Source organism: Nonomuraea sp. NPDC059023, assembly GCF_042740095.1.
Taxonomy (GTDB): Bacteria; Actinomycetota; Actinomycetes; order Streptosporangiales; family Streptosporangiaceae; genus Nonomuraea.
The window spans coordinates 121295-178177 of record NZ_JBHYIO010000009.1; the positions used below are offsets into that span (position 1 = coordinate 121295).

The window sequence follows — 56883 nt, forward strand, 5'->3', positions numbered from 1 at the left end:
GTCCACCATGGTGGTGGGGGTGAACACCACAACCCCGCCGGGGTTGTTCGGGGTGGGGGGGGGGCGGGGGGACACCCCCCCCCCCACGACCACGTCCCTGCCCCGCTCCAGCGCCCGGCGGCCTTCACCCAGCATCGCGAAGGTCTTCCCCACCCCTGGTGCGGCGCCCAGGTAGACCCTCAGCCGGCCGCGTGGCATGCCCTACTCCTTGTCGAGTGCCAGGTTGAGCATGAGCACGTTGACCCCTGGCTCGCCCATGAAACCGAGCGTGCGGCCGGTCGTGTTGTCGGCGATCAGCTTCCTGACCGCCTCGACGGGCTTGCCGCGCTCCTTGGCCACGCGGGGCGCCTGCAGCTCCGCGTAGGCGACCGAGATGTGCGGGTCCAGGCCGGACCCGCTGGCCGCGACCGCGTCCGCGGGCACCTTCACGTCGGTGACGTTCCCGCGCACCGGCACGGTACGGCCGGCCGCGTAGTCCTCACCGGGCTTGCCGCACTCGACCTTGACGCCCTGGTATTCGGCGACGAAGGGCTGGGCGGGGCAGGCCTGGTTGACGCTGACCGCCCGGGTCGGCGTGCCGATGGCCGGGAAGACCTTCAGCACGGCGCCGACGCCGTCGGCGGTGCAGAACGGCCGGGCGCCGCTGACGCCCTCCAGCTCGCCGGCCGCCTTGGAGCGGGCGCAGACCTGGGTGAGCAGCGACTGCTTGCCCTCCTTCGCGGCGTCGTCAGCGCCGTTCGGGTCGGGGAGCACATCCAGGACGTCCTCGGGGCCGAGGTTGCTGGCGGCGGTGGACAGCATGTCGTAGCCGTCACCGGCCGCCGACGGGCGGCTCTGGAAGTACTTCTTGACGGGGTTGCCGTCCGCGTCGGTGAACTTCTGGCCGATCAGCTCGCTGCCCTTGTCGGTCATCGAGCCGTTGGCCTTGTGGTTGAACACGGCCTGCGCCGCCCCGGTCACCAGGAGCGGGTAGATCGCGCCGGTGACCAGGGTCAGGACGATGACCGCGCGGACAGCCGCGAGGTGCTGGCGGATCCAGCTGGGCAGACGTTCCATTTAAGACATCCCCGGAAGGAACTGGATGAGGAGATCAATGATCTTGATCCCGATGAACGGGGCGACGATGCCGCCCAGGCCGTAGACGTAGAGGTTGCGGCTGAGCAGCTTCGAGGCGCTGGACGGCCGGTAGCGCACGCCGCGCAGGGCCAGCGGGATCAGCGCCACGATGACGATCGCGTTGAAGATGACCGCGGACAGGATCGCCGACTGCGGGCTGGCCAGGCGCATGATGTTCAGCGTGTCCAGGCCCGGATACACCGCCGCGAACATCGCGGGAATGATCGCGAAGTACTTGGCGATGTCGTTGGCGATCGAGAACGTGGTCAGCGCGCCCCGGGTGATGAGGAGCTGCTTGCCGATCTCGACGATCTCGATGAGCTTGGTCGGGTTGGAGTCGAGGTCGACCATGTTGCCGGCTTCCTTGGCGGCACTGGTCCCGGTGTTCATGGCCACGCCGACGTCCGACTGCGCGAGCGCGGGGGCGTCGTTGGTGCCGTCACCGGTCATGGCGACCAGCCGGCCGCCCTCCTGCTCCTGCTTGATCAGCGCGAGCTTGTCCTCGGGCGTCGCCTCGGCCAGGAAGTCGTCCACACCGGCCTCGTCCGCGATCGCCTTGGCGGTCAACGGGTTGTCACCGGTGATCATGACGGTCCTGATGCCCATGCGGCGCATCTCGTCGAAGCGCTCGCGCATGCCCGCCTTGACGACGTCCTTGAGGTGGATGACGCCCAGGACGCGGCCCTTCTCGGCCACCACGAGCGGGGTGCCGCCGCTGGCCGAGATGCCGTCCACGATGTGGCCGACCTCGTCGGTCGGGTGGCCGCCGCCGTCGCGTACCCACTTCATGACCGCGGTGGCCGCGCCCTTGCGGACCTCGCGGCCGTCCAGATCGACGCCGGACATGCGGGTCTGTGCGGTGAACGGCACCCAGGACGCGTTGTGCACGTCCCGCTCGCGCAGGCCGTACCTCTCCTTGGCGAAGACCACGATCGAGCGGCCCTCGGGCGTCTCGTCGGCGAGGCTGGACAACTGCGCCGCCTCGGCGAGGTCCTGCTCGGTGACGCCGGCGACCGGGACGAACTCCGACGCCTGCCGGTTGCCCAGCGTGATCGTGCCCGTCTTGTCCAGCAGCAGCGTGGACACGTCGCCCGCGGCCTCGACCGCGCGGCCCGACATCGCCAGGACGTTGCGCTGGACCAGGCGGTCCATGCCGGCGATGCCGATCGCCGACAGCAGCGCCCCGATCGTGGTCGGGATGAGGCAGACCAGCAGCGAGACCAGAACGATCCCGCTGACGCCGTCGCCGGTCAGGGCGAGGGAGTCGGGAATGCCGGGGTTCTGGCCCTTGGCCCAGATCGCCATCGGCTGCATGGTGACGGTCGCGACCAGGAAGATGATCGTGAGCGCGGCCAGCAGGATGTTCAGCGCGATCTCGTTGGGCGTCTTCTGCCGGTTGGCGCCCTCGACGAGGGCGATCATCCGGTCGATGAAGCTCTCGCCGGGCTTCTGGGTGATCTGGACGACGATCCGGTCCGACAGGACCTTGGTGCCGCCGGTGACCGCCGAGCGGTCGCCGCCGGACTCGCGGATGACCGGGGCGGACTCGCCGGTGATGGCCGACTCGTCCACCGAGGCGATGCCCTCGATCACGTCGCCGTCGCCCGGGATGATCTCCCCGGCCTCGACGACCACGATGTCACCCTGCTGGAGCTGCGTCGCCGGGACCGTCTCGCCCGACTGCCTGCGCGCCACCGTGTCGGTCTTGGCCTTGCGCAGCGTGGCCGCCTGGGCCTTGCCGCGTCCCTCCGCGACCGCCTCGGCCAGGTTGGCGAAGACCACCGTCAGCCAGAGCCACACCACGGTCGCCCAGGCGAAGAAGGAAGGCTGCAGGATCGCCAGAACGGTGGTGAAGACCGCGCCGATCTCCACGATCAGCATCACCGGGTTACGCCACAGCGTGGCCGGGTTCAGCTTCTTGAACGCGTCCGGCAGGGACCGCACCATCTGCTGGGGATCGAGCAGGCCCCCACCGACCTTGCCGGTGCTCTTGGGGGTCTCGACCGTCTGGGTCGTCATGACAGGAGTCCTTCTGCGAGCGGCCCCAGCGCGAGCGCCGGGAGGAAGGTCAGGGCGACGAGGATGATCGTCACGCCGACGACCATGCCGACGAACTGCGGACGGTGCGTCGGCAGCGTGCCCGCCGTCTCCGGGACCGGGGTCTGCTTGGCCAGCGAACCGGCCAGGGCGAGTACGAAGATGATCGGCAGGAAGCGGCCGAGCAGCATGCACAGGCCGAGCGCCACGTCGTACCACGGGGTGTTGACGGTGACACCGCCGAAGGCCGAGCCGTTGTTGTTCGAGGCGCTGGTGAAGGCGTAGAGGATCTCGGAGAAGCCGTGCGGCCCGCTGTTCAGCATCGCCGCCAGGCCCGCCTCGTTGCCCATGGCCAGCGAGGTGCCGACCAGGACGAGGATCGGGGTGACCAGGAAGTACATCGAGGCCAGCTTGATCTCGCGGGCGCCGATCTTCTTGCCCAGGTACTCGGGGGTGCGGCCCACCATGAGGCCGGCCACGAACACGGTGATCACGGCGAGGATGAGCATGCCGTACAGGCCCGCGCCGACGCCGCCGGGGGCGACCTCGCCGAGCATCATGTTGAACATCGTCATCATGCCGCCGAACGGCGTGTAGGAGTCGTGGAAGGAGTCCACGGCGCCGGTACTGGTCAGCGTGGTGGCCGCGCCGAACGTGGCGGAGTTGGCGACGCCGAACCTGACGTCCTTGCCCTCCATCGCCGAGCCGATCGCCTGCGGGACCGTGGCGTTGCCGCCCAGCTCGAAGACGTTGGTCAGCGTGACGCTGACCAGGGCGATGACGCCCATGACGGCGAGGATCGCGTAGCCCTGGCGGATCTGGCCGACCATCTTGCCGAAGGTGCGCGGGAGCGCGAACGGGATCAGCAGGATGAGGAAGATCTCGAACCAGTTGGTCCAGTTGGTGGCGTTCTCGAAAGGGTGGGCCGAGTTGACGTTGTAGAAACCGCCGCCGTTGGTGCCGAGCTCCTTGATGACCTCCTGGCTGGCCACGGGGCCGCCGGTCATGTTCGTGGGACCGGTCAGGCCGGCGATCTCGTGCGGGCCGATGAAGTTCTGCACCAGGCCGCCGGCCACGAGGATCAGCGCGCCGACGAAGGCGATCGGCAGCAGGATGCGGAGGGTGCCGCGCACCAGGTCCACCCAGAAGTTGCCGAGGGTGTCGGTGCCCCTGCGGGCGAAGCCGCGGACCAGCGCGATCGCGACGGCCATGCCGACCGCGGCCGAGACGAAGTTCTGCACGGCCAGGCCGGACATCTGGACCAGGTGGCCCATCGTCGACTCGCCGGAGTAGGCCTGCCAGTTCGTGTTGGTGACGAAGCTGACCGCGGTGTTCCAGGCGATGTGGTCGGGGACGGGGTCGAAGCCCAGGCTCAGGAAGAGTTTGTCCTGGAGGCGCTGCAGGCCGTACAGGACGAGGAGGGAGATGACCGAGAACGCGAGAACGCTGCGCGCGTAGACGCCCCAGCGCTGCTCGGAGTCGGCCTGGACGCCGAGCAGACGGTAGATGAAGCGCTCCACCACGTTGTGCTTGACGCTCGTGTACACGCGGTACATGTAGTCGCCCAGCGGCTTGTGCGTGATGACCAGCGCGAGGACGAGGGAAGCGATGAAGATCCAGCCCACTAGAACCGCTCCGGGAATAGCAGGGCCGCGACCATGAAGATCACCAGGCCGACGGCCACGAAAAGGCCGGTGGCATTGACCGCGCTCACAGGCGCTCCACCGCCTTCACCACTAGCCCCAGGATCACGAACAACGCGATCGTCAGGGCGACGAAGATGACGTCTGCCATCCCCACTCCTCAGCTCCGGAAAGTTGCTTGCTCCGTAAGCAAAGCGGGAGATTTATGCGCTTTTGCCGTTCTTGACGGGTTCCATACGCCCACAAGCCACCTTTTGACACCATCCCGACGACGATCGCTTCCCGTCAGGGCGTCTCTTCCCGTCAGGGCAACCCCCTCCCCTCCCTTACGGCAAGCCGCCGCCCACACCCCCGCCGCCCCCGGTACCGCCCGATCGTCAGGCGCTTCTCACGTCGGACGTGGTTCTCGCCGTCACGACGTCCGCCTGGCCGGTTCCCGCGGCCTCGGGCGCGCGCCGCTGTCCCTCGTCGAGGGCGGGCCGCTCGCTTTCGCCGACCGCCCGTGGCTCCTCGGCCACGTCCTTGAGCTCCTTGACCGTGTCCTTCGGCTCCTTGACGGTGTCCTGCTTGTCGGGTGTCGCCGCGGTCTGGGTGGCCTTGTCGAAGAAGCGGAGCAGTTCCACCGGCAGCGGCATGATCAGCGTGGAGTTCTTCTCCGCCGCCACCTCCACCACCGTCTGCAGCAGGCGCAACTGCAGCGCTCCCGGCGTCTGGGACATGATGCCCGAGGCGTCGGCCAGCTTCTGGGCGGCCTGCAGTTCGCCGTCGGCAACGATCACCCGCGACCGCCGTTCGCGCTCGGCCTCGGCCTGGCGTGACATCGAGCGCTTCATCGACTCCGGCAGCTGAACGTCCTTGATCTCCACGCGGTCGATGTGGATGCCCCAGCCCAGCGCCGGACTGTCGATCATCAGGGCCAGGCCCCGGTGCAGTTCCTCCCGGTTGGACAGCAGGTCGTCAAGTTCGCTCTTGCCGATGATGTTGCGCAGCGAGGTCTGGGCCACCTGCTCGATCGCGAACAGGTAGTTCTGCACCTCGATCGAGGCCCGCATCGGATCCTGGACGCGGAAGTAGACGACGGCGTCCACGCGGACGGAGACGTTGTCGCGGGTGATGCCCTCCTGCGTCGGGACGGGCATGGTGACGATCTGGACGTTGACCTTGGTCATCTGGTCGACGAGCGGGATCAGGACCCTGAGCCCCGGCTGCCGTACCCGCTGCTGCGCCCGGCCCAGGCGGAAGACGACCCCGCGTTCCACCTGATTGACGACCCTGAACCCGGTCACCAGGACCAGCAGAACGAGGAACGCGGCGAGCCCCAGCAGGATGATGGTGGTTTCCATGGCGGTGTCCCTTCCTCTTCGAGGCTAGATCCGTCCGCGCGCCACGGAAAGGAGGGCACGCGGCCCGGCCTCGGTCGCCGGGCCGCGCCGGTGTCAGGCGAGCGCCGTGCGCCTGACGGGACTCGTGTGGTGCCGTCCCGGACCAGCGGCGCACCGGTCGCCCGGTCTAAGGCGGTCATCCGTATATCGCACTTGTGTAACGGCAATTAATGTCCGGATAAGGACGGGTCAACGGCTGCGCCGCCCCGCCGAGACGGTTTAAAGTTCAGGCAAACCTTGAGACTGACGGGCGGGTGCCTTGGACACTGTCACGGAGCCGGTGACGAGGAAGCGGCGCCCGCGCCTGATGTCGTGGCTGGTGGCGGCACTTCTGGCGGGCTGGGCGCTGGTCCGGCTCACGGGCCTGGAGGCGGGCTGGCCGCTCACCCAGCTGATGACGCTGACACCCTTCGCCGCCGTGCTCGCGCTGCTCTCGGCGGCGGTCCTGTTCTTCCGCGACCGGCCGGCCGCGCTGGTCGCCCTGGCCGCCGCCGCCGCGATGGTCGCCGTGATCCTGCCCAGGGTCGTGTCGGATCCGGCCCCGGCCGGCGGGACCGCGCTGCGCGTGCTCTCGTCGAACCTGTTCGGGCGGGCCGACCCCGCCGCGGTCGTGGACCTGGTCACGCGCCTTGACGTGGACGTCCTCAGCGCGCTGGAGCTCAGACCCCACCAGGTCGCCGCGCTGGAGGCGGCGGGGCTGGGGCGGCTCCTGCCGTACACGGTGCTGGAGGAGGCGGAGGGGCCGGCCGGCAGCGGCATCTACTCGCGCTACCCGCTGACCAAGATCGAGGGGTTGTTCACGCCGATCGGGCACCACATGCCGGCGGCCAGGGTGGCGCTGCCGTCCGGGCCGGTGGAGGTGGTGGCGGTGCACCCGAACCCGCCCCTGCCCCGCCTCTACGCGGAATGGAACGTTTCAATGGCGGCGCTGCCCGATGCCGCGCCGGGGCGGATCCTCGCGGGCGACTTCAACGCCAGCCTCGACCACCACGCCTTCCGCGCCCTGCTGGACCGGGGCTACACCGACGCCGCCGCCCAGGTGGGCAAGGGGCTCGTCCCGACGTGGCCGCGCGGCCGGGCGATCCCGCCGATCATCACGATCGACCACATCCTGGTCGATCGTTCCATCGGCGTGCGCCGGGTGGAGATCCTCGACGTGCCCGGCACGGACCACCGGGCGGTCTTCGCGGATCTCAGTATCGGACGACCATAACTTCTGGTTTCACGTGTCCTTTCTCGCGAGAGGTGGACGGAGTCACTCTCGGTCGCTAAACATGCGACCTGATGAAACCCCCCGAACATCTGCTCGTGCCCGCGGTCGCGCGCGCGGGAACGATCCTGCGCGAGTGCGCGCTCCAGGCGAACAAAACCCCCGAACTCTCCCCGCTGGCCGACGCCCTGCGCACCGCCGCGGCCCGGCTCGCCGAGCCCATGCGGCTGGCCGTGGCGGGCCAGATCAAACGCGGCAAGTCCACGCTGGTCAACGCGCTGCTCGGCGAACAGGTGGCGGTGACCGGCCGCGAGGAGCTGACGTTCAACGTGAACGAGCTGGTCCACGCCCCGCGCCCGAGGCTGACCGTGCACTTCCGCGACGGCCCGGCGCGGCAGGTCGCGCCGTCGGAGTTCGCGCGCTGGACCGTCCGCGACGAGGCGCACCTGGCCGACCTCGTCCGTGTCCGCAAGGTCGAGTACGGCCTGCCGAACCCCTTCCTGAACGACTTCCACCTCGTCGACACCCCCGGCCTGGGCAGCGTCTACGGCCGGGACTCGGCCAACACCCTGGCCACGATGGGCGTCCAGGACCCCGGCGTGCTGGAACTCCTGGGCCGCGACCCGCAGACCCTCCACCAGGAGAGCATCGACGAGCTCGACCAGGCCGACGCCGTCCTCTACCTGTTCAGCCGCGATGTCAGCAACCAGGACGTGGCCGCGGTCTCCGCCTTCCTCGGCGACCGGGCCGGCATGCTGACGCCGTTCAAGGCGTTCGGCGTGCTCAGCAGGTGCGACCAGAGCTGGCCGCCGGTGTTCGGGGACCCGCTGGCCTTCCATCCGCTGCGCGACGGCGCGAGTCAGGTCATCGACGTCTACCGGGGCGCCACCGACCTGAGCCGCCTGTTCTACCTGGTGGTTCCGATCGCGGCCAAGGTCGCCGCCGGCGCGCAGGCGATGGAGGAACGCCATCTCGCGTGGCTGCGTGAGCTGGCCGCCGTCTCCGCCGCCGATCTGGCCGGCGAGCTGGGCGACCTGCGCGAGTTCCAGGACGCCGCCGGTCCGCTGCTGCCGGCGTACCGGAAAGAGCTCGTCGAGCTGCTCGGCGCCTGGGGCGTCCACCTGGCGTGCGGCGCGCTGCGCGACGGCCTCGACCCCGCCGCCCTCCCCGGGCACCTGGTCGAGGAGAGCGGCGTGGGCGGGCTACGCCGGCTGATCAGCGGGCACTTCGGCAACCGCGCCGGACTCATCAAGCTGGACCAGGCCATGATCGCGGTACGGGCGGCGCTGGCGAGCTGCCGCGAGGGCCTGCCGCCGGGCAGCGCCGCGAAGACGGCTGCCGACGAGGTGGCGAAGCGGGTCGAGCGGTTCCAGCGCTCCGAGCACGGCTTCGCGGAGCTGACCGCGCTCGCCGCCCACTACCAGGGCGCCACCCGTTTGCGACCGGCGGAGGCGGAGCAACTCCTGCAGGTCACCGGCGAGAAGGGCACCTCATGCGCGGCCCGGCTCGGCTTCGAGGACGACGAGCCGGTCAGCCGGATGATGCGACGAGCGAAGGAGCGAGCGCACCAATGGAACACCCGGATGAACGACCCCCTCACCGGCAGGGTGGACAGGCAGACGGCCCACACGATGGTGCGCAGCTACGAGCGGATCATGGATCGCCTCCAGGTGGCCCAGCGCCTGCTCGACCCAGAGACCTGCTGAGCAGGCTCGTCGATCCCCTGGTCAAACCCCGCAAACTCGCCGAGCACCTTCTGGTACGGCTGGCCGTCCTCACCGGCAACCGCCAGGACCCGCCCGACGTCGGTACCGCCGCGCTGCTGGAGCGCGCGCTGGCCGAGGTCGAGACCCTGGAACGGACCCAGCGCGAGCTGCGCGCGGAACTGGACCGCCTGCGCCATGCGCAGGGCACGCACGTACCTCTCCCGCGCATGGTGAACGCACTGGTGGACCTCACGGAACGCCTGGACGAGCTGAGCGGCCGCGACCTCGCCACCGGCCTGGAGCCGCCGGCCAAGCTGGTCGGCTGGGTCGCCGGCCAGCTCATCCAGATGCTGCGCGAGGGCGAGGTGGAGCCGCTGGACGACAGCGGCGAGCTGGTCCCCGAGCGGCATCAGGTCGTGGGCGTGCGCCCCACGGCGGAGCCCGGCCTGCCGGGCACGATCGCCGAGACCGTCCGCCCCGGCTACCAGTGGCGCGGGCTGGTCCTGCGGCCCCAGCAGGTGCTCGCCTACGTCGAGGAGCCGGCGCGATGAGCCACGAGGATCTGGCCAGGGTACGCGCCGACGTCCTCGCCCTGCACGAGCGCCTGGTCGCGGGCCTGGAACTCACCGAGGCGCTGCGGGCCAAGCTCGAAGAGAGCGTCCGGCGGGTCCAGACCGGGACGTACCAGGTCGTCGTCATGGGCGAGTTCAGCCGCGGCAAGTCCAGCCTGATCAACGCCCTGCTCGGCCGCCAACGCCTCCTGCCGGTGAACTCCGCCGTGACCACCTGTGTCGTCACCGTCCTGCGGTGGGGGTCGCGGGAGGCCGCGTTCGTCCACGAGAGCTCGGGCGAGCGGCGCGAGATCCCGCTCGGCGAGCTCGACCGGCACGTCGCCGACCAGACGAACGTCGACCACCTCGTCACCGTCGAAACGCCGGCCGAACTGCTGCGCGACGGGCTGGTCCTGGTCGACACCCCGGGCATCGGCGGTGTGAACAACGCCCACACCGACGCCACCTACGCCTCCCTGTCGCGGGCGGACGCGATCCTCTATGTCGGCAGCAGCGAGGAGACGCTGAGCGTCAACGAACTGGCGCACGTCGAGAAGGCGTTCGCCGCCTGCCCGGTCGTGGTCACCGCGATCACCAAGGTGGAGTCGGTCTTCGACCAGGAGCACGAGGTCAGGGTCGCCCGCCGGAAGATCGCCGCGGCGACGGGGCTGGCGCCGGAGGACCTCGTCGTGCTGCCGGTCTCCGCCCACCGCAGGCTCCGGGCGCTGCAGCAGGGCCGCCCCGAATCGCCCGGCGAGTCCGGCCTGCCGGAACTGGAACGGCAGCTGCGCGACCGCCTGGCCGCGACCTGCGGCGCCCGGCACCTGGAACGTGCCCTCGACCTCCTGGACGAGGTGCAGGCCGCGGCCGAGGCCCCCGTCACCAACGAGCTGGCCGCGCTGGAGGCCGGCGAGGAACTGGAGCGGATCGCCACCGAGCTGCGGCAGAGCAGGAGGCGCGCCGAAGAGCTGCTGGCCGGCCGGGCCGCCTGGCGCGAGGCGCTGGTGGCCTCGTTCGACGAGGCCGCCGCGCCCGTCGTCGAACGGCTGGCCGCGCGCAACCAGGCGATCCGCGACCGCTTCCTCGGCCACATCCACTCGCGCGCGGTCGTCGACGACGCCGAGGGCCTCATCAACGCCACCACGCGAGCACTCGCCGACGCCCTGGACACCGCCCGCGCCGACCTGCTGGCCGCCGTGGACCGCACCGGCGAGGAGACCGCCGCGGCCACCCGGCTGCCGATCGGCGTGCTCAACGCGGCGGTGCCCGGCTACCAGCCGAGGCTGGACGTCTCCGCCATCATGCTGCGCCAGCACGCCAGGGAGGGGCGGCTGGCGTCGGTCAGCTCCGGCGTGACCGTGGCCGGCGCCGTCGGCACCGCGATCTTCACCGGCGCCGGCGCGCTGGTGCCCGGCATCGGCATCGCGATCGGCGCGATCGCGGCGATCGCGCTCGGCGCCCTCGGCGTCATGGCCGGGTTGCAAGAACACCGGCACCGCGTGCTCACACAGGTCAAACTGGAGCGGTCGGCGCAGTTCAGCCAGGCCGTGCTGCCCATGGTCGAGCGGAACGCCGCCAAGGCGGAGAAAGACCTCGCCGAGGCGGTCGAGGACTGCAAGGCGCTCATGCTGGAGCACTTCGACGACGTGCTGCGCCAGACGCGTGACGCGCTCGACCGGTCGATCGAACGGCTGGCCGTACTGCGGGAGGCGAGCGCGCGGGACCGGAAGCGGCGGATGGCGGAGCTCACGATCACGGCGGGGCAGTACGAGCGGGTGCGAGGGGAGCTGGCCGCAGCGCGCGAGCGAGTGCGGCGGCTCGGCCACTGACGGAGGGATCAGCAGCGGTGGGAGTGGTTTACGGCATCGACTTCGGCACGTCCAACTCCTCGATCATGGTGGGGCTGGCGGACGGGCGGGTCGTCGCGGTGCCCGATCCGGAGACGCCGGGCGCGGCCGAGATTCCGACGGCGGTGCTCGCGACCGGGGGCAGGCTGCACGTGGGCACGGCGGCGAAACGGCTCGGGCCCGCCTACATCCAGAACTACCGGACCGAGTTCAAGCGCGACTTCGGCGACGACGCGCCCGTCCACCTCGACGGCCGCCGCTACCAGGTGCACGAGCTGGCCGCCGAGGTCCTGCGGTTCCTGCGCGCGCAGGCGCGGCAGGCGGCGCCGGGCGAGCCCGACGCGGTCGTCATCACCGTGCCGGTCAGCTGGGACGCCGGCAACCACGACCTGATGACGCAGGCCGCCCAACTGGCGGGGTTCGATCCGGCGACGGTCACGCTCGTGTCCGAGCCCGTCGCGGGGGTACGCGGCGCGGTCACCGGGCAGCGCTTCTTCGACGAGCAGACGATCCTGCTCTACGACCTGGGCGGCGGCACCTTCGACTGCGCCCTGACCAAGGGCACCACGGACGCGGGCTTTCGCGACGTGGGCCGGCCGGGCGGCATCCCCACGCTCGGCGGGATCGACTTCGACCGCGAGATCCTCACCGCGATCAGGGAGCGGCACCCCGAGCAGGTGGACGAGCTGTTCGCCGACCCCAAGCCGGGCGTGGCCGTGCTGCGCAGGCGGCTCGGCCTCAGGGACACCTGCGAGAAGATCAAGCACGCGCTGTCGGAGCGGGAGGAACACCAGGCGCTGCTGTCCGAGCTCAACCCTCCGGTCCTGTTCACGATGACGCGGGACGAACTGGGCGAACTCCTCGACAAGCCGCTGGCCGAGACCGTGGACGAGTGCGACCGGCTGCTCGGCGACCAGGAGCTGGCCTGGGACGACGTGACCAAGGTGATCCCGGTGGGCGGGAGCAGCCGGTTGCCGATGGTGCACGCGCAGATCTCGCGCCGCTCGGGGGTGACGGTGCTGAAGGTGGAGGAGCCGGAACTGGCCGTGGTACGCGGCGCCGTGCACCTCGCCATGGAGATCCGGGACACGCGGCAGGAGGAGGCGGCCCCGGTGATCGTGCCGCCCCCACCGCCGCCTCGTCCGCTGGAGACGACGGGCGTGGGCCCGGGGCAGTTGGCCGCATTGAGCTTCGTCTGGCTGTTCAGCGCGATCATCTACCAGACCGGTGCCCGTCTCGGCGGCGGCTGGCAGGTCGTCTTGCTGGTCGTCCTGTTCCTGCCGGTGCTCGCCGCGGCGCTCGGCCTGGCGGTGGACGCGCGCGACCGGAGGGACCCCCTGGCGGGTCTGGTCATGGCGGGCGCGGCGGTGATCGTCCCCATCGTGGCCGCGATCGTCGCGGAGCTCCGGCCCGTGGCGGACGCGGACGCCGTCATGATCGGAGGCATGTTCCTCGCGGCGCTGACCGCTTGGTGGGGCGCGCTACACGCCGACGGGGACGGCCCGTTCCTCATGTTCGCCGGGGGCGCGTTCCTGGCATTGGGCGCGGGCGGCTACTGGTTGGCCGACGGCGGTGCGGGATCGGTGATCGGCAGCTCGGTCATGGGACTGCTGGCGTTGCTGGCCGGCTCGTCGAGCGACGATAGCCGTACGTCTCGTGGGTCTTCTTGAAGCCCAGCGCGGCGTAGAGCCTCCTCGCCGGGACGTTCTCCGCGTTGTGGTTGACGGTGACGGTGGTCAGGCCGAGGGCGCGCATCCGGTGCATGGCGTGCAGCATGGTCGCCCTGGCCAGGCCCAGGCGGTGGTAGTCGGCGTGGGTGCCGACCGGTTCGAAGTGGCCGATGGCGTTGCGCCGGTCCACCCAGTACACGAGGAACGAGGCGATCCGGCCGTCCGGCGACTCGGCGACGATCTCGCGGTCGGCGTCGTAGCCGGGTTTGAGCATGACCTCGTCGCGGTACTGCGCGCCGGTCCACTCCGCGTCGAAGGCGCTGTTGCGGGCGCGGGCCAGCTCGTCGGCGTCGGCCAGCCGGGCGGCGCGCAGCGTGAAGCCCGCGGGCGGGCTCGGCGCCGGCAGGTCGGTGAGGGCGGCCTCGTTGACGTCGTCCCAGGTACGGAACCGGGTGAAGCCCAGGCGTTCCAGCACCTCGATCCTGGCCGTGTCGCAGTCGAAGACGTCGGTGAGCACCTCGTCCTCGCCCCGGCCGGTGGTCTCGCAGGCGGCTTCGATCATGTCGGCCTCGGCCTGGGTGCCGCGCAGCTCCGGGGCGGTGAAGACGTCGAAGGCGTTCTCGAAGCGGGTATTGACCGTCAGGCCGGCCAGGCGGCCGCCGTCCTCCCAGACGTGCACGACCTCTCCGGTCGGGCGGCGGCCCCTGATGTTCTCGTAGATGCGGTGGGGCAGCTCACCGATGTGGTCATAGGCGCAGCGGCCCGCGCCGGCGATCCACTCCGCGACGGTCTCCTGGATCCAGGGCAGGTCGGCGTCCGTGTACGGGCGCATGGTCAGCATCTGCCCATTGTCGTTGACGTCGCTGGGGGCGGAGATCATGCTATGTATTGGAAAGGCGTTTCACTATGCGAAACATGCAGCTCTCGATCGCCGGCGGCGTGCGGGAGTTCGCCGCGGCGACGCCTGCCGCCGTCGCGGTGGCCGACGGCGGGCGGGAGCTGACCTTTCGCGCCCTGGACGATCGGTCGAGCAGGCTGGCCAACGCCCTGCTCAAGGCCGGGTTACGCACCGGCGAACGGGTCGCGGTGCTGATGGGGAACCGGCTGGAGTATCCCGAAGTTGCCTGCGGGATCGCCAAGGCCGGGCTGGTCATGGTGCCGATGAATCCCCGGCAGACGGCTGCGGAGAGCGCGTACATCCTCGATCATTCGCAGGCGCGGGCCATCGTGCTCGACGACGCCTTCGCCGGGGCCGTGGACCGGTTGCCGCGTACCGTTCTGTCGCTCGGACCGTCCTACGAGGCTGTGCTGGCCACCTCGCCGGGTACCGACCCGCGGGTCGAGGTGGACGAGCGGGAGCCGTTCTGCGTCGCCTACACCTCGGGCACCACCGGGCGACCCAAGGGCGTGGTCATCAGCCACCGCTCGCGGGCCCTCACCTTCTACGCCGCCGCCCTGGAGTGGGGGCTCGGGCCGGGACGCAGGACCATCGCGGTCGCGCCCATGTACCACGGCGCGGGCTTCGCCTTCGGGTACGCGCCGGTCCACACCGGCGGGACCGTCGCGATGTTACGGGCCTGGGACCCCGGGCGGCTGCTCGCCATGATCGCCGAAACGCGGGCGCAGTCGGTGTTCCTGGTCCCGGCACACGCCCACATGCTGCGCGCGCACGGGCTCGGCGGGCACGACCTGTCCTCGCTGGACACCTTGTTCTTCAACGCCGCCGCGCTGCCGCGCACGCTCAAGGAGTGGGTGCTGGACGCCTTTCCCGGGGTCGGGGTGCACGAGCTCTACGGCTCGACCGAGGCGGGCATCATCAGCGACTGCCGCCCCGCCGACGCCCGGCGCAAGATCGGGTCCGTGGGGACGCCCTGGTTCATGACCGAGGTCAGGATCGTCGAGGGTGAACTGTTCTCGCGCTCGCCGTACCTCATGAACGGTTATCTCGGCGACCCCGGCGCCACCGCGGCGTGCACCACCGCCGACGGCTTCATGACCAGCGGCGACCTCGTCGAGCGCGACGAGGAGGGCTTCCTCTACATCGTCGACCGCAAGAAGGACATCATCATCTCGGGTGGTGTCAACGTCGCTCCGCGCGAGGTCGAGGAGGCGCTGGCCGCCTTCCCCGGCGTGGCCGAGGCCGCCGTCGTCGGGCTGCCGGACGAGCGGTGGGGCGAGCGGGTGACGGCGTTCGTGGTCACGGAGCCGGGCGCGGCGGTCGAGGCGGCGCGCCTCGTCGAGCACTGCCGCCGGCGGCTGTCGGGCGCCAAGCTGCCGCGGCAGATCGAGTTCGTGCCCGCGCTGCCACGGAACGCGGCGGGCAAGATCCTCAAGCGCGAGCTGAAGGAGTGGCATGCGTCCCCACGTTGAAGTGATCCAAGAAGGCGACTACATCTGGCACGCGGCCGAACTCGTCGGCGGCGAGGGGCGGGCGAGCGAGCGGCGCCTGTCCGTGGACGAGGAGGACGGCTCGTCGTCGCTGCGCGTCGACTTCCACACCGGCTGGGGGCGCGGGCCGGGCGTGCATCACGCCGACAGCGAGTTCTACGTGCTCGAAGGCTCGATGACGTACGGCGGGCGGCGCCTCGGCCAGGGCGGCTACGTGTACGCGCCGAAGGGGGTGCCGGTCGAGGCGATCACGTTCGCCGAGGGGACGCGGATCCTCCACTATCGCGAGTACGGCGACGCCGGCTTCGACACCGGTGCCGCGCGCTGGGCGGAGGCCCGGGAGGACGTCATCGTGATCGACTCGGCGGCGATGGAGTGGGACGCGGTGCCGAACCCCGGCCCCATGCCCGGACTTTTCATCAAATACCTCCATGTGGACCCTTTGACGGGCTTCTACACCCGGCTGGTGCACGCGCAGGAGGGCTGGGCCGACCACCGGCTCGCCCACCATCCCTGCTACGAGGAGGCGTACACGCTGCAGGGGCACATGGAGTACAACTTCGGGACGCTCGACCTCGGCACGTACTTCTTCCGGCCCGCCCGGGTGAAACACGGGCACTTCACCTCGATGGAGGGCGGGGCCACGTGGTTGCTGCGGTCGGACGGGGAGTTGTTCAACTGGTACACGCAGAACGAGTGGGTCCGGTGGGGCGGTGAGGCGCTCAACTACGGGCCCGCCGGGCGGTGGTCGCAGTCCACCCACGATCTCGGGGTGGGGCAGCGGGCGCCGGAAGAACTGGCGATGTTGCGGGCGTCACTGGACTACTCACGGCAGACAGGCGGCACGGACGCCGACTACGTCCCGCACGGCCAGGGAACCGACCACAGCCTGCTCGCCATCGCCAAGGCCCGCGACGCCGCCCGCCTCCAGGGCGGCCACACCCACCACGAGGGTGCGGAGGCTCTGGACTGGGGTGCGGATCCGGCCTCGCTGGAGCATCCGGACGAGCGCACGGACGCGGGCGCGCACAACTGGGGCACCGGGCGGGTGTGGAAGCCGGGCGACCCGATCCCGGCGCCGATCATCTCCAGCCTGCCCGTACGCTCCCGCTCCCGAGGCCGCTGGGACGGCGACGGAATGTAGGGGAGCCGTCCGGACCGGGGATGATTGACCGATTCGGTTGAGCGCATGGGTGGAGATGAGCATGTATCGCTGGCAGGTCATGAACAGGATCGCCGAACGCCGCGTCGTCGGCATCGTCCGCGCCATCAACGCCGAGACGGCGGTACAGGCGGCCATCACCACCGTGGACGCCGGCCTGGACGTCGTCGAGGTGTCCCTGACCACGCCCGGCGCCATCGACGCCATCGCCGAGATCGTCCGCTCCCGCCCGGACGCGGTGATCGGCGCCGGCACCGTCCTGGACGAACCGACCGCCCGCCTCGCCGCCCTGGCCGGCGCCCGCTTCCTGGTCTCCCCTTCGTTGCACCGGCAGGTCCTGTCCACCGGTCATCGGTACGGCCTGGCCGTACTGCCTGGCGTGGCGACGGCGACAGAGATCGTGACCGCGTTGGAGTCGGGGGCCGACGCCGTGAAGCTCTTCCCCGCCCGCGCCTCCTCCCCCGACGTCCTGCGCGACCTCCTCCAGGCCCTCCCCCAGGCCCCGGTGGTCCCGACCGGCGGGATCACCGTGGAAAACGCCCCGGCCTGGATCGCCGCCGGCGCGGTGGCCTGCGGGATAGGCAGCGCCATAACCTCCGGCGACACCACCACCGTCAAAACCCTCCTAACCACCCTCAACCCCACCCCATGACCCCACCCCACAACCCCAGTCCCCCAACCCACGCCCACACGCCCACACGCCCACGATGGGGCGACCCCCGCCCCGCTCGCGCCTCCGTGCCCCGTGCCTTTGCGCCCGCCGACGAGGAACCTGCGGCCGACGTCCGAGAGCCGCAGGCCGGAGCCCGACGTTCGGGAGCTGAGGGCCGGAGGCCGGGAGCCGAAGGCCGGGAGCCGAGGGCCCGAGGACCGGAGGCCGGACGCTGGGACCCTCGGGGTCACAAGGTCCCGCGTGGGTCGGTGACGGGAGCCAAAGGCCGGAGCCAGGGCCCCCTCGGGTCGCGGGTCGGGGGCGGTCCGTGGTCGGGGCCGAAAACCGAGGGCCAGAGCCGCAGGGCAAAGGCGAGGGTGTGGCAGGGCGGTCAGGGAAGGTGTGCGCGGCCGGGCGGGGTTCGTGGGCGAGGGGCGCGCGGGGTTTGGGACGGAGGCGAGGTCCGGGGCCGAGAGTGTGGAGTCCGGGAACCGAGGGTCCGGAAGTGGGGTTGTGGGTGTTGGGTGGGTGGCGTGGATGAGGAGAGGTGGGCTGGGTGATGGGTGGGCGGCTTGAGGGGGAGGTGGTGCTGGTTACCGGGGGTGCTCGGGGAATCGGGGCGGCCGTGGTGGAGGTGGCTGCGCGGGAAGGGGCGCGGGTCGGGGTGGTGGATGTGCTGGCGGCTGAGCGGGGCTTTGCCGTACAGGCGGACATCACGTCGGGTGAGCAGGTGAGGTCGGCGGTCGCCGAGATCGCGCACGAGCTGGGGGCGATCTCCGTGCTGGTCAACAATGCGGGGCGCAATGCCTACTACGACCCCGTTGAGATGACCGAGGCCGAGTGGGATGAGGTGTTCGCGATCGATCTGAAGGCCGCGTGGATGATGGCGCAGGCGGTGCTGCCGGGGATGAAGGCGGCGGGGCGTGGGGCGATCGTCAACGTCGCGTCGATACACGCCCGGCTGACCACGCGTGGGATGTTTCCCTATGCGGCGGCCAAGTCCGGGCTCGTCGGGCTGACGCGGAGTCTCGCGCTGGAGGTCGGGCCGCACGGGGTGCGGGTCAACGCGGTCAGCCCCGGCTGGACCGCCACCCGGCTGGTGGAGGAGTACCTGGACAAACACCCGGATCCGGGTGAGCGGGCCAGGGTGGAGGGGCTGCATCCCATGGGGCGGATGGGGTCGCCGCACGAGGTGGCCGAGGTGGTCTGTTTTCTCGCCTCGGACGCGGCCGGCTTCGTCACGGGCGCGGAGTGGGCCGTGGACGGCGGGATGAGCGCTCGGTTTCCCTGACGTCTGGTAGGCCCGGACTCTGGCGAGTCCGGGCCCCAGGACTATCCGGCGGTGGTCACCGCCACCGGCGCTACAGCAGCGGCGCTGTGCTGCGGGATGCCGTTCAGGTTGTACGCGTACCGGGCGGTGGAGTCGGCGATGGCGTCGGCGTCCACGTCCAGGGCGGTCATGTTGATGTTGGAGATGGTGTCGCAGGCCAGGTGGTAGCAGACGTCATAGGCGACGCCCGCCTGCCCGCCGAACAACGCGGCCTCGGCCGGGGTCTTGATGCCCTCGGCCCCGGTGAAGATGCCGCCGGACGGGATGCCGACCGCGATGAACGGTCCGTAGTCGGAACGCCCGTCGAAGTCGGTGCCGACGGTGGCCAGGTTGCGGGACTTGAAGAACTTGTCGAGCTGCTTCTCGATGTGGGCGCTTCCGGGAGGCCCGGCGGGCGAGCCGGTGGCGTCGGAGTCGTCGCCGTCGTAGAGCTTGAAGGCGTAGTTGGGCGAGGCGACCATGTCGAAGTTCAGGTACACCCTTATCCGCTTGCGCTCGGCGGCGCTCAGCCGTTCGACGTACTGGTCGGAGCCGAGCAGCCCGATCTCCTCGCTGGTCCAGAAGGCGAAGCGGACCTTGTTCTTGACCGGGAAGTGCGCGAGCTGCAGCGCGGTCTCCAGGATGGCGGCGCTGCCGGAGCCGTTGTCGTTGATGCCGGGCCCGGCATCGACGCTGTCGAGGTGCGCGCCGACCATGACGACGTTGCGAGGGTCGCCGCCGCGGGTCTCGGCGATGACGTTGTCGCTCTTGCCGAGCGTGAGCGTGGCGTCGACCTTCAGGCGGACGGTGGCGCCGGCGGTGGCGGCCAGTTCGTTGCCGACGGCGAAGTCGGCGAAGACCATGGGCACGCCGCCACGCCACTCGCCGATGTCGAGGGGGTTGGCTTCGGTACGTCCCGGCTGGCCCTCGTTGAACACGATGATGCCGGAGGCGCCGGCCCGGCCGGCGTTGCGGATCTTCTGGGCGAAGGCGCAGGTGCCGCGCTGGATGAGGGCGATCCGGCCGGCGACGAAGCCGTTGAAGTCAGCCGGTTCGCAGCCGCTGGTGGAGGTGGGGGTCGGCGTGGGTGGGAGCGTGAGGTCAACGCCCTGGACCTGCGCGGTCACGTCGCCGGGAGGTGACGGCTGGAACGTGAAGAAGTCCTCGTTGGGCACGTAGGTCTTCTGGCCGGGCGCGGTCAGGTTGAGGGTGGGCGGGCTGTTCTCCACCCAGCCTTCGACGAAGTCGGTCGGCTGGAGGGTGACCTTGTAGCCGGCCTTGCGCAGTTTGCCGGCCACGTAGTCGCGCGATGCCGGGTAACCGGGTGTGCCGGTGGCGCGGGTGCCGCCGTTGGCGGTGGCGATGGCCTGTAGTGCGTCGAGGTGCTTTTTGACATTCGTGCCCTTGACCTTTTTCACCATCACTTTGGCGATGATGTCGTCCAGACCACCCCCGGCTTGGGCCGGGGTGGCCAGGGCCACCGGCAGGGTGATCACCGCGATGATCGCGGTGATCCCTCTGCGCAGGGAGGTACGCATACGGGACTCCTAGGTTTTGTCTGAGAATTTCCCCGATGGTGCGCGTCGCCCTCGGAACGTAACAGGTGATGATCGACCCGCCTAGGCACGGATTGTTACACCTTGAGGGTCGTAAAGAGGCGCGGTGTGATGCCGGACAGGGTGCCGATTTCCCATAATTTCCACCACGAACTCGGAAGATACGGCCACCTGCGCCGGAACGTAGGCACAGAAGATGTTCTCCCCCACCGTGTGTCCAAAACCGGCACTTTTCACAGGAGTCAACCTGCCGTCAGGAAGAATGAGCAGTTCGCCACCGTGCATGACGACGTCACCACTGGCGGTGAACCACGACAGCCGCCGCGCGGGCCCCCGGTCACGGATCGTGCGCAGGGCGGGTCCGGCCAGCAGTTCCGGCTTGTCGGGCCTGGTGTGGACGGCGAGGCCCGCCTCGTAGGGGTTGTCGTCCGCGCCGATGTCGGCCGCCCAGGCCAGGTAGTGCTTCTCCAGCCGCAGCGACCGAAGCGCCCTGGAGCCCACGTCGACCGCGCCGAACCCGGCCCCGACGAGGCGTTCGTAGAGGTCGAGGGCGTACTCGGCGGGCACGTGCAGCTCCCATCCGAGCTCGCCGACGCAGGTGGTGCGCAGCGCGAGCACGGGCGCGTGCGCGACGTCGATGTGCCGCGCGCTCAGGTAGGGGAAGGCCGCGTTGCCGAGGTCGGCGGGACTGAGCGCGCCGAGCAGGTCCCGCGAGCGTGGCCCGCACACATTGACGACCGCGTAGGCCGAACCGACGTCCGTGATCGTCACATCCGGTACGGCATGCCGCCGCAGAAAGCCGGTGTCGTGCTCCCCGAACGCGCTCCCGGTCACCAGGTAGAAGCGATCATCGGCGAGCCGCGTGACGGTGACGTCGGCCTCGATGCCCCCGCGGACGTTGAGCAGCTGGGTGTGGACGACCTTCCCGGCCGGGACGTCCATGTCGGCTCCGGCCAGCTTCTGGAGGAGCGGCAGCGCCCCAGGTCCGGAAATTTCGTACTTCGAGAGTGAGCTCATGTCCACGATGCCGACACCCTCGCGGACCGCCCGGTGCTCGGCCGCCACGTACGGCCACGCCTCCGTCCGCCCGAATCCCGGCGTCTCCGGCGGACCGAAGTAGCCGGGCCGCTCGTACCCGGCCGTGGCCCCATAGTCGGCCCCGCGTTCGAGCAGCCGGTCGTAGAGCGGGCTACGCCGTTGCCCGCGCGCCGCCCGCGCCCGGTGCCCCGGGTAGCCGACGGCGTAGTAGCGGGCGTACGCCTCGACCGCTCTTTCGCGCAGCGCGCCGTACACCGTGTGCGCCCGCCCGAACCGCCGCACGTCGAACGGCCAGAGGTCCATCCCCGGGTCGCCGTCCACGATCCAGTTGGCCATCGCGAGCCCGGCCCCTCCCGAGGCGGCGATGCCGGAGGAGAAGCCGCAGCAGTGGAAGAGGTTGTCGAGCTCGCCGGTGAGCCCCATGATCGGCTCGGCGTCCGGCGAGAACGGGATCGGCCCGTTGATCATCGACTGGACGCCGAGCTCACGCAGGCACGGCACGCGCGCCATCGCCGCCTCCCCCAGCGGCTCGAACCGCTCGAAGTCGGCCGGCAGCAGTTCCGGCCCGAAGTCGCGGGGCACGGGGAACGGCCGGGTGCCGTCCTCCCAGCCGCCGACGGCCAGCGCTGAGGCCTCGGGCTTGATGTAGTAGCGCCCGTCGGGGTCGCGGAACGTCGGCAGGCCGGCGGGGACGTGTTCGGACTTGGCGGTGACCAGGTATTGGTGCTCCAGGGCGCACACCGGCACCGCGGAACCGGCCATCGCCGCGGTCTCGGCGCCCCACATGCCGGTGGCGTTGACCACCACGTCGGCCTCGATCCGGTCCTGCTCGGTGACGACCGCGACGATCCTGCGGCCGCTGCGTTCGAGGGCGGTGACCCGGCAGTTCTGGACGAACCTCACCCCGGCCGCGCGGGCGCGCCGGGCGTAGACGTGGGTGAGCTGGCTCGGGTCCACGTATCCGTCGGAGGGGATCCAGATGGCGCCGGCGATCCCGGCCGGGTCCAGCAGCGGGAAGAGCTCGGCGGCCTCGCGCGGGGAGATCAGGTGCGCGTCGAAGCCGAAGCCCTTGCTCGCGGTGGCGGCGCGCTTGAGTTCCTGCCACCGGTCTTCGGTGGCGGCGACCCTGACGCTGCCGACGCCGTGCCATCCGGCCTCGTCGCCGAAGTCCCGGTAGAGCTCGGCGCCGTGGCGCATCAGCCGGGTGAGGTTGCCGGAGCCGCGCAACTGGCCGACGAGGCCGGCGGCGTGCCAGGTGGTGCCGTGGGTCAGGCCGAGCCGTTCGATCACGATGACGTCGGTCCTGCCGCGCAGGGCCAGATGGTAGGCGATGCCGCAGCCGATCACGCCGCCGCCGATGATCACGATCTCGTGGTGGGTCACGGCGTCAGACGCTAATGGTTGCCTACCTTTCGGACAATCCCCACACCACCATGCGTGTTCTATCGCCGCGATAGACATCCCTGCCGAACTCCACCGGCCGGTCGGCGTCGTCGTAGGCGATCCGCTCGATGTACATCAGCGGGGCGCCCTCCTCGACGTCCAGCGCCGCCGTCTCCTCCGGGCCGGCCAGGATCGGCTCCAGGTACTCCACCGCCCGGACCGGGGTGTGCCCGTAGACCGCTCTGAGCAGCTCGTATATGGAGCCGTCGAGGGGGTGGTCGAGCAGGCCGGGGAACAGGGCCGGCGCGTAGTAGGTGTGCTCCAGGGCGACCGGGCGGTCGTCGGCCAGCCGTACGCGGACGATCTCGTGGACCGGCTCGCCCGGCTCGACGCCGAGGGCGGCGGCGATGGCCGGGCTGGCCGAGCGGCCCCGGGCAGACAGCACCCGGGCCGCGGGCTTCATGTCCTGCTCGCGCAGTTCGTCGGCGAGACCCGAGTAGCGCGACAGGTTGCGCCGCACCTTGGGCTCGGCCACGAACGTGCCCCCACCCCTTCCCACGGTACGCACCACGTGGCCGTGCCGCTGCAGTTCCCGCAGGGCCTGGCGCAGGGTGTCACGGCTGACGCCGATCTCCCTGGCCAGGTCACGTTCGGCCGGCAGCCGGTCGCCGGGGCTGAGCCGGCCCTGGGCGACGGCGGCCACCACGGCGTCGGCGATCTGCATGTAGAGGGCGCCGCCGTCCTCGTCGAGGTCTATCCGCCCGAGCATCCGACCAGGATAGCCAAAGGACCGTACCTTAAGGAGAATCCCCCGTGCGAGGGAGGGGCGAGATCGCTCGCACCGGCGATCATTTCCGGGGCGCGAAATCCCAGGATTGAGGCATGAACCTGCGCACCGCGTACCTCGCCACCCCGCTCCTCGTCCTCGCCTACGGCGTCATCCGCATCCTGGACGGCCTCGACGGCTCACGGGGCCCCGGGATCGCCTGGACGACCGGCCACCTGGCCTTCATCGCCGCCCTCTCCCTCTTTATCCCGATTTTTCTGGACATGAGGCGCAGGCTGGGCGGCGGCGTCCTGCCCACCGTCACCGTCGTCGCCGGGATCGCCGGCATCGCCTGCGCCATGGCCCAGTTCGTCATCGACGTCGTCGTCGGCTTCATGGCCGCCGACAACGCCGGGATGGGCGTGCTGTTCGACCGGGTCCAGGAGGTGCCCGGCGTCGACCTGCTGGTCTACCAGGGCGGGCCGTTCCTCTTCTACATCGCCCAGTTCGTGCTGGTCACCCACCTGGCTGTCGTCAAGCAGGTCAAGTACTGGACCCCCGTGCTGGTCATGCTCGACTTCATGCTGCCCCTGATGAACAAGGACCTCATGCCGCTCGGCGCCCTGTGCCTGCTGGTGTCGTTCATCCCCCTGGCCCGCACCGTCGCCACGCCGGTCCAGGGCCGCCACATCCTCGCGGCCTGAGGCGGTCTACCCTGGTGGGACATGAACCTCGAACAGTGGATCGCCGACTATGTCCGGGCGTGGAACACCAACGACCCGGCCGGCATAGCCGCGCTCTACACCGAGGACGCGTCCTACTACACCGAGCCCCACGCACAGCCATGGCACGGCCGCGACGCGATCGTGGCCGGCTGGCTCGCCAACCAGGACGAGCCCGGCCAGACCTCCTTCACCTGGCAACCGCTGACGGTGACCGGAGACCTGGCGATCGTGCAGGGCACGACGGTGTATCCGGACCGGACGTTCAGCAATCTCTGGGTGATCAGATTCGGCCAGGACGGCCGATGCCGGGAATTCACCGAATGGTGGATGGAACACCACCCCAGATGATGCAATGAGCCTCTGCCGCCACCATGCCGAGGAGCCCCGTTGACTGACAACCTCGACCTCGCCGCCAGTGCCCAGGAACTCGCCGACAACGCGCCCGCCGGTTCGGTGAGCCGCGCGGCGGCCTCGTCCGTGGCCATCACGCTGGCCACGACCCGCGACACGAACCACGCCAGGAACACCCTCGACGGCCTCGCCCCCGCAGAGGTACGGCAGGCCGCCCTGGACCTCTTCGAACGCCTCGTCACCAGATAGCCCCCACCGGTCACCCCGGGAACAGGGGGCTCCCGGGGACCGACGCACCGAAGGCGGAGGATCAGGACCCGAGTCGTCCGACGATCAGTGCGACCTGCTCGGCGTAACGCTCCCCGAACTCCGTGGAGGCCGGGTCGAGCCCGGTGGCCGCCTGGACGAGCTGCGGAAAGGACACCCCCGCGGCCGCCATGGCGAAGCAGGCCACCAGCAACATCCCCGGATCCATGTCCCCGGGAAACTCCCCCTCGCCCTGCCGCCTGCCCAGCTCGGCCACGTCGCGCCGTATGTTCTCGACGAAGGCGGGATCGGCCGGGACCCCCTCGGTGAGCCCCGCCCAGACCATGAGCTTCCCCATCTCGCGATGGGCGGAGTTGGCCCTGGCATACCCGGCGACGAGCGTCGCCAGCGAAGCAGCCTGATCGGCGAACGCGCTCTCCTCCGCCTGCCACCGCCCGGCGAGTTCCTTGTAGAGCCCCTCCTTCCCCCCGAAGTAGTACGAGATCAGCTGCTTGTTGACTCCGGCGCGCGCGGCGATCTCACTCACCCTGGCCCCGGCGAACCCCTTGGCCGCGAACTCCGTCACGGCCGCGTCGAGGATGCGCGCCCTGGTGCGCTCGGGGTCGCGCTGCTTCTCCTCCGGTGCACGTCTCATGCACCGCACACTATCATCCATCCGTTTGGTTGACAGAATCATCCATATGGATGATAGTGAGGATCATGACGACGAAGAAGCACGTGGCGATCATCGGCGGCGGCATCGGCGGGCTCTGCCTGGCCCAAGGGCTGCACAAGGCCGGAGTCCGGGTCACCGTCTACGAACGGGACCACACACCCGCCGCCCGCCTGCAGGGCTACCGGGTGCACATCGACCCGCACGGCGCCCGCGCCCTGCGCGACTGCCTGCCGCCCGAGCTGTGGCGGGCCTTCCTCGACACCACCGGCACCAGCGGCCAGGACTTCGGCTTCCTGACCGAGCGACTCGACGTGCTGGCGCTGATCGAGACGCCCAAGGCCGCCGACCCCGCCGACGACCACCACTCGGTCAGCCGCATCACCCTCCGGCAGGTCCTGCTGGCGGGCCTGGAGGACGTGGTGCGCTTCGGCAAGTCCTACGAGCGCTACGAACGGCTGCCGGACGGCCGGGTCCGCCTGCACTTCGCCGACGGCGACACCGCCGTGGCCGACATCGTGGTCGCGGCCGACGGCGGCAACTCACGGGTGCGCAAGCAGTACCTCCCGCACGCCGAACGCGTCGACACCGGCATCACCACCGTCGCCGGGAAGTTCCCGCTGACCGACGAGACCCGCGGCCTGCTCGCCCGCCGGCTCACCGACGGCCCGAACAACGTCATCCCGCCCCGGGGCATCGGCCTGTTCTGCGCCCCGCACGACCTCGACGGCACCGCCCCCACCGAGGGCATCGGCGCCACCGAGCAGGACGGCGTGCTCATGGACAACGCCGCGAGCTACATCCTGTGGGCCGTCGGCGCCGCCGAAGGCCGCTTCCCCGCCGACGTCGCCGATCTGCCGGGCACGGAGCTCCGGTCCGCGGTCAGCGACATGATCTCCGGCTGGCACCCCGACCTGCGCACCATGGTCGAACGTTCCCACCCCGACACCGTCTCCCTGCTGCCGATCCGCACCTCGATCCCGATCGAGGCCTGGCCGGCGAGCAACATCACCCTGCTCGGCGACGCCATCCACAGCATGACCCCGATGCGCGGCATCGGCGCCAACACCGCGCTGCGCGACGCCCGCCTGCTCTGCCACGCGCTGACCGCCGACGGCGACGAGATCGCCGCCATCGCCGCCTACGAGGAGCAGATGCGCGGGTACGGCTTCGCCGCCGTCCGCGACTCCCTCAGGGCCGCCAAGCAGTTCGTGGGTGACAACCGGCTGGCCAGGACGGGATTCAAGACCTTCCTGCGCACGGTCCAGCGCTTCCCCTCGCTGAAGTCACGCGTATTCTCCTGAGCCCGGAAGGGAAAGCGTTCCCGCACATCGGGTGATACTCAGCATGGCAGCCACTCACGTCGAAAAACCTCCCGAGGCGTCACTCGACGACTTCGACGCGGTCTTCGACACCTACTTCCCCGAGATACACCGCTACGTGGCCCAGCGGCTCGGCCCCGACCACGCCGACGACGTGGTCGCCGAGACCTTCCTGACCGCCTTCCGCAAGCGGGCCCGCTTCGACCCGGGCCGGGCGGCCCTGCGCTCCTGGCTGTACGGCATCGCCACCAACCTGGTCGGCAAGCACCGCCGTACCGAAGTCAGAGCCCTTCGCGCCATGAACCGTCACGGCGCCGCACCCGACTCCCCGGGCCATGAGGAGCGCGTGACCGCCTCGGTCAGCGCCCAGAGCCTGCGGCCCGCGCTCGCGGCGGCCATCGCCGCGCTCGGCAGGGGCGAGCGCGACGTGCTGCTGCTGGTCGCGCTGGCCGGGCTCACCCACCAGGAGGTCGCCGACGCGCTCGGCGTCTCCTACGGCACGGTCGGCTCGCGGCTGAGCCGTGCCCGCACCAAGCTCCGCGCCGTGCTGGGCGGCGCCAACCCGATGGAGGGCGACCATGGATGACCTGACGCGGGTGCGCGAGCTGTACGGCGAGCCGCACTCCGACCCGTTCGCCAAGGCCAGGGTGGCCGCGCGCCTGCGGGCGGGGGCCCGGCGCAAGGTGCCCTGGAAGCTCGGGCTGGCGACGCTCGCGGTCGCCACCGGCGCGGTCGTCGTGGCACCGGGCATGCTGCCCGCCGAACCCGGCCAGGCGCCGACGGTACTGGGACAGCCGGTGCTGCTCGCCGCCGCCGCGCAGGCGGAGAAGGCGCCCGACGGCCGGTTCTGGCACGTCAAGCAGAAGTTCACGATGCGCTGGGCCAAGGAGTACGGCAAGCCGGGCAGCCGCTACCGCCTGGAGGTCACGAACATCTCCGAGACCTGGACCGACAAGAAGGGACAGAGCTGGCACGGCTCCGTCATGCTGCCCGTCCGGCCGACGAATGAGGCGGCGTGGAAGGAGAACGGCTCCCCGACCTCGTGGGGCTTCCCGAAGCCGGGCGAGCCCAGGCTGGTGAAGGGCAAGGGCCCGCGGACGTTCTACGTGGCGAGCGGCGAGGCGACCTATGCCGAGCTGGAGAAGATTCCCACCGACCCGGAGCAGCTCACCGCGTGGGTGAACAAGCGTTTCCTCGCCTACGCCGGCCGGCCACCCACGAACAGCACCCGCGTCGAGTCCGGCACCACCGCGTCCATGCTGGTGTCGCTGCTGTACGAGGTCCCGGTCTCGCCGGACGTCCGCGCCGCCGCCTACCGTGCGCTGGCCGACATGCCCGAGGTGAAGATCGTGGAAGGCGTCGATAGCCAGGGGACCGCGATCGACTTCCTCTTGCAGGAAGGCCAGCCCACCCAGGTCCGGGTGATCATCGACCCGGAGACCTCCATGGTGAAGTCGCACCAGGTCATCGGCATGCCGGGCAAGGGCGACCGGATCGAGACCGTGCTCGCCTCCGGCTGGACCGACGAGAAGCCGGCGCCGCCGACGGTTGAGTAAGGGGTACTCAGGTCAGGCGGCGTGCGCGGTGCCATGGTGAAGGCATGTTCACCATGCGGGCACGCCGCCTGTTCGACGGCCAGGACCTGTACGAAGACCGGGTGGTCACCATCCACGACGGCCGGATCGCCGCGGTCTCCGGCCCCGGGCCCGCCGACCAGGACCTCGGCACGGCCACGCTGCTGCCCGGGTTGATCGACTGCCACGTCCACCTGGCCTTCGACGCCAGCGAGGACCCCGTCGCGCACCTCGACCGGCCGGACCTGGCCGCCCGCATGCGCCAGGCCGCCCATCAGCACCTGGCCGCCGGCGTCACGACCGTGCGCGACCTCGGCGACCGCGACTACCTGGCGCTCGGCCTCGGCCTGACCACCACGGAAGGCCCGGAGATCCTGGCCTCCGGCCCGCCCATCACCACCTCGGGCGGCCACTGCTGGTGGCTCGGCGGCCAGGCCGACGGCGAGGCGGCGGTCCGCGCCGCCGTACGCGAGCGGGCCGCGCGCGGCGCCCACGTGATCAAGGTGATGGTCACCGGCGGCCAGATGACCGAGGGCTCGGCACCCCACCTCATGCAGTACGGCCCGGCCGAGCTGAAAGCCGCCGTGGACGAGGCGCACGCCGCCGGCCTGCCCGTCGCCGCCCACGCCCACAGCCCGGAGGGCATCGCCGAGGCGCTGCGGGCCGGGTTCGACACGATCGAGCACTGCGGCTTCTGGACCGAGGACGGCGTCGAGCCCGATCCGCGCATCATCGCCGCGCTGGCCGACTCGCCGGTCGTGGTCTCGCTGACCGCGGGCATCGTGCCGGTGCCCGGCATGGCACCGCCGCCCGAGATCATGGCCCGCCTGCCGAAGATGATCGAGGTGCTCAGGACCCTGTACGCGGCCGGGGTGGCGTTCGTGATCGGCAGCGACGCGGGCATCGCCCCGATCAAGCCGCACGGGCTGCTGCCGCACGGCGTGCAGATGCTCGTCGACGCCGGGTACGCGCCTCTGGACGTGCTGCGCGCCGTCACCTCGGTGGCGGCCGGCGTCTGCCGCGTCGGCCCCAGGAAGGGTCGGATCGCGCCCGGATTCGACGCCGATCTGCTGGTCGTGGCGGGCGACCCGCTGGCCGACGTCACCACGCTCTGCCGCCCGCTGGCCGTCTACCGCATGGGGCAGAAGGTCGCCTGATCGCTGAAGTGGGCGGGTGCGGATCGCGATGCTCGGGCCGCTGCTGGTGTCCGGGGCCGATCAGTACGTTTCTCATGCCGGACACGCTCCCGCGGCCCTCTGTCATGGCCCTGTCAGCCGCTGTCACTATGGTGTCCGCATGTTGCCGCTGTTCACCGCTGTGGAAGGCCCGTGATGAGAGCCATCAGAAACCACGGCGCGGAGGGCCCCAGGGTCGCCCCCTTCGAGCTCTTCTTCGACCTCGTCTTCGTCTTCGCCGTCACCCAGCTGTCGCATCTGCTGCTGGCCCACCTGACCGTCGGCGGCGCCGCGCAGGCGCTGTTCCTGACGCTGGCCGTGTGGTGGGCGTGGATGTACACGACGTGGACCACCAACTACTGCGACCCCAACCATCCGGTCATCCGCATCATGCTCGGCGGCCTCATGCTGGCCAGCCTGATCATGGCCGCGTCGGTGCCCGAGGCGTTCGGGGACCGGGCGATGTGGTTCGCGCTGGCCTACGTGGCGATCCAGGTCGGCAGGACTGCCGTGGTCATCTGGGCCACCGCGGGCGCCGACCTGCAGAAGGTCTTCATCGGGGTCGGCTTCTGGTTCCTGATCTCCGCGGCGTTCTGGATCACCGGCGCCTGGCTGGGCGGTTCCCTCCAGGTGGTGCTGTGGATCATCGCGCTGCTGCTCGACTACGGCGCGCCGATGATCGGCTTCCCCACGCCGGTCATCGGCCGCACGTCCACCCACGACTGGCAGATCAACGGCGCGCACATGGCCGAGCGGTGCCAGCTGTTCATCATCATCGCCCTCGGCGAGTCGATCCTGGTCACCGGCGCCACGCTGGCCGGGGCCAAACCGGACGCGCTGACGCTGGCGGCGTTCACGATCTGCCTGCTGGGCAGCGTCGCCATGTGGTGGGTGTACTTCGACCTGACCGCCGACCTGGCCGCGGAACGCATCGAGTCCTCCGACGATCCGGGCAGGCTGGGCCGGTCCGCGTACACCTACGCGCACATCCCGATGGTGCTCGGGATCATCGTCTCGGCCGTCGGCGACGAACTGGTCATCGCCCATCCCGGCGGCCGGGCCGAGGTGGCGACCGTGCTGATGGCGCTGGGCGGGCCCGCCCTCTACCTCGCCGGTCACACCTGGTTCAAGTACATCGTCTTCGGGACGCCCTCGGTGCCCCGCCTGGCCGCGATCGGCGCGCTGTGCGTCTTCGCCGTGCTGGCGATCCTGGTGCCCGTCGTGCCGCCGCTGCTCCTGAGCACCGGGTCCCTGGTGATCCTGATCGTGGTCGCCATCTGGGACACCCGCCACTACCGCAGGCTCCAGATGACGGCGTGAGAAAAATCTTCAAGCCCGCTGTCCGGTACGGCTACCGCCGCTCGTCACCATGGTGAAGTCACACCAAGGAGGCCAAAGATGAAGTACATGATGTTCGTCTGCAGCGACACCGAGCCCGACACCGACACCACCCCCGAGCCCGACATCGAGGTGTGGGTGGCGGAGAACGACGCGGCCGGACGGCGCCTGGACGGCTCCGCTTTCGCGCCTCCGGCCAGCGCGACCACCGTGCGGGTGCGCGACGGGCAGCTGATCGTCTCCGACGGGCCGTTCGCGGAGACCAAGGAGGTCATCGTCGGGTTCGACCTGCTGGAGTGCGCCGATCTGGACGAGGCGATCGAGGTCGCCCGCGCCCACCCGATGGCACGCAACGGCCGCCTTGAGCTCCGGCCGCTGATCGACCTCTGATGGACGCCGCCGCCCGCGCCGCTTCCGAGGCCGCCGTCGAGGCGTACCCGCGGATCGTCGCGGCGCTCATCCGGATCACCGGCGACTGGACCCTGGCCGAGGACAGTGCGCAGGAGGCGCTGGCCGTGGCGTTGGGGCGCTGGCCCAGTGAGGGCGTACCGGACAATCCCGGCGGCTGGCTGATGACGGTGGCCCGCAACCGCGCGCTCGACGTGCTGCGGCGGGCCACCGTCGAACGCCGCAAGCTGAGGGAACTGGCGGTGCTCGCCCTGACCGCCGCCACCGAGGAAGAGCCTCAGGAGGAGGTCGTGGACGACCGGTTGCGGCTGATCTTCACCTGCTGTCATCCGGCGCTGGCGCTGGAGGCACGGGTGGCGCTGACGCTGCGGACGATCTGCGCGGTGCCGACGGGTGACATCGCGCGCGCCTTCCTGGTCAGCGAGTCGACGATGACCAGGCGGCTGACCAGGGCGAAGACCAAGATCTCAGAGGCGGGCATCCCCTATCGGGTGCCTGAAGGGGCGGCGCTGGGCGAGCGGCTGCCGGGGGTGCTCGCGGTGCTGTACCTGCTGTTCACGCAGGGGTACAACGCCGACGGGGAGCCGGCCTTCGCCGAGGAGGCGATCCGGCTGGCCCGGCTGCTGACCGGCCTGATGCCAGAACAGCCGGAGGCGGCGGGGCTGCTCGCGCTGTTCCTCCTGCAGCACTCGCGGCGCGAGGTCCGCCGGGACCAGGAAGGCCGCCTCGTCCCCCTCGACCGGCAGGACCGCACCCGCTGGGACCACCTCGCGATCCACGAGGCCACCGACATCCTGTCCAGGCTCGGCCACCCTGGCCCCTACACGTTGCAGGCCAGGATCGCCGCCTGCCACGCCACGGCCCCGACCCTCGAAGCGACCGACTGGCCGATGATCGCCGGCTGCTACGACGATCTGGTACGGCTGCAGCCGAGCCCGGTCATCGAGCTGAACCGGGCGGTGGCGCACGGGTACGCCTTCGGGCCGGAGGCGGGCCTGGCCCTGCTGGCCGAACTGCGGTCGGGTGGGGCGCTGGGCGACTACCCGCTGCTGGTGGCGGCCGAGGCCGACCTGACGGCCCGCGCGGGTGACCGGGAGCGCGCGGCCGTACTGTTCCGGCAGGCCGCGGAGAGCACGCACAGCGAGTCGGAACGCCTCGCCCTCCTGGCCCGCGCCGCCGACCTCTGACCCCGCCCCGTTCATGATTCAACCGGTGGATTCCACCTGACACGCCCGGGAAACGTACGGGCGCCAACGCGCGTGGATCAGTTCTCTAGCTGCGGAAAGACGGTCCGACCGGCGATGATCTTCCCTATGTGCCGCGAATAGGCCACTGTTGGGGCGTGACTACAGAGATCAGAGGAAGCGACTTCGCGCGCTTGGCTCGCAAGATCACGGAAGCCGGTCTGCTCGACCGTCGGCTCGTGTACTACGCCGTACGGGGCAGCCTGGTGGGCCTCGCCTTTTTCGGTGGGTGGGCCCTGTTCGTGTGGGTCGGCGACTCATGGTGGCAGATGGGAGTAGCCGTCCTGCTCGCGCTGGTCTTCACCCAGATCGGGTTCCTGGCCCATGACCTGGGGCACCGGCAGGTGTTCAGGACCAGGAGGCCCAGCGAGATCGCCGGACGGCTGATCGGCAACCTCGGCGTCGGCCTCGGCTGGGCGTGGTGGACCGACAAGCACAACCGGCACCACGCCAACCCCAACCACGAGGACCACGATCCCGACGTCTCGCCCGCGGTGATCGTCTGGTCGACGGAGCAGGTGGAACGCAGCCGCGGCTTGCCCCGTTTTATCGCGAAGTATCAGGCCTTCTGGTTCTTTCCGCTGCTCACGCTGGAGGCCTGGCACCTCCACATCGCCAGCTTCAAGGCGCTGACCAAGCCCGGCATGCGCAACCGCGCCCTGGAGCTGACACTGCTGCTGGCCCACTGCGCCTGGTACCTCGGCCTGATCTTCACCATCCTGCCGGTCGGCAAGGCCCTGCTCTTCCTCGTGATCCACCAGGGCGTCTTCGGCATCTACCTGGGCTGCACCTTCGCCCCCAACCACAAGGGCATGCCGATCCTGACCAGCGACGACAAGCTCGACTTCCTGCGCAAGCAGGTACTGACCTCCCGCAACGTCCACGGCGGCTGGTTCACCGACATCGCGACCGGCCAGCTCAACTACCAGATCGAGCACCACCTCTTCCCGAACATGCCGGCGGTCAACCTGCGGCGCGCCCAGCCCATCGTCGAGCGCTACTGCGCCGAGATCGGCGTCGACTACCTGACGACCGGCCTCATCGAGTCCTACGGCCAGGCCCTCAGCCACCTGCACGAGGTCGGCGCCGCCCTCCGCAAGCCCCACGCCGAGGCCACCGTCCACCCGTGACCCCGAGCCCCTGAAGTCGGCCCGCCTCAGCCTCGCCACAAGCGGGCCAACCCCCAGCCCCACCCAGTCGCACCCTCCCCTGCCCTGACCTGGCCCCACTCCCTTTGACCTGGCCCTCTGCTCCCCTGACCTGGCCCTGCCGCCAGGGCCTCCGGTCTGCCGTCTCGCCTGCGCACCAGATGCCTTCCGGTGGCCTGCGCCGCCCCCTGCCGTCGCGGCCGCGAACCGTCCCGGCCCCGGCTGCCCTGTTCCGGCCCGAGGAGGGGCTGATCACCGGACGTCGCCGGGGGGCGTTCTAGCCGGTCTCCTGCCGCAGGCGACGGGCGAGATCGTCGCGTCGTCCCTGGAGTTCCACGATCAGCCGGTCCTGGCCGTCGGCCATCTCCAGCAGCTGGGAGCGCTCGACCTGGTCGGTCGCCCCCATGTCCCCGATCTGCTCCCGCAGTTCCAGCGTCGACTGGCGCAACCTGGCCAGATCATCATCTACCTGCTGGAGTTCATCCTTGATGGTCATTCCCCTCACTTACCCACCAGAGGGCGAAGCCGTACACAATGGGCGCATGCCCAGGTTGCAGCCGAGCACGTGGTCGTCGATCGCCGTGATCGCGGCGCTGATCGCCGGGACCGTGCTCACCGGTCGCCTGCGGCCCGAGGTGACGCCCAACGCGCTCGACTTCGCGCTGCCCGCGATCGCCTGTGGCGCGCTGCTGCTGCGGCGCCGCTTTCCCGTGGCCGCGCTACTGGTGGCCGCGGTGTGCACGGCGCTCTACTATCCGTACGCCCGCCTCGACGGCCCGCTGCTGCTGATCTTCCTGGTCGCCCTGTACAACGCGGCCGACCAGGGGCACCTGATCGCCGCGATCGCCACCGGCGCCGCCTCCGTGCTCGGGATGGGGATCGGGGAGATGGGCGAAGCCCGGCACGTGGACGACTCGCAGTTCGTGATGATCGGCGGCTGGGTGGTGGCCGCCATCGCGTTCGGCGGGGTGACCAAGAACCGGCGGGCCTTCCAGCACGAGGCCGAGCAACGTGCCCTCGACGCCGAGCACACCAAGGAGGAAGAGGCCCGGCGCCGCGAGACCGAGGAACGCCTGCGCATCGCCCGCGAGCTCCACGACGTCCTGGGACACAACATCTCCCTGATCAACGTGCAGGCCGGGTCGGCGCTCCACGGGCTGAAGAAGCGGCCGGAGGACGCCGAGACCGCGCTGCGTACGATCAAGGACACCAGCAAGGAGACGCTCAGGCAGCTGAGAACCACGCTCGGGGTACTGCGGCAGGTGGACGAGGAAGCGCCCACCGCCCCTGCCGACAGCCTGGATCGCCTGGATGAGCTGGTGAAACGTTCCGGGCTGAAGGTGGTGGCGACGGTCGCGGGCGAGGTGTCGGGGCTGCCCGCGCAGGTGGACCTGGCCGCCACCCGCATCATCCAGGAGTCGCTGACCAACATCACCCGACATTCCGGCACTAACCAAGCAACCGTCACCATCACCCGCACATCCGGAAATATCGTGGTCAAGGTGGAGGACGACGGGCCGGGCGCGGTCTACACCGACGGCAGCGGCTTCGGCGTGCAGGGCATGCGCGAGCGCGCCACCGCACTGGGCGGCACCCTGGACGCCAGCCCCCGCCCCGGCCGCGGCTTCACGGTCGTCGCCACCCTCCCCCTCACCACCCCACCGCACCAGAACGGCCCCGCCCCCACCACCCAGGAGGGTCCGGCGGACACTCACGTACAGGATGGAAAGCGATGATTCGCGCGCTGCTCGCCGATGACCAGAACCTGGTCAGGGCCGGGTTCAGGTCGATTCTGACCGACGAGGACGACATCGAGGTGGTCGGCGAGGCCGCGAACGGCACGCAGGCCGTCGTCAAAGCCCGCGAGCTGCGCCCCGACGTCGTGCTCATGGACATCCGCATGCCCGAGCTCGACGGCCTGGAGGCCACCAGCCAGATCGTCACCGACCCCCGGCTGGACGGGGTGAAGGTGATCATCCTGACCACGTTCGACCTGGACGACTACGTCTACGGCGCGCTCAAGGCGGGCGCCAGCGGCTTCCTGGTCAAGGACACGGAACCGGCCGAGCTCATCCACGCGGTCAGGGTCGTGGCCAGGGGTGACGCGCTCATCGCGCCGTCGGTCACGCGCCGGTTGATCGCGGAGTTCGCCGGGCGGGTCAAGCGTCCCGAGCCGGGTCCCGAGCTCAACGCGCTGACCGAGCGGGAACGCGAGGTGATGGTGCTGGTGGCCGCCGGCCTGTCCAACGACGAGATCGCCGAGAAGCTGGTGCTCAGCCCGGCCACCGCGAAGACGCACGTCAGCCGCATCATGACCAAGCTGCGCCTGCGCGACCGCGCCCAGCTCGTGGTGCTGGCGTACGAGGCGGGCATGATCACGCCGGGGTGGCTTACTCCCTGAGATGTACGCCGGGCCGTCAAGGGACCGTGAAAGTTGCGGGCCAGGTGCCCGCCGGAGCATGACGCCGGGACGGTGACCGTACCGGGATCGTCCTTGGCATGGACACCGTTGAGCTCGCCCGGTTGCAGTTCGCCCTCACGGCGGGGGCGCATTTCCTGTTCGTCGCCCTGACGCTTGGCCTGGCCACGCTGGTGGCGGTGATCCAGACCAGGGCGACCCTGACGCGCAGCCCGGTCCACCTGCGGATGACGCGGTTCTGGGGCCAGCTCTACATCATCAACTACGCGATGGGCATCGTCACCGGCATCGTGATGGAGTTCCAGTTCGGCCTGTCGTGGAGCGGGCTGACGGAGTTCGCGGGCAACGTGTTCGGCGCCTCGCTGGCGATCGAGACGCTGGTGGCGTTCTTCATCGAGTCGACGTTCCTGGGGCTGTGGATCTTCGGCTGGAACCGGCTGAACCGCTGGGCGCACCTGGCGCTGATCTGGGTGGTGACGCTGACGGCGTACGCGTCGGCGTTCTGGATCCTGATCTCCAACGGCTTCCTGCAGAACCCGGTCGGCTACCGGATGACCGGCGGCGTGATGGAGCTGGTCGACTTCGGCGCGCTGGCGTCGAACCCGGCGGCCCTGGTGGCGTTCGGGCACGTGCTGGGCGGCGCGATGGTCGTGGGCGGGTTCTTCATGGCCGGGGTGAGCGCCTACCACCTGCGGCGGCGTACCACCGAGCAGGACTTCTTCCGCAAGTCGCTGCGGATCGGCGTCGCGGTGGCGCTGCCCGCGACGCTTGTCACCGCGATCTTCGGCGGGATGGGCTTCGCGACGCTGCAGCCGGCGAAGGCGGCCGTCTGGTCGGGGGTGGCCGAGGACATGGCCCGCGCCCAGGCCGACATGGTCGCGCGGTTCGGGCCCGGCGACTACCTGCCGCCGATCGGGTGGGTGCAGGGGGCGGGCACGACGATGATGATCCTTTTCGCGGTGATGTTGTTCTTCTCGGCGGCGAGCTTCCTGTTCATGCTGATCCGGCCGGTGGTGCGCGGGTTCCGGCTCTGGCACTGGATGCTGACGCTGATGATCCCGGTGCCGTTCGTCACGATGATCGCCGGGTGGATCTTCCGCGAGATGGGACGCCAGCCGTGGGCCGTCTACGGGCTGCTGAAGACCTCGGACGCGGTCTCGCCGGTGGGCGCGGGACAGATGCTCACCTCGCTGATCGTGTTCACGAGCCTGTTCGGGGTGCTGATCCTGCTCAACTACTGGCTGCTGGCCCGCCAGGCCCGCCGGGGCCCGGACGCCACCGCGCTCGGGGCCGTCGAGCAGGCTCCCGTGGGCCGGCCCGCCCTGACCTTCTGAGAGGACGCGATCATGGAGATCTTCATTCTGGGCTTCTTCGCCGTCGGGTACCTGGTCCTGGCCGGGGCCGACATCGGGGTCGGGATGCTGCTGCCGTACCTCGGAAGGGACCTTGACGAGCGGCGTGAGGTGATCGCCGCGATCGCGCCCTTCTTCCTCGGCAACGAGGTGTGGCTGGTGGCGACGGGCGGCGTGCTGGCGGGGCTGTTCCCGCACGTGGAGGGCGAGCTGATGGGCGGGCCCGGCTTCCTGGCGGTGGTGGGACTGCTGGCAGCGTGGATCGTCCGCGACATGGGCCTGTGGCTGCGCGGACGGGTGCCGGGGGCCCGGTGGCGGGCGTTCTGGGACGGCGCGATCGTGGCGGGGAGCTGGGGGCTGGCGCTGGCCTGGGGCACGCTGCTGAGCGGGCTGCTGCTGGACGTCTCCTGGCCGGCCGCGCTCCTGCCGGCGCTGGCGGTGGCGGCGCTGTTCGGCACGCACGGGCTGGCCTTCGCCTCGCTGCGGCTGACGGGGACGCTGCGAGAGCGGGCCAGGGTGCTCTCCCCCGGTGACGGCGAGCTGCGCACGTACGCGCTGACCGCGGGCGCGCTGGCGGCGGTCGGTCTCCTGGCCGGTTCCGGCCTGCACCTGGAGGCGGCGAACGGCTGGCTGACGCCGGTGATCCTGGTCCTGATCCCGTTCCTGGTGGCTTCGCAGGCGTGGGTGTGGTGGACCTTCCGCCACCGGGTGACCGGCCCGTCTTACCTTTGACCCATGAAAGTACGTGAACTGCGACTTGTCGTGACCGCCGAGGACTACGAGGAAGCGGTCCGTTTCTACCGCGACGCGCTCGGCCTGCCCGAGCGCGCCGCCTACTCCTCACCGGACGGCCGCGTGACCATCCTGGAGGCCGGCCGGGCCACCCTGGAGATCGCCGACCCCGCCCAGGCGGACTTCATCGACGCCGTCGAGGTGGGCAGGCGTGTGGCCGGGCACATCAGGGTCGCCTTCGAGGTGGACGACTCGACGGCCGTCACGCGCGAGCTGACCGACGCCGGCGCCACCCTGGTCGCCGAGCCGACCAGAACCCCCTGGGACTCCCTGAACTCCCGCCTGGAGGGCCCCGCCGGACTCCAGTTGACCCTTTTCGAAGAACTCTCCTAGCCGGTACGGCCGGGCGGCCCCCTCCTCCGCCGCCCGGTCGTACCGCGGGCCGGTCAGATCACCACGTGCACGCAGACGTCGATGTGCGACGTGCCGAAGGCGGCCATCTCCTGGGCCATCGCCGACACCTGGTCGGCGAGCTCGGGAGCCTCGCCCGCCAGGTCGTCGCTGACCGCCTGGTACACGATGGCGGCCTCCACGTAGTCGGCCGGCTCCAGCCGCATCTTCCGTATCTCGACGAGCGTCGGCTGGGACAGCGAGGGCAGGCCGGAGATCGGCCACGGGATCGGCGGGAACTTGATCCTCGGCGGGGTGCCGCACCAGTCGTCGACGATCTCCGTCAGGTAGCCGGACACCTCGGCCATGGCCTCTTTGCGGTCCTCGGCGAACATGACCCGGTTGAGGATGTAGGCCGCGTTGGCCTCGGTGACCATCTTCGCCAGGGTGGGGCTCGGGTCGGGGCCATAGGCCTCGGCGAACATCTTTCGTGCGGGCGCGTACTCCTCGCGCCGGCGCAGAAGGCGCAGGAATTCCTTGCTCACGGACATCTTTGCCATGGCAGGAGCTTGCGCCCAGAACGGGAACCCCGCATGAGTAGCCCCTACTCATTGCGCCTTGACCGAGGCGTCCTCCGGCGGCACCTCCCGCGGCGCCGCGCGCAACCACCGGCACCCGTGCGGGTCCATGGGAACCTCCGCCAGCCCCTCGCCGGAGACCTTCAGCGTGCCGTCCGTCAGCAGGTCGGTGAGCAGGTAGTTCGCCAGCCCGTCGAGCTGGAGCCGGATGTCGGTGGCGCTGTCGCTGAGGTTGTGCGCCACCACGACCGTGGCGTCGTCGGCGTCGCAGCGGTGCGCGAAGACGGACGGGTGCCCGGAGTCCAGCACCGTGCACTCGCCCCAGGCCAGTTCCGGGCATTCCCGGTAACGCTCGATGAGCAGCTGGATCCAGCGCAGCAGCGACCCGGTGTCGCGCTTCTGGTCCGCGACGTTGACGCGCTCCGGCCGGAAGGCGCCCTCGGGGATCTCGCGTACCGGCTCGGCGGGCGAGAAGCCGCCCTCGGCCGACCACTGCATCGGGCTGCGCACCGCCATCCTGCCCTCGGCCGCGAGGTCCTCCCCCATGCCGATCTCCTCGCCGTAGAAGAGCACCGGCGTGCCGGGCAGGGAGAACATCAGGCTGTAGGCCATCTTGATCCGGCGCGGGTCGCCGCCGAGCATGGACGGCAGCCGCCGCCGCAGGCCGCGGCCGAAGATCTGCATGTCCTCCTCGGGGCCGAACGCCGCGAAGACCTCCTGCCGCTCGTCCTCGGTCAGCTTGTCGAGGGTCAGCTCGTCGTGGTTGCGCAGGAACACCGCCCACTGGCAGTCCTTGGGCGGCCGGGGACGCTCGCGCAACGCCTCGGCGATCGGCGCGGCCTCGGATCTGGCCAGCGCCAGCCAGGTCCGCTGCATGCCGACGAAGTCGAAGCACATCGTGAGCTGGTCGCCCAGGCCCGACCCGAAGTAGGGCAGGAGCTCAGGGTAGGGCACGTTGACCTCGCCCAGCAGGATCGAGCTGCCCTCCCTACGGCTCATGAAGGCCCGCAGATCGGCCAGGAAGTCGTGCGGGTCGGCCAGCTCGGGTGAGATGTTCTCGATGACGAACGGCACCGCGTCCACCCGGAACCCCGACAGCCCGAGCTCCATCCAGAAGCCGAGCACCCGCACGATCTCGTCGCGCACCTCCGGGTTGGCCACGTTCAGGTCCGGCTGGTGGCGGTAGAAGCTGTGCAGGTAGTACTGCCCGGAACCCTCGTCCCACTCCCAGAGGCTGTCCTCCTTGTCCGGGAAGACGATCTGCTCCGGGTCGTCGGGCTCGGGCTCGTCCGACCAGACGTACCAGTCGCGCAGGCGCGCGTCCCGGCCCGAGCGCGAGTCGGCGAACCACGGATGCTCGTCCGAGGTGTGGTTGATCACGAGGTCGGCGATGACCCGCAGGCCGCGGTCCTTGGCCGTGCGCATGAACTCCACGAAGTCGCCGAGCGTCCCCAGCCGGGGGTCCACGGTGTAGAAGTCGGTCACGTCGTAGCCGTCGTCCCGGTTCGGCGTCGGGAAGAACGGCATCAGCCACAGGCACGTCACCCCGAGCCCGGCCAGGTAGTCGATCTGCTGGGTGAGCCCGCGGAAATCGCCCACGCCGTCGTCGTTGCCGTCCTTGAACGTCTCCACGTCCAGGCAGTAGATGACGGCGTTCTTCCACCAGAGGTCGCTCGTGTAGGTCAGTCTCACGGGCTCCCCGCTACCCGGTCCGGGGTACGGTGAACGCATGAGGAGCCGGTTGTCCGCCGCCGTGCTCCTTGTGCTGTCCACGCTCTTCCTGGGTGGCGGCCTGCCCGCGCAGCACGCGATGGCGATCTCCGCCCAGGCCACCGCCGCCCCCGCCGACCAGAGCGGCCACCGGCAGGCGGCGCCGCAGCCGGGCAAGCCGAAGGCCGCCGCCGACACCGGTTCGCATCATGGGTTCGGCGGGCTGGCCGTACCTCCGCCGAGAGCGCATGAGGTACGGCTCGCGCGCGGTCTCGCCCGCACCGGCGGCGACCACCACGTGCCCGCGGCCGAGCGCCCGCGCGCCCATCCCGCCCGCGCCCCGCCACTCCACAGCGCCTGACCTTTCCTTTCCTGGCCGAGGGGCCCCTTAGTGCCGCCTCGGCGTCAAGCCTGTGGAGGCTCCCATGTCACGTGCGCCCTTGTGGCGCGCGGTGGCGGCGCTGGCCGTCATCGCGACCTCTTTGTTCCTGGCGTTCACCATGTCGCCGCGGCTCGGGCTCGACCTGCGCGGCGGCACTCAGCTCGTGTTCGAGGCGAGGGACTCGCCGACCGTCAAGGCGGACGCCGCCGCCACCGACCGGGCGTTGCAGGTGTTGCAACGCCGTGCCGACGCGCTCGGCGTGGTCGATCCGACGCTGGTCCGCTCGGGTGAGAAGCGGATCATCGTCGAACTGCCCGGCGTGCTCGACCCGCGCAAGGCCGCCGACGTGATCGGGCGGACCGCGCAGTTGTCCTTCCACGCGGTGCAGGGGCTCGACTCCACCGGCAAGGGGCTGCCGGACGAGTCGGGGCAGAAGCTCACGCTCGGGCCCGCGGTCATCACCGGTGAGGGGGTGACGGACGCCGGTGCCCGTACCGATCCGCAGCAGGGGCCCGGCTGGTTCGTCACCGTCGACTTCCGCGAGCCGGGGCCCTGGCAGAAGCTCACCGGGGCCGCCGCCTGCGAGCCCATGGGCGACCCCAAGCGCCGGGTCGCGATCGTGCTCGACAACAAGATCATTTCTTCGCCGGAGGTGGTCCAGGAGACGCCGTGCCGGGCCGGCATGCCCGGCGGGCGTACCTCGATCACCGGCAACTTCGCCGCCCAGGAGGCCACCGACCTGTCCGTGCTGATCAAGGGCGGCTCGCTGCCGGTGCCGCTGGAGATCGTCGAGCAGCGGACGGTCGGCCCCACGCTGGGCGCCGACGCCATCGCGGCCAGCGCCAAGGCGGGCGTGGTCGGCGTGGCGCTCACCGCGCTGTTCATCATCGTGATCTACCGCGTGGTCGGCCTGCTGGCGGCGCTCGCCCTGGCCGCCTACGCGCTGATCTCCTACGCGGCCCTCGTCGCGCTCGGCGCGACCCTCACGCTGCCCGGCCTCGCCGGGTTCGTGCTGGCGATCGGCATGGCCGTCGACGCCAACGTGCTGGTCTTCGAAAGAGCCAGGGAGGAGTACGGCGCCGCCGGCGCGACCCGCGTCAAGGGCCCCAAGGCCCGCGGTATGGGCCAGGCGCTCAACCGGGGCTTCAAGAACGCCTGGAGCGCCATCGCCGACTCCAACGTCACCACCCTGCTCGCCGCCGGCCTGCTGTTCTGGCTGGCCTCGGGCCCGGTGAAGGGGTTCGGCGTGACGCTGTCGATCGGCGTGCTGGCCTCGCTGATCTCCGCCCTGCTGATCACCCGCGTGCTCGCCCACTGGATCATCGACCGGGTGCCGCCCAAGGTCTCCGGGCTCGGCTCGGTCGGCCGGATCCGGCTGTGGCTCACCGCGCGCAACCCCGACCTGATGGGCCGGCGCAAGCTCTGGATCGCGGTCGCGGGCGGGCTGCTGGTGCTGGCGTTCGCCGGGCTGGCGGTACGCGGGCTGAACTTCGGCGTGGAGTTCACCGGCGGGCGGATCATGGAGTTCGCCACCAGCAAGCCGGTCGGCGCGGACGCCGCCAGGAAGCTCGTCTCCGACGCGGGCTTCCCCAACGCGGTCGTACAGTCCTCGAACGACGCCATCTCCGTGCGTACCGGACAGATCTCCGCCGACGAGGTGGTGAAGATCCAGGGGGCGCTGGGCGAGGTCACCAAGCAGCGTGACGAGCTGATCGGGCCCTCGCTCGGCGAGGAGCTGCGGCGCAACGCGCTGATCGCGCTCGGCGTGGCGCTGGCCGCGCAGCTCGTCTACCTGGCGGTGCGCTTCCGCTGGACGTTCGGGGCGGCGGCGGTGAGCGCGCTGTTCGTGGACGCCGTCGTGGTGCTGGGCGCCTTCGCCTGGATGGGCAAGCCGATCGACGGGGTGTTCCTGGCGGCGATGCTCACGATCGTCGGCTACTCGGTCAACGACAAGGTGGTGGTCTTCGACCGGGTCAGGGAGATGTGGACCGCCCAGCCGAAGACCTCCTTCGCCACCGTGGTGAACGGCGCGATCCTGCAGACCGTGCCACGCACCGTGAACACCGGGCTCGGGGCCCTGTTCATCCTCGCGGCGCTGGCCGTGTTCGGCGGCGACTCGCTGCGCGACTTCGCGATCGCGCTGCTCATCGGCATCGTGGCGGGCACGCTGTCGTCGTCGTTCGTGGCCGGGCCGACGGCCATCGCGCTGGAGCGCCGTAGCAAGCAGCCGCCACCGCAGCCGCCGAAGCCCCGCTCCCGCCGTACCCGCGAGGGTTCGGGCGCGGTGGTCTAAGGCCGCACGATCTCCACCGGCACGGGGGCGTCCACCTTGATCTCCGTGCCGTGGACCTCGACCTCGATCAGACCGTGCGGCGAGGGTACGGCCCCGCGCGCCCAGGCCAGCTCGCCCAGCCTGGGCGCCACCCGCACCCTGGTGTAGCCGGGTTCGGCCGGCGTGATCCCCAGGGTGTGGACGAGCAGGTCGCGCGCGGGCGTGGCGGACCAGCCGTGGCAGTAGGAGCCGCCGTCCCAGCACTCCCGGAACGTCCCCGCCTCGGTCAACGCGGTCCAGTCCCGGCAGAGCCCGGCGATCCGGTCGGCCGCGCCCAGCAGGGCCAGCGCGTCGTGCACGACGTAGCGGAAGAACGGCTGCGCCCCCACGACCCGCCTGTCCACGTCCCAGTCGGGGGCGGGGCGCAGGCTGACCGGGTCGGTGGAGATCGGGCCGTCGCGGTCGGCGCCGCGTGCGCCCATCGGGCTGCGGGTGAACATGGCCCGCCGGTCCAGGAGCAGCTCGCGAACCGCCGGGTGCCGGGAGGCGGGCACGAGCCCGGCGCAGACCGCCGCGGCGGCCGTGTGCTCGCTGACCGACCCGCTGAGCAGGTGGTCGCGGTAGGCGGCGCGCCGTACGTCCCAGAAGACCTCGAAGCCGCGGGCCAGCGCGGCGTGCAGGTCGCGCGCCCACCACGCGCGGCCGAGATCGCCGAGCCACTCGGCCATCTCCGCGAAGTCGGCCAGCGCCCGGCCCCACAGGGCGTTCAGCGCGGCACTGGTCCCGCGCACCTGGACGGGCGACCAGTCGATCAGCACCCATCCGGTGACGTCGTGCAGCAGGCCGTCGTCACCCCGGAAGGGCAGGAACCAGCGCAGCACGCCTTCCGCGCTCGCCAGCAGTCCGGCGACGAGCTCACGGTCGCCGGTGTAGCGGTACAGGTTGTGCACGGACCTGATCCAGTGCAGCGACCAGTCGGGGATCGTCGGCAGGTCCTGGGCCGCGAAGTCGCCGGCGACCACCATCGGCAGCATCCCGTCGGGGCGAGGCTGCGCGGCCAGTGCCGGGTGGTGGCGGGCGAGGCTCCAGTCGGGGTTGGCGACCAGGTCCACGGACTGGTGCACGACCGAGTCGCCGGTCCAGGCCCGCTGCTCGCGGGTGGGGCAGTCGATGTAGGCGTCGTGGGCGGTCAGGTCCACGGTGCGCAGCGCCGTCCGGAACACGGCGTCGAGTTCGGGGTCGGAGCAGGTGAAGTACGGCCCCGCCGGGCGCGGGCGCAGCCGCTCGACCACCTCGACCGAGGCGACCTCGGCGCCGCCGGTGACCTCCAGCACCGCGTACCGGCCGCCTACCGGGTCGGTCATCTCGAAGACGTCGTCGTGGCCGCGCAGCGTGTAGGCGAACCGGTTGGCGATCTCCAGCCCGGCCGGGGTCACGACCTCGGCGACCGCGCCGCTGACCGTCGCCCCCGCCTTCCCGCGTACGGCCAGCCGCAGCGTCCCGCTGACCACCTGCCCGAAGTCGGCCACCGGGCCGGGGCCGAGTTCTGCCTGCCGTACCGAGGAGGTGAGCGGCGGGATCGGCCGGGGGCGCAGCGCGCCGAACGGGTCGGAGGGCGGATGGGAGTCCGGGTTGCCGCCGACGACCGCACGCGCCTCGATGACCCGGACGGGCTGCCAGAAGCCGTCGTGACAAGGGTCGTCGTCGCAGGGGCCTTCGTCGTGGTCGGGTAGCGTCCAGCGCGGGTCGAGTTCTCTGGCGTCGAAGATCTCGGGTAGTTGGGAGAGCAAGTGGTGTCTGGGTTCGGCGGGGGTCCAGGCGGCCGGTTCGTGGCACGACCAGGTCTCGTCGGTGACCAGCCACTCCTCGCCCAGCCGCAGCTCGGCGACCAGGCAGCCGCCGCCCAGCGTGAAGGTCGGCGGCGACGGTTCCCACCAGGGGGTGGCGTGGCCGTAGAAGCGGGCCAGGACGGCGACGGCGTTGCGGCCCTCGCGCAGCGCGGGCGCGGCGTCACCGGTGTCGTAGTACAGCGTGCGCGGGCCGTGCCGGACCGGTCCGCGGGCCAGTTCCGTCCCGTTGACGTAGAGCACGTACCGGGAGTCGGCCGTGACCCGGAAGGGCGCGGTATCCGGGACTTCGTCCAGCGTGAACACGCGCCGGAACAGCACCCGCCGGTCGTACGCCTCCGGCAGCAGCGAACCGCGCGCGGCGGGGCGGATCGTGGGGCGGGGCGACCAGATCCACTGGCCGCGCCACCTACCGGGCGGAAACCGCATCGGACTCCCTCCGCTGGGCCAGCTCACCGGCCACGCGCGTGGCCAGTTGCCGGGAGATGGGGTAGAGCGCGAACAGCACGGCGGCCAGCAGCGCCAGGCCGCCGGGCAGCAGCGACTGGGCCAGCACGATGCCGCGCAGCCCCTCGGCGGTCTGTTCCTGCCCGGCCAGGTAGCCGGTCATCGCGAGCGTGTAGCCGGTCAGTGCCGCGCCGATGCCGCCACCTGCCTTGGCGGCGAACGAGCCGAGCGAGGCCATCGCGCCCTCGACGCGGTAGCCGTGCCGCCATTCGACGTAGTCCACGAGCTCGGCGACGATCACGTAGATCATGGTGAGCGCGCCGCCTCCGCCGAACGCGGTCACGCCGAGGGCGACCAGGGCCACCGGCCAGCCCGTGGCGGGCACGACCAGCAGGGCGCCGATCGCGATCGCCTCCAGCACCAGGGCGCCGACGAAGGTGGCCTTGTAGCCGGAGAAGCGCGCCAGCCAGGGGAAGACGATCGTACCGAGGGCCGTCGGGACGACCGTGGCCAGCGCGGCCACGGCGATCAGGCCGCGGTCGCCGACGAAGTACGTGAAGTAGTAGGCCATCCCGGCGCTGCGTGCCCCGCCGGCCGCGGTCAGGGCGATGACCGTGCCGAGCAGGATGATCACCGCCTTGTCGGCCAGGAGCATTCTGGCCAGGTCGCGCCAGCCGTACCTGTCCTGGCGGACCGGTGTGACCCGCTCGCGCACCCTGGTCGCGGCGAGCGAGGTGAGCAGGAGCGAGACCACGGCCAGGCCGATCACGAACGCCGGCCAGCCGATCCGGTCGGCCAGCGGCAGCGCCGCCGCGGTCACCACCGCGCCGCCGAACAGGTAGGAGAACGCCTTGATGCCGGAGAGCTGGCGGCGGTCACCGGGATGCGTGGCCATGGCCGGGATCAGCGAGTTGAGCGGGATGTCCATAAGGTCGAAGGCGAACCCCCACAGCAGGTACGCCACCCAGACCGCCACCAGCGGCGCCGGCGACAGCGCCGGAGCCAGGAACAACGCGACGAAGCTGAAGGCGCCGATGGCCCCACCGACCAGAAGGTAGGTGCGGAACCTGCCCCACCGGGTGACCGGCAGGTGGTCGACCACGTAACCCATCACCGGGTCGCTGACGCCGTCGACGATGCGCGCGACGAGGAACAGCGTGCCGACCGCGGCGGCGGCCAGCCCGATCTCGTCGGTCAGGTAGATCAGCAGGAACGAGTTGATCGTCGTGCTGAACACGATGTTGCCCACGTTGCCGGCGAAGAAGCCGGCCTTCTCCGCGAGGCCTACCCTGGGCGTTGTCATGCGTTACATAGTTGAATGGCCGGACCGAGGAATCTATTGGAGCGATTCGCAGAGTTCATTGTGACCGATGACAAAGAGCTGACGATCGGCGGCGTGAGCGTGCACCGCCGGCTGGCGCACGAGCGGGCCCGGCTGGCCCGCGTGCTCGTGGCGCGGATGCTGGCCGACGTCGAGCACTACCGCGACCTGCCCGCTGGGGAAGTGGCCCACGACATCGTCACGCTGGTCGAGGAGAATCTCCTGGCGCTGTCGCGGGCGCTGCGCGAGCGTACGGTGCCCGCCGAGCCGGGCGGCCGGGTCGCCGAGACCGCGATCAGGGGCGCCGAGCAGGGCATGCCGCCCGGCGCGCTCATCGAGGCCTATCACCTGGCCTTCGCCGAGACCTGGCGGACTCTGACCGCGCGGGCGGAACCCGGCGACCTGGCCGACGTACTGGCCTGTACCGAGCTGATCCTCGCCTACACGCGGCGGGTCACCGAGGTGGTCACCTCCGCCTACTTCGACGAGCGCAGCCGCCTGTCGGCCGAGGAGCGCGACGAACGGCACCGCCTCCTGTCGGCCCTGCTCAACGGCGAGCACGTGGACGGCCTCGCCCCCGCCTACACGGTCCTGTCGTTGTCGGCCGGGGAGGGCGGCGCGGTCGCCACGCGGCGCAAGCTGCACCGGATCGAGCGCGAACTGGAGGCGTTCGCGCCCGGCACGCTCTTCGACCGGCCCACGGGCGCCGCGCTGCTGCCCTGGTCGGGGCCGTGGGAGCGGCTGGAACTCCTGGTGGGACGGCTGGCGGAGGCGGGCCGCGGGCCGGTGACCGCCGCGGCGGCCCACGCCACGCCCACGGAGGTGCCCGAGCAGATGCGGCAGACCCGGGAGGTGCTGGACGTCGTGGGCTGGTTCGGCCGCGGGCCCGGCCTCTACCGGCTGACGGACGTGCTGCTGGAGTACCAGCTCACCCGGCCGACCGCCGCCTCCCGCGAACTGGCCGCATTGCTCGATCCGCTGGACGCGTACCCGGAGTTGCTGCGCACGCTGGAGGTCCACCTGCGCCACGGGCGGTCCCGCCGGGCCACGGCCGAGGCGCTGCACCTGCACCCCAACACCGTGGACTACCGGCTGCGCCGGGTGGCGGCGCTGACCGGGCTGGATCCGGCCGGGGACGCGCATGTGCAGCGGGTGGGGGCGGCGCTGGCGGCCAGGATGAGCCGTTAGTGGAGAAGGCGTGCGTGGAGCAGGCGTGCATGAAGCAGGCGTGGTTGGAGGAGGCGTGGTTGGAGGAGGCGTGGTTGGAGGAGGCGTGGTTGGAGGAGGCTTAGGTGGCGGCGTTAGTGGAGGTAGAGGTCGCGGAGGGCTTGGAGGTCGATGTCGGTCAGGCCAAGGCCTTGCCGTACATAGCCTGAAATATCGCCGTATGTGGTTGTGATCTGGTCGAAAGCGGCGTTGAGGTAGTCCTCGCGGACCTCCAGCAGCGGGCGGACCAGCTCGCGGTCGATGCCGTGCTGGGCCGCCAGCGCGTAGACGCCCACGGCCAGGGCTTCCAGGTGGGCGTTGCTGGCCAGGTAGTCGGCCATGACGGTCTCGCGGTCCACGCCCAGCAGGGTGAGGAGCAGGGCGGCGGCCCAGCCGGTGCGGTCCTTGCCGGCGGTGCAGTGGAAGAGGGTGCCGGGCTTGGCGAGGGCGCGCAGGAGGTCGGCGTAGGCCTCGTGGGCCTCCTGGGTGGTGATGAAGGAGCGGTAGACCTCGACGATGAAGTTCTCCGCGTCCCGCGGTGAGCGCAGCGCCTCCGCCTGTTCGGGAGAGGTGAACAGCGAGGCGATGTCGGCCCCGTGGCCGCCACCGCGCTGCACGTCCAGCACGAGGTAGGTGATGCCGTCGGCCAGGCGGTCGGGCTGCTCGGCGCGTTCGGTGGAGGTACGCAGGTCGCACACCAGCCGCACACCGGCGTCGTACAGGCGGCGCTGGTCCTGCTCGTCGAGCCGGTCGAGGGCGCCGGCCCGGAAGGCCAAGCCGGTGCGGACCTTCCTGCCGTCCCGGGTGGCCTGACCGCCGATGTCACGCAGGTTGGGCGCGGACTGGATGACGAGATTTTCCCCCATGAGACCCGACCCTAGCCGGATATTTCCGACTTGCGGCCCAACGCCAGACCCTCCTCAAGGTGCGCCGAGCGCAGAGCTGTGCTGCGGATCGGGGGAAGGGATGGTTGTCGCGTCGAACCGCTCCGGGTTCTGTCGGAGGTCGCGTTCCCGGGCTCGGGTGGGCACCCGCCGAGAGTTCCGCGACGGCGCGGTGTCCGTCGAGATCGGGGGCTCGGGATGGACGCATGCCCCGAGCGGGTTCGAAGGGGGGATCGGTGGGGTAGGCGTGGTCCCTCGACAAACGCCTGCAAGTCGTGGCATTTATCGACTCGCCCCGCCGATTCGCCACTAAGGTCTGACCCGACACAGGAGGAACATCAATGAACGACTACGAGGCGACCTTCAAGCTGATCGACGCCGACAACGACGGGCTCATCTCGCCCGAGGAGTTCGTGCGGCTGATGGAGATCATGGGCCAGCCGGTCACGCTTGAGCGCGCCGAAGAGGCAGTCAAGCAGCTGGACCTCGACGGCGACGGGCTGATCAACGTGCGGGAGCTCGGCACTTTCCTCGAACGGTGACAAAAACAAGCACTTGCTACCCACTCTTCTGGCGCATCAGTCACAATGGCGTCGGGAGGGACCATGGCCATCAGGAGCGACACCCGGACGCCCGCGGACGTCGTGACGACACTCCGGCAAGGCATCGGCCGGGTCTCCACCGAGGTGATCGAGGAGATCCAGGCCCGCATCCCCGAGTACGCCCGCCCCTCGGACGAGGTGTACATCAAGGTCATCCGGATGGCCGTGGAGCAGGCCATCTACGGCTTCCTCGACCGCATCGAGAATCCTGACGCCGCCTGGGACCCCGAGCCGTTCCGCATGATCGGCCGGGGCGAGGCCGCCGAGGGCCGCAACCTCGAACCCCTGCAGACCGCGCTGCGTCTCGGCGCCCGGGTGGGCTGGCGGCGGCTCACCGAGATCGCCGGGCCGCTCGGCCTGTCCCCCCAGTCGCTCTACGACCTGGGCGAGGCCATCTTCGTCTACCTCGACCAGCTCGCCGACGCCGCCGCGGAAGGGTTCGACGAGGCGAAGGCCCACGCCGCCGGAGAGATCGAACGCCGCCGCACCCGCCTGCTCGACCTGCTGCTCAGCCAGCCGCCCGCCGGCCAGGAGGCGATCGCCGATCTGGCCAAGGCGGCCGGCTGGCGGCTGCCCAAGACCGTGGCCTGCGTGGCGCTGGGCGACCAGCACGGCGCCTACCGCCGGCCCGCGCTGCCGCCCGACGTGCTCACCGGTCTCGAGCGTGCCCATCCGTGCCTGCTCGTGCCCGATCCACGCGGGCAGGGCCAGGCGATGGATGTCGCGCTGCGGGGGTTGAAGGCGGCGATCGGGCCCGCCGTACCCCTTGCTTCGGCTTCGACGTCGCTACGGTGGGCCAGCGAGGCGCTGGAGCTGTCCGCGCGCGGCGTGCTGCCGCGCGGGCTTCTGAGGTGCGCCGACCACATGGCGACGCTGGTCGTGTTCAAGGACGAGGAGCTGGTCGACGCGCTGGCCGAGACGCGGCTCGCGCCGCTGGCGCACCTGCGGCCCACCCAGCAGGACCGGCTGGCGGAGACGTTGCTGGCCTGGCTGCGCCACGGCAGGGGCGCCGGCGAGGTGGCCGCGCGGCTGCACGTGCACCCGCAGACCGTCCGCTACCGGCTGCGGCAGTTGGAGGAGCTCTACGGCGACCAACTCGCCGACCCCGACATCCGCTTTGAGCTGGAGATCGTGCTCAGGGCGCGGCAGGCGCTCGGCGGAACAACCTGAGCCGTTCCTCCCCGATCCGCGCCCGCAGCGCGTGGTCCTCGACCCCGAGGTCCTCACCGGGCGCGAGCGCGAGCACCCCGACCTTCCCGACATGCCGGTTCGTCTGTACGGCCCGCGCCGCCTCCCCCGCCCGCTCCAGCGGATAGACCCGCGACAGCGTCGGATGCACCATCCCCAGCGAGATCAGCCGGTTGACCTCGTGGCACTCCTGGTAGTTCGCCCCGTGGGAGCCGATGATCCGCTTGAGCTTCATCCACAGGTGCCGGTTGTCGTAGGCGTGGTCGTAGCCGCTCGACGACCCGCACGTCACCACCGCGCCGCCGCGCTTGGCCACGTAGACCGAGGCCCCGAACGTCTCCCGGCCCGTGTGCTCGAACACGATCCCCGGATCCTCCCCCACCAGCCTGCGCACCTCGGCCCCGAGCCGCCGCCAGTCCTTCTCGTCGGCCAGATCATCGAACCCCGACCGGTCGATCACATGCTCACACCCCATGGCGCGCAGCAACTCGCCCTTCTCCGGCGAGCTCACCACCCCGACCGGAATGCCGCCCCCATTTTTCACAAGCTGCACGCCGTACCCGCCGAGCCCGCCCGTCGCCCCCCACAACAGCACGACGTCGCCCTGCCGCATCCGCGCGCCGCGCTCCCCCACCAGCATCCGGTACGCGGTCGCGGCGCACAGCAGGTTGCAGGCCGCCTCTTCCCAGCTCAGATGCCGCGGCTTGGCCAGCAACTGGGTCGCCTTGACCACCGCGAAGTCCGCCAGCCCGCCGAAATTGGTCTCGAACCCCCAGGCCCGCAGGTCCGCGGCCAGCATCCCGTCGTGCTGGGCGATCGGGTCCTCGCCGTCCACGTACGCTGGCCCGGCCACCACCCGGTCGCCGACCTTCCACCGGCGTACGGCCGCGCCCGTGCGCACGACCACGCCCGCGGCGTCGGAGCCCAGGACGTGCGTGGACAGGTCGTGGCGCGGGTCGGTACGGCCCAGCCGTTCCAGGAAGGCGAAGGTCGGGATCGGCTCGAACATCGCCGACCACACCGTGTTGTAGTTGATCGCGCTGGCCATGACCGCGACCAGCACCTCGTCCGGGGCCAGCTCCGGCATCGGCACCTGGCCCACGTGCAGCGAAAGCCGTACGTCCTTGTCGGTGTCGGTGTTGGTGTGAGGGGCCACCTTGAACATGCCGACCTCGTCGCGGTGGATGTAGGCGGCGCGGTAGGTGGGGGGCACGTCCAGGCGGGCCAGTTCCTCGGGCGGCGCTCCGGCGGCCACGGCCTGTGCCAGGTTCATAGCAGGTCCTCCAGATGGGCGGCGACGAACTCGACGTGGGGCGGGTCCAGAAGGTTGAGGTGGTGCGAGCCCGGCACCTCGACGATCTCCAGGGCGGGACTGAACGGGGCGAAGCCTCTGGCCGGGTCGTCGTGGTGCAGGTAGCGAGCGTCCTCCACGGCCCAGGGCGTGGGCTCCGTGCTGCGGTACAGGACCACGCGGCCGGTGTGGACTCCCGGGCGGTAGCGCTCGATGGCGCGGGTGTCCTCGTGGGAGGTGATCTGGTGGCGGAGGATGGCCGGGCTGAGCATGCTCAGGACGCCCGATTCGGCGATGCGCGCCTCCGCCAGGTCCAGTTGTCCCTGCTCGTCCAGCGAGGCCAGCTCGTCCCGCTCCAGCCGCACCCGCACCCCATACGTTCTCCCGAGATATCCCGCGAAATCCGCATATCTCCCGGCATGCAGCAGCCGCCTGTCCTCCTCCGGCACCACCTCGGGCAGCCCGGAGTCGATCATCACCACGATCTCGCAGTCGGCGCCCAGCAACCGCCCCGTCTCAAAAGCCAGAATCCCCCCGAACGACCACCCACCCAGCCGGTACGGCCCCGGCCCCGTGCGCCGGATCTGCTCGGCATACCGGGCCGCACGCTCAGGAATCCCCAGCTCAGGATCGTCAATCCGCTCCAGCCCGAAAACCGGCAGAGCCAGCCGGGAAGCCAGCAACGTGTAGACCCCGGTCGTCCCCCCGGCCGGATGCCCCAGGAACAACGCCCCCCGAACCACCAACTCGGGGTGCGTTCGGGCGTGGCGGTTGAGAGGGCGGAGGAGTCCGCGTTCCGCCTCCACCTCGTCCACCGCCCTGATGGCGTCGGCCAGGTCGCAGATCCGCGCCTCGGGTGTCCCGGCGGTGACGACCCGGCTGCCCACCTCACGCCCCAGCACGTCCAGCGCCACCGGCACCACCTCGGGCGGCACGGTGTCGGTGACCGAAGGCTCGTACCCCATCAACCCGGCCAGCACCCGCACCACCTGCCGCTCAGCCGCGTCCCGGGGCCCGATCACCCGGGCGGGCGCCCCGGTCACCGCCGCGACCAGTTCCCCGAGCGTCCCGCCGTTGAGCAGCGGCGCCACCGGCACCACCACCCCGAAGTCGTACTCGATCAGCCCCCGCAACCGCGTGGCCGCCAGCGAGTCCAGCCCCAGCTCGGTGAGTACGCTCCCGTCATCGAGCCGCCCGGCGTCAACCCCCAGCACCGCCGCCACCCGCCCCCGGACCCGCGCGGACACGTCCCCGCCCGCCTCCGCCTCCCCTTCCACCACCTCAGAGAAGTACGGCATGCGCCCAACCCCCGGAAACGCCGCCACCGCCGCCCCGGCATCCAGCTTGACCACCCCGGCCGAACACTCCCGCAGCACAAGCGCCTCCAGCGCCTCGATCCCCTCGTCCACGGTGAGCGCCTCAACAGCAGGCAGCGCAGAAGCGCAGGCCCCTGCCCAAGTCCCCCAGTCGACGGAGACAGCCGCCGCTCCCTCCGCCCGGCGTACCTGGCAGAGCGCGTCCAGCCAGGCGTTGGCGGCGGCGTAGGCGCCCTGCCCAGGCGAGCCCAGCAACGCGGCCGCCGAGGAGAACGCCACCCACCAGTCCGCCCCCCGAGTGGCCTCGTGCAGCCGGAGCCCACCGGTCACCTTCCCGTTCCACACCCTGTGGAGACTGTCGGCGTCGAGGTCGGCTATCAGCCGGTCGTCGAGCACCCCGGCCGCGTGCACCACCCCACGCAGCCGCACGCCGCCCTCGGTAGCGGCCTCGGCGAGCCGCTCCGCCGTACCGTCCTCGGCCAGATCCCCCACGACCACCACCGCACCGGCCGGCAGCCCGGTGAGATCCCCGGGAGCGGAGCGGCCGTTCAACACGATCCGCGTGGCCCCCCGGCCGGCCAGCCACCGCGCGACCGCCAGCCCGAGCCGCCCGAACCCACCCGTCACCACGTACGCCCCCGGCCCCACCACCGGATCCCCACGCCCAAGCCGGGCGGGCGGCAGGTCCACGCGCCTGAGCCGGGCGGCGTAGCGGGTGCCGTCCCGCCAGGCCACCTCGTCCTCGGCGTCGTCGCAGGCCCATTCCCTGTCCAGAACGGCGAGGTCGTCCACGTCCACCAGCACGGCCCGCAACTCCGGACGTTCCAGGGCCAGCACCCTGACCAGCCCCCGCAACGACGCGGGCCCGGGATCGGGCTTCTCCCCGTCGAGTACGGCCTGCGCCCGCCGGGTCACGATCGTCAGCCGTTCGCCCGGGGAGGCCTCGCGGGCGATGCGCAGGATCAGCTCCCGCGTACCCGCCGGGTCCAGCCCGCGCGGCACCACGAACACCGACCGAGGCCCCGATCCCTCCTCGCCAGGAGGCGCTTCGACCCAGACCCGCTCCACCAGCTTGTCCTCCAGCCGGGCCGGAACCTCGTGCGGCGGAACATCCCGGAGTTCCACGCCCTCCAACGTCCCGTCCGCGCATACCCGCCGGACCCTCTCCAAGCCGTCCGCCGCCGGGCCGGGCGTGAGCGCGGCGGTGCCGTACACCTTCCAGATTCCGGCGGCGTCCTTGGCGCTGACCCGGACGACCTCGCCGGACAGCGTCACCGTGACGCGCGCGGGCAGCGGCAGGAGAGCGTGCAGCACGACGTCGTGCAACGGCACCGCGCCGTGGACCTCGCGGGCGGCGGCGTGGGCGAGGCGGGCGACCACGGTGACCGGCAGTACCGGGCGGCCGTGGCGGTGCCAGGTGGCGGGACCGAGGCGCCATGGGGCGTCGGACAGGTCGTCCAGGGCGGTACTCCACGCGTGGCCGTCCGGGGCCTCGACGTGCGCGCCCAGCAGGCGGTGAACGCCATCGGCCGGTGTCGCGGCGCGGCGGTGCGGCGGGACCCAGTGACGCTCGTGCCGCCAGGGCGCGTGCGGGACGTCCACGATCCGCCCGGTCGTCCTCGGCGGGACGGCGGCGGCCACCGTCGCCACCTGAGCGTAGAACTCCGCATCGTCCTCGCGGCGGAGCGAGTGGGTGACGAGCGCCCCGCCGGAGTCGGTGAGCGTGTCGTGGAGGGCGGAGGTGAGAAGGGGATGGGGGCTGATTTCGGTGAAGACGGTGAATCCGTCTTCGGCGGCGGCGCGTACCGCCTGGGCCAGGCGCACCGGCCGGCGCACTCCGGCCGCCCAGTACGCGGCCTCGAAGACCGGCACCTCCTGCGGGTCGTCCAAGACCGTCGAGTAGTACGGCAGCGCCGGCTTACCCGGATCGATCCCGGCCAGTTCCTCCCTGATCAGCGGCAACAACGGCTTGACCTGCGGCGAATGCCCGGCGCCTTCGGCGGTCAGCGTCCTGGCCAGCCGGCCCGAGGCGGCGATCTTCCCGGCGAACTCGGCCACCAGGCCTGGGTCACCGGTGATCACGGTCTGGCGGGGTGAGGTGTGGACGGCGATGTGGAGGGTGTCCGGGATCTCGTCCGCCGCCGCCTCGACGATCGCCATCGCGCCGCCGCCGCCGAGTGTGCCCAGGAGCCGGGCGCGGCGGCAGATCACCCGGACCGCGTCATGCGGGCTCAGCCCACCGGCCACCACCGCGGCGGCCACCTCGCCCATCGAGTGGCCGATCACGGCGGCGGGGCGGATGCCGTACGCCTGCCAGAGCCTGGCGAGGGCGATCTGGGTGGCGAAGATCAGGGGCTGGGCCTGGGCGACGCCCTCGGGGGTCGTCCAGAGGTCGATGCCCGCTTCCGCTCTCAGGAGCGGGGCCAGGTCGTCGAGGGCGGCCCGGTAGGCGGGTTCCGTCTCGTAGAGGTGGCGGCCCATGGCGCGCCACTGCCCGCCGTACCCGCTGAAGACCCATACGGGACCCGCGCAGACGGGCGGGAGGGTGAACGGGCGGGCGGTGCGCAGGCCTTCGGCGAGTTCGGCGGAGGTGGCGGCCACGACGGCGGCGGCGGTCCTTCCCCGTCCGGCCCGCCTGGCCAGCGTGTGCGCCACGTCCGCCAATGCCTGGTCCCGGCCGGTGACCCACTCCGCCAGCAGGTCGGCGTGGGACCGCACCCGGTCGGCGCCGATGTCGCTGATCGTGAACACGTGCTTCGCGGTGCCGGGCGCGAGGACGGTGGCGGGAGGGGCGGCGGTGAGGGCTATGTGGGCGTTGGTGCCGCCGAAGCCGAACGAGGACACCCCCGCCCGAGGCCGTGGCCAGGGGGTGGGTTCGGTGACGACGGACAGGCGCTCCCACGGGATGTGCGGGTTGGGGGTCGTGAAGTGGATGCTGGGCGGGATGACGCCATGGTGCAGCGCCAGGACGGTCTTGATGAGGCCGGTCACGCCCGCCGCCGCCTCCAGGTGGCCGAGGTTCGACTTGGCCGAGCCCAGCAGCACCCGCCCGCCGGGGAACGCGGCGGCCACGGCCGCGGCCTCGATCGGATCGCCCAGGTACGTGCCGGTTCCGTGGGCCTCGATGTAGGCGGGCTCGGGGAGGCCGGCGTGTACCTGTCTCAGCAGCGACTCCTGCGCCTCCGGGTTGGGGGCGACCAGGCCGTTGGAGCGGCCGTCCTGGTTGACGCCGGTGCCGGTGATCACGGCCAGCACGCGGTCGCCGTCGCGCAGCGCGTCGGGGAGCCGTTTGAGCACCACGACGCCGCAGCCTTCCGCGCGTACCA

49 protein-coding genes and 1 pseudogene (1 of these 50 running past the window's edge) are annotated in these 56883 nt (G+C 71.0%); 30 read left to right on the top strand and 20 right to left on the bottom strand.

Translation table 11 applies throughout. The annotated features are described in order from the left end of the window. The 6 genes and pseudogenes from ACFWYW_RS17595 to ACFWYW_RS17620 all read right to left on the bottom strand — a co-directional run. Positions 1-198, bottom strand: a pseudogene (locus ACFWYW_RS17595) (hypothetical protein); the annotation flags it as partial. Positions 199-201: 3 nt separating this feature from the next. Then, entirely contained in the window at positions 202-1056 is an 855-nt protein-coding gene (locus ACFWYW_RS17600; RefSeq protein ID WP_379618479.1) for a potassium-transporting ATPase subunit C, read from the bottom strand. Beyond that, positions 1057-3135, bottom strand: a complete 2079-nt coding sequence (gene kdpB, locus ACFWYW_RS17605; protein WP_379618477.1) for a potassium-transporting ATPase subunit KdpB — start codon at positions 3133-3135, stop codon at positions 1057-1059. Further along, a complete protein-coding gene (gene kdpA, locus ACFWYW_RS17610; RefSeq protein WP_379618475.1) occupies positions 3132-4778 on the bottom strand; it encodes a potassium-transporting ATPase subunit KdpA in 1647 nt (548 codons plus the stop codon). Before kdpA ends, kdpB begins: the two co-directional genes overlap by 4 nt. Continuing rightward, a complete protein-coding gene (gene kdpF / locus ACFWYW_RS17615; protein ID WP_379618473.1) occupies positions 4778-4867 on the bottom strand; it encodes a K(+)-transporting ATPase subunit F in 90 nt (29 codons plus the stop codon). The genes kdpA and kdpF overlap by 1 nt, the downstream gene beginning before the upstream one ends. 306 nt (positions 4868-5173) lie before the next feature. Next, positions 5174-6139, bottom strand: a complete 966-nt coding sequence (locus tag ACFWYW_RS17620) for a slipin family protein (protein ID WP_379618471.1) — start codon at positions 6137-6139, stop codon at positions 5174-5176. A gap of 319 nt (positions 6140-6458) precedes the next feature. Here ACFWYW_RS17620 and ACFWYW_RS17625 point away from each other — a divergent pair, with 319 nt between their 5' ends. Next, positions 6459-7391 carry an endonuclease/exonuclease/phosphatase family protein gene (locus tag ACFWYW_RS17625; protein ID WP_379618469.1) on the top strand — a complete coding sequence of 311 codons (933 nt, stop codon included), beginning with the start codon at positions 6459-6461 and terminating at the stop codon, positions 7389-7391. A gap of 71 nt (positions 7392-7462) precedes the next feature. Beyond that, entirely contained in the window at positions 7463-9094 is a 1632-nt protein-coding gene (locus ACFWYW_RS17630) for a dynamin family protein (RefSeq protein ID WP_379618467.1), read from the top strand. On the opposite strand, the gene ACFWYW_RS17635 is transcribed toward ACFWYW_RS17630, so the two are convergent. Further along, positions 9031-9306 (bottom strand): hypothetical protein, encoded by a 276-nt coding sequence (locus ACFWYW_RS17635; protein WP_379618465.1) that lies wholly within the window; start codon positions 9304-9306, stop codon positions 9031-9033. The genes ACFWYW_RS17630 and ACFWYW_RS17635 overlap by 64 nt on opposite strands. A 15-nt stretch (positions 9307-9321) precedes the next feature. On the opposite strand from ACFWYW_RS17635, the gene grpE reads away from it, so the two are divergent. The 3 genes from grpE to ACFWYW_RS17650 are packed head-to-tail and all read left to right on the top strand — an operon-like array spanning position 9322 to position 13162. Next, on the top strand, positions 9322-9645 hold the full coding sequence (gene grpE, locus ACFWYW_RS17640; protein WP_379618463.1) for a nucleotide exchange factor GrpE: 324 nt from the start codon (positions 9322-9324) through the stop codon (positions 9643-9645). Then, positions 9642-11474 (top strand): dynamin family protein, encoded by a 1833-nt coding sequence (locus ACFWYW_RS17645; RefSeq protein WP_379618461.1) that lies wholly within the window; start codon positions 9642-9644, stop codon positions 11472-11474. Before grpE ends, ACFWYW_RS17645 begins: the two co-directional genes overlap by 4 nt. A gap of 17 nt (positions 11475-11491) precedes the next feature. Further along, complete coding sequence (locus ACFWYW_RS17650; protein ID WP_379618459.1) at positions 11492-13162, top strand: Hsp70 family protein; 1671 nt, start codon at positions 11492-11494, stop codon at positions 13160-13162. Here ACFWYW_RS17650 and ACFWYW_RS17655 read toward each other — a convergent pair. After that, the gene (locus ACFWYW_RS17655; RefSeq protein WP_379618457.1) at positions 13092-14042 is read right to left on the bottom strand and encodes a GNAT family N-acetyltransferase; all 951 of its coding nucleotides are present in this window, start codon (positions 14040-14042) and stop codon (positions 13092-13094) included. The two genes, ACFWYW_RS17650 and ACFWYW_RS17655, sit on opposite strands and share 71 nt — an antisense overlap. A gap of 35 nt (positions 14043-14077) precedes the next feature. Between ACFWYW_RS17655 and ACFWYW_RS17660 the strand changes: the two genes are divergently transcribed. From ACFWYW_RS17660 to ACFWYW_RS17675, 4 genes are all read left to right on the top strand, one after another. Beyond that, entirely contained in the window at positions 14078-15532 is a 1455-nt protein-coding gene (locus ACFWYW_RS17660) for a class I adenylate-forming enzyme family protein (RefSeq protein ID WP_379618455.1), read from the top strand. Continuing rightward, entirely contained in the window at positions 15516-16694 is a 1179-nt protein-coding gene (locus tag ACFWYW_RS17665; RefSeq protein WP_379618453.1) for a DUF4437 domain-containing protein, read from the top strand. Before ACFWYW_RS17660 ends, ACFWYW_RS17665 begins: the two co-directional genes overlap by 17 nt. 61 nt (positions 16695-16755) lie before the next feature. Beyond that, complete coding sequence (locus ACFWYW_RS17670; protein ID WP_379618451.1) at positions 16756-17364, top strand: bifunctional 4-hydroxy-2-oxoglutarate aldolase/2-dehydro-3-deoxy-phosphogluconate aldolase; 609 nt, start codon at positions 16756-16758, stop codon at positions 17362-17364. 547 nt (positions 17365-17911) lie between these two features. Beyond that, complete coding sequence (locus ACFWYW_RS17675; RefSeq protein WP_379618449.1) at positions 17912-18655, top strand: SDR family oxidoreductase; 744 nt, start codon at positions 17912-17914, stop codon at positions 18653-18655. Between the two features lie 41 nt (positions 18656-18696). Here the strand turns inward: ACFWYW_RS17675 and ACFWYW_RS17680 are convergent, their stop codons facing one another. The 3 genes from ACFWYW_RS17680 to ACFWYW_RS17690 form a co-directional block, all read right to left on the bottom strand. Beyond that, positions 18697-20211: a M28 family peptidase gene (locus ACFWYW_RS17680; protein WP_379638820.1), complete on the bottom strand. Its 1515-nt coding sequence runs from the start codon at positions 20209-20211 to the stop codon at positions 18697-18699. An 81-nt stretch (positions 20212-20292) separates the two neighbouring features. Further along, on the bottom strand, positions 20293-22650 hold the full coding sequence (locus tag ACFWYW_RS17685; protein ID WP_379618445.1) for an FAD-dependent oxidoreductase: 2358 nt from the start codon (positions 22648-22650) through the stop codon (positions 20293-20295). Positions 22651-22672: 22 nt separating this feature from the next. Next, on the bottom strand, positions 22673-23419 hold the full coding sequence (locus tag ACFWYW_RS17690) for a GntR family transcriptional regulator (protein ID WP_379618443.1): 747 nt from the start codon (positions 23417-23419) through the stop codon (positions 22673-22675). 113 nt (positions 23420-23532) lie between these two features. Between ACFWYW_RS17690 and ACFWYW_RS17695 the strand changes: the two genes are divergently transcribed. The 3 genes from ACFWYW_RS17695 to ACFWYW_RS17705 are packed head-to-tail and all read left to right on the top strand — an operon-like array spanning position 23533 to position 24741. Beyond that, on the top strand, positions 23533-24120 hold the full coding sequence (locus ACFWYW_RS17695) for a hypothetical protein (RefSeq protein ID WP_379618441.1): 588 nt from the start codon (positions 23533-23535) through the stop codon (positions 24118-24120). Between the two features lie 21 nt (positions 24121-24141). Then, positions 24142-24489: a YybH family protein gene (locus tag ACFWYW_RS17700; RefSeq protein ID WP_379618439.1), complete on the top strand. Its 348-nt coding sequence runs from the start codon at positions 24142-24144 to the stop codon at positions 24487-24489. Positions 24490-24528: 39 nt separating this feature from the next. Further along, on the top strand, positions 24529-24741 hold the full coding sequence (locus ACFWYW_RS17705) for a hypothetical protein (RefSeq protein WP_379618437.1): 213 nt from the start codon (positions 24529-24531) through the stop codon (positions 24739-24741). 61 nt (positions 24742-24802) lie between these two features. Here ACFWYW_RS17705 and ACFWYW_RS17710 read toward each other — a convergent pair whose 3' ends face one another. Further along, positions 24803-25393: a TetR/AcrR family transcriptional regulator gene (locus ACFWYW_RS17710; protein WP_379618435.1), complete on the bottom strand. Its 591-nt coding sequence runs from the start codon at positions 25391-25393 to the stop codon at positions 24803-24805. Positions 25394-25458: 65 nt separating this feature from the next. Between ACFWYW_RS17710 and ACFWYW_RS17715 the strand changes: the two genes are divergently transcribed. The 8 genes from ACFWYW_RS17715 (at position 25459) to ACFWYW_RS17750 (ending at position 33602) form a co-directional block, all read left to right on the top strand. Then, positions 25459-26715 carry an FAD-dependent oxidoreductase gene (locus ACFWYW_RS17715; protein ID WP_379618433.1) on the top strand — a complete coding sequence of 419 codons (1257 nt, stop codon included), beginning with the start codon at positions 25459-25461 and terminating at the stop codon, positions 26713-26715. A 43-nt stretch (positions 26716-26758) separates the two neighbouring features. Next, the gene (locus ACFWYW_RS17720) at positions 26759-27319 is read left to right on the top strand and encodes an RNA polymerase sigma factor (protein WP_379618431.1); all 561 of its coding nucleotides are present in this window, start codon (positions 26759-26761) and stop codon (positions 27317-27319) included. Then, positions 27312-28289 (top strand): CU044_5270 family protein, encoded by a 978-nt coding sequence (locus ACFWYW_RS17725; protein WP_379618429.1) that lies wholly within the window; start codon positions 27312-27314, stop codon positions 28287-28289. Before ACFWYW_RS17720 ends, ACFWYW_RS17725 begins: the two co-directional genes overlap by 8 nt. Positions 28290-28333: 44 nt before the next feature. Next, positions 28334-29464, top strand: a complete 1131-nt coding sequence (locus tag ACFWYW_RS17730) for an amidohydrolase family protein (RefSeq protein ID WP_379618427.1) — start codon at positions 28334-28336, stop codon at positions 29462-29464. Positions 29465-29638: 174 nt separating this feature from the next. Next, complete coding sequence (locus ACFWYW_RS17735) at positions 29639-30802, top strand: low temperature requirement protein A (RefSeq protein WP_379618426.1); 1164 nt, start codon at positions 29639-29641, stop codon at positions 30800-30802. 78 nt (positions 30803-30880) lie between these two features. Beyond that, positions 30881-31210, top strand: coding sequence for a YciI family protein (locus ACFWYW_RS17740; protein WP_379618424.1), 330 nt, complete (start codon positions 30881-30883; stop codon positions 31208-31210). Next, positions 31210-32415 carry an RNA polymerase sigma factor gene (locus ACFWYW_RS17745; RefSeq protein WP_379618422.1) on the top strand — a complete coding sequence of 402 codons (1206 nt, stop codon included), beginning with the start codon at positions 31210-31212 and terminating at the stop codon, positions 32413-32415. The genes ACFWYW_RS17740 and ACFWYW_RS17745 overlap by 1 nt, the downstream gene beginning before the upstream one ends. A gap of 155 nt (positions 32416-32570) precedes the next feature. Continuing rightward, positions 32571-33602 (top strand): fatty acid desaturase family protein, encoded by a 1032-nt coding sequence (locus ACFWYW_RS17750; protein ID WP_379618420.1) that lies wholly within the window; start codon positions 32571-32573, stop codon positions 33600-33602. Positions 33603-33897: 295 nt separating this feature from the next. Here ACFWYW_RS17750 and ACFWYW_RS17755 read toward each other — a convergent pair whose 3' ends face one another. Further along, complete coding sequence (locus ACFWYW_RS17755; protein ID WP_379618418.1) at positions 33898-34116, bottom strand: hypothetical protein; 219 nt, start codon at positions 34114-34116, stop codon at positions 33898-33900. 46 nt (positions 34117-34162) lie between these two features. Here ACFWYW_RS17755 and ACFWYW_RS17760 point away from each other — a divergent pair, with 46 nt between their 5' ends. From ACFWYW_RS17760 to ACFWYW_RS17780, 5 genes are all read left to right on the top strand, one after another. Next, positions 34163-35356 carry a sensor histidine kinase gene (locus ACFWYW_RS17760; protein ID WP_379618416.1) on the top strand — a complete coding sequence of 398 codons (1194 nt, stop codon included), beginning with the start codon at positions 34163-34165 and terminating at the stop codon, positions 35354-35356. Beyond that, a complete protein-coding gene (locus tag ACFWYW_RS17765) occupies positions 35353-36021 on the top strand; it encodes a response regulator (protein WP_379618414.1) in 669 nt (222 codons plus the stop codon). Before ACFWYW_RS17760 ends, ACFWYW_RS17765 begins: the two co-directional genes overlap by 4 nt. Before the next feature lie 98 nt (positions 36022-36119). Then, positions 36120-37373: a cytochrome ubiquinol oxidase subunit I gene (locus ACFWYW_RS17770; protein WP_379618412.1), complete on the top strand. Its 1254-nt coding sequence runs from the start codon at positions 36120-36122 to the stop codon at positions 37371-37373. Between the two features lie 12 nt (positions 37374-37385). After that, positions 37386-38123 carry a cytochrome d ubiquinol oxidase subunit II gene (locus ACFWYW_RS17775; protein ID WP_379618410.1) on the top strand — a complete coding sequence of 246 codons (738 nt, stop codon included), beginning with the start codon at positions 37386-37388 and terminating at the stop codon, positions 38121-38123. A gap of 3 nt (positions 38124-38126) precedes the next feature. Then, positions 38127-38516 (top strand): VOC family protein, encoded by a 390-nt coding sequence (locus ACFWYW_RS17780; protein ID WP_379618408.1) that lies wholly within the window; start codon positions 38127-38129, stop codon positions 38514-38516. A gap of 53 nt (positions 38517-38569) precedes the next feature. On the opposite strand, the gene ACFWYW_RS17785 is transcribed toward ACFWYW_RS17780, so the two are convergent. Together ACFWYW_RS17785 and ACFWYW_RS17790 are read right to left on the bottom strand one after the other, a co-directional pair. Further along, complete coding sequence (locus ACFWYW_RS17785) at positions 38570-39073, bottom strand: hypothetical protein (RefSeq protein ID WP_379618406.1); 504 nt, start codon at positions 39071-39073, stop codon at positions 38570-38572. Positions 39074-39121: 48 nt separating this feature from the next. Further along, positions 39122-40783 carry an alpha-amylase family protein gene (locus ACFWYW_RS17790; RefSeq protein ID WP_379618404.1) on the bottom strand — a complete coding sequence of 554 codons (1662 nt, stop codon included), beginning with the start codon at positions 40781-40783 and terminating at the stop codon, positions 39122-39124. A 37-nt stretch (positions 40784-40820) separates the two neighbouring features. On the opposite strand from ACFWYW_RS17790, the gene ACFWYW_RS17795 reads away from it, so the two are divergent. Further along, positions 40821-41162, top strand: coding sequence for a hypothetical protein (locus tag ACFWYW_RS17795; RefSeq protein ID WP_379618402.1), 342 nt, complete (start codon positions 40821-40823; stop codon positions 41160-41162). A 64-nt stretch (positions 41163-41226) separates the two neighbouring features. After that, complete coding sequence (secD, locus tag ACFWYW_RS17800) at positions 41227-43476, top strand: protein translocase subunit SecD (protein ID WP_379618400.1); 2250 nt, start codon at positions 41227-41229, stop codon at positions 43474-43476. On the opposite strand, the gene ACFWYW_RS17805 is transcribed toward secD, so the two are convergent. Next, complete coding sequence (locus tag ACFWYW_RS17805; protein WP_379618398.1) at positions 43473-45731, bottom strand: alpha-L-rhamnosidase C-terminal domain-containing protein; 2259 nt, start codon at positions 45729-45731, stop codon at positions 43473-43475. The two genes, secD and ACFWYW_RS17805, sit on opposite strands and share 4 nt — an antisense overlap. After that, complete coding sequence (locus ACFWYW_RS17810; RefSeq protein WP_379618396.1) at positions 45712-47052, bottom strand: MFS transporter; 1341 nt, start codon at positions 47050-47052, stop codon at positions 45712-45714. Before ACFWYW_RS17810 ends, ACFWYW_RS17805 begins: the two co-directional genes overlap by 20 nt. Positions 47053-47112: 60 nt before the next feature. Between ACFWYW_RS17810 and ACFWYW_RS17815 the strand changes: the two genes are divergently transcribed. Then, positions 47113-48258, top strand: a complete 1146-nt coding sequence (locus ACFWYW_RS17815; protein WP_379618394.1) for a PucR family transcriptional regulator — start codon at positions 47113-47115, stop codon at positions 48256-48258. Positions 48259-48371: 113 nt separating this feature from the next. Here the strand turns inward: ACFWYW_RS17815 and ACFWYW_RS17820 are convergent, their stop codons facing one another. After that, complete coding sequence (locus ACFWYW_RS17820; RefSeq protein WP_379618392.1) at positions 48372-49142, bottom strand: tyrosine-protein phosphatase; 771 nt, start codon at positions 49140-49142, stop codon at positions 48372-48374. Positions 49143-49501: 359 nt separating this feature from the next. Here ACFWYW_RS17820 and ACFWYW_RS17825 point away from each other — a divergent pair, with 359 nt between their 5' ends. Both ACFWYW_RS17825 and ACFWYW_RS17830 read left to right on the top strand, forming a co-directional pair. Continuing rightward, positions 49502-49702: an EF-hand domain-containing protein gene (locus ACFWYW_RS17825; protein WP_379618390.1), complete on the top strand. Its 201-nt coding sequence runs from the start codon at positions 49502-49504 to the stop codon at positions 49700-49702. Between the two features lie 63 nt (positions 49703-49765). Further along, the gene (locus ACFWYW_RS17830) at positions 49766-50932 is read left to right on the top strand and encodes a helix-turn-helix domain-containing protein (RefSeq protein WP_379618388.1); all 1167 of its coding nucleotides are present in this window, start codon (positions 49766-49768) and stop codon (positions 50930-50932) included. Here ACFWYW_RS17830 and ccrA read toward each other — a convergent pair. Together ccrA and ACFWYW_RS17840 are read right to left on the bottom strand one after the other, a co-directional pair. Beyond that, positions 50898-52223, bottom strand: coding sequence for a crotonyl-CoA carboxylase/reductase (ccrA, locus tag ACFWYW_RS17835; RefSeq protein ID WP_379618386.1), 1326 nt, complete (start codon positions 52221-52223; stop codon positions 50898-50900). The two genes, ACFWYW_RS17830 and ccrA, sit on opposite strands and share 35 nt — an antisense overlap. Further along, positions 52220-56883, bottom strand: the 3' portion of a protein-coding gene (locus ACFWYW_RS17840; protein WP_379618384.1) for an SDR family NAD(P)-dependent oxidoreductase. It continues 949 nt past the right edge of the window; 4664 of the gene's 5613 nt are visible here — the last part of the coding sequence; its start codon lies off the right edge, out of view; it ends in the stop codon at positions 52220-52222. Before ACFWYW_RS17840 ends, ccrA begins: the two co-directional genes overlap by 4 nt.

What these genes read in the sequence shown, in the direction of transcription:
- ACFWYW_RS17600 (WP_379618479.1), bottom strand. Translation starts at nt 1,056, where the DNA reads ATGGAACGTCTGCCCAGCTGGATCCGCCAGCACCTCGCGGCTGTCCGC.
- kdpB (WP_379618477.1), bottom strand. Translation starts at nt 3,135, where the DNA reads ATGACGACCCAGACGGTCGAGACCCCCAAGAGCACCGGCAAGGTCGGT.
- ACFWYW_RS17620 (WP_379618471.1), bottom strand. Translation starts at nt 6,139, where the DNA reads ATGGAAACCACCATCATCCTGCTGGGGCTCGCCGCGTTCCTCGTTCTG.
- ACFWYW_RS17630 (WP_379618467.1), top strand. Translation starts at nt 7,463, where the DNA reads ATGAAACCCCCCGAACATCTGCTCGTGCCCGCGGTCGCGCGCGCGGGA.
- grpE (WP_379618463.1), top strand. Translation starts at nt 9,322, where the DNA reads ATGGTGAACGCACTGGTGGACCTCACGGAACGCCTGGACGAGCTGAGC.
- ACFWYW_RS17645 (WP_379618461.1), top strand. Translation starts at nt 9,642, where the DNA reads ATGAGCCACGAGGATCTGGCCAGGGTACGCGCCGACGTCCTCGCCCTG.
- ACFWYW_RS17655 (WP_379618457.1), bottom strand. Translation starts at nt 14,042, where the DNA reads ATGATCTCCGCCCCCAGCGACGTCAACGACAATGGGCAGATGCTGACC.
- ACFWYW_RS17660 (WP_379618455.1), top strand. Translation starts at nt 14,078, where the DNA reads ATGCAGCTCTCGATCGCCGGCGGCGTGCGGGAGTTCGCCGCGGCGACG.
- ACFWYW_RS17665 (WP_379618453.1), top strand. Translation starts at nt 15,516, where the DNA reads ATGCGTCCCCACGTTGAAGTGATCCAAGAAGGCGACTACATCTGGCAC.
- ACFWYW_RS17670 (WP_379618451.1), top strand. Translation starts at nt 16,756, where the DNA reads ATGTATCGCTGGCAGGTCATGAACAGGATCGCCGAACGCCGCGTCGTC.
- ACFWYW_RS17680 (WP_379638820.1), bottom strand. Translation starts at nt 20,211, where the DNA reads ATGCGTACCTCCCTGCGCAGAGGGATCACCGCGATCATCGCGGTGATC.
- ACFWYW_RS17690 (WP_379618443.1), bottom strand. Translation starts at nt 23,419, where the DNA reads ATGCTCGGGCGGATAGACCTCGACGAGGACGGCGGCGCCCTCTACATG.
- ACFWYW_RS17695 (WP_379618441.1), top strand. Translation starts at nt 23,533, where the DNA reads ATGAACCTGCGCACCGCGTACCTCGCCACCCCGCTCCTCGTCCTCGCC.
- ACFWYW_RS17700 (WP_379618439.1), top strand. Translation starts at nt 24,142, where the DNA reads ATGAACCTCGAACAGTGGATCGCCGACTATGTCCGGGCGTGGAACACC.
- ACFWYW_RS17710 (WP_379618435.1), bottom strand. Translation starts at nt 25,393, where the DNA reads ATGAGACGTGCACCGGAGGAGAAGCAGCGCGACCCCGAGCGCACCAGG.
- ACFWYW_RS17715 (WP_379618433.1), top strand. Translation starts at nt 25,459, where the DNA reads ATGACGACGAAGAAGCACGTGGCGATCATCGGCGGCGGCATCGGCGGG.
- ACFWYW_RS17720 (WP_379618431.1), top strand. Translation starts at nt 26,759, where the DNA reads ATGGCAGCCACTCACGTCGAAAAACCTCCCGAGGCGTCACTCGACGAC.
- ACFWYW_RS17725 (WP_379618429.1), top strand. Translation starts at nt 27,312, where the DNA reads ATGGATGACCTGACGCGGGTGCGCGAGCTGTACGGCGAGCCGCACTCC.
- ACFWYW_RS17730 (WP_379618427.1), top strand. Translation starts at nt 28,334, where the DNA reads ATGTTCACCATGCGGGCACGCCGCCTGTTCGACGGCCAGGACCTGTAC.
- ACFWYW_RS17735 (WP_379618426.1), top strand. Translation starts at nt 29,639, where the DNA reads ATGAGAGCCATCAGAAACCACGGCGCGGAGGGCCCCAGGGTCGCCCCC.
- ACFWYW_RS17740 (WP_379618424.1), top strand. Translation starts at nt 30,881, where the DNA reads ATGAAGTACATGATGTTCGTCTGCAGCGACACCGAGCCCGACACCGAC.
- ACFWYW_RS17745 (WP_379618422.1), top strand. Translation starts at nt 31,210, where the DNA reads ATGGACGCCGCCGCCCGCGCCGCTTCCGAGGCCGCCGTCGAGGCGTAC.
- ACFWYW_RS17755 (WP_379618418.1), bottom strand. Translation starts at nt 34,116, where the DNA reads ATGACCATCAAGGATGAACTCCAGCAGGTAGATGATGATCTGGCCAGG.
- ACFWYW_RS17760 (WP_379618416.1), top strand. Translation starts at nt 34,163, where the DNA reads ATGCCCAGGTTGCAGCCGAGCACGTGGTCGTCGATCGCCGTGATCGCG.
- ACFWYW_RS17765 (WP_379618414.1), top strand. Translation starts at nt 35,353, where the DNA reads ATGATTCGCGCGCTGCTCGCCGATGACCAGAACCTGGTCAGGGCCGGG.
- ACFWYW_RS17770 (WP_379618412.1), top strand. Translation starts at nt 36,120, where the DNA reads ATGGACACCGTTGAGCTCGCCCGGTTGCAGTTCGCCCTCACGGCGGGG.
- ACFWYW_RS17775 (WP_379618410.1), top strand. Translation starts at nt 37,386, where the DNA reads ATGGAGATCTTCATTCTGGGCTTCTTCGCCGTCGGGTACCTGGTCCTG.
- ACFWYW_RS17780 (WP_379618408.1), top strand. Translation starts at nt 38,127, where the DNA reads ATGAAAGTACGTGAACTGCGACTTGTCGTGACCGCCGAGGACTACGAG.
- ACFWYW_RS17785 (WP_379618406.1), bottom strand. Translation starts at nt 39,073, where the DNA reads ATGGCAAAGATGTCCGTGAGCAAGGAATTCCTGCGCCTTCTGCGCCGG.
- ACFWYW_RS17795 (WP_379618402.1), top strand. Translation starts at nt 40,821, where the DNA reads ATGAGGAGCCGGTTGTCCGCCGCCGTGCTCCTTGTGCTGTCCACGCTC.
- secD (WP_379618400.1), top strand. Translation starts at nt 41,227, where the DNA reads ATGTCACGTGCGCCCTTGTGGCGCGCGGTGGCGGCGCTGGCCGTCATC.
- ACFWYW_RS17805 (WP_379618398.1), bottom strand. Translation starts at nt 45,731, where the DNA reads ATGCGGTTTCCGCCCGGTAGGTGGCGCGGCCAGTGGATCTGGTCGCCC.
- ACFWYW_RS17810 (WP_379618396.1), bottom strand. Translation starts at nt 47,052, where the DNA reads ATGACAACGCCCAGGGTAGGCCTCGCGGAGAAGGCCGGCTTCTTCGCC.
- ACFWYW_RS17820 (WP_379618392.1), bottom strand. Translation starts at nt 49,142, where the DNA reads ATGGGGGAAAATCTCGTCATCCAGTCCGCGCCCAACCTGCGTGACATC.
- ACFWYW_RS17825 (WP_379618390.1), top strand. Translation starts at nt 49,502, where the DNA reads ATGAACGACTACGAGGCGACCTTCAAGCTGATCGACGCCGACAACGAC.
- ACFWYW_RS17830 (WP_379618388.1), top strand. Translation starts at nt 49,766, where the DNA reads ATGGCCATCAGGAGCGACACCCGGACGCCCGCGGACGTCGTGACGACA.
- ccrA (WP_379618386.1), bottom strand. Translation starts at nt 52,223, where the DNA reads ATGAACCTGGCACAGGCCGTGGCCGCCGGAGCGCCGCCCGAGGAACTG.